The organism is Komagataeibacter intermedius TF2, from assembly GCF_000964425.1.
GTDB lineage: Bacteria > Pseudomonadota > Alphaproteobacteria > Acetobacterales > Acetobacteraceae > Komagataeibacter > Komagataeibacter intermedius.
On record NZ_BANF01000012.1, the window covers coordinates 1 to 57671 of the forward strand.

Below are 57671 nucleotides of genomic sequence, written 5' to 3' on the forward strand. Positions count from 1 at the left end.
CCCGCCGTAACCATTGGCTGTGGCGGGTCGATCCCGGTCGCGGGCGACATGCAGCGCATACTGGGCATGTCAGCGCTGCTGGTGGGCTTCGCGCTGGATGATGACCGCGCCCACTCCCCCAATGAAAAGTATGACCTGACGTCCTTCCACAAGGGCATACGGTCATGGGTCCGCATCCTGCACGCCATGGCACGCACCAATGACTGATGTACCCCTTGCCCTGACCATGGGCGACCCGGCGGGAATCGGGCCGGAAATCACGGCGGGCGCATGGCGGGCCCTGCGGGACGGTCCGGTGCGTTTTGCCGTGCTGGGCGATGCGGCGCTGATCGCACGCCACGACGTGCCAGTGCGCGAAATCGGGACCATTGCGCAGGCGGCGGAGACGTTCGCCCATGCCGTGCCAGTACTGCCGGTTGACCTGGCCGCCCCCGTGCGGCCCGGACAGCCGGACAGCGGCAATGCCCACGCCATAACCACATCCATCGCGCGCGCGGTGGAACTGTCCCGCAACGGACAGGCGACCGGCGTGGTGACCTGCCCGATCAGCAAGATCGTGCTGAAAAAAGCCGGTTTCCCCTATCCCGGCCATACCGAATACCTGGCCGCGCTGTGCAACGTGCCGGGGCGCGAGGTCATGATGCTGGCCTGTCCCGAACTGCGGGTCGTGCCCATTACCATCCATGTCAGCCTGCGCCGTGCGCTGGATGAACTGGATGCCGCCGCCATCATCACCGCAACCCGTACCACCCATGCGGCCCTGCAGCGCGATTTTGGCATCATGACGCCGCGTATCGCCATTGCCGGGCTGAACCCCCATGCGGGCGAGGACGGCAGCATGGGCACGGAAGAACAGACCATCATCGCCCCCGCCATCGCGGCCCTGCGCGCCGATGGCATGGACATTACCGGACCGTGGCCGCCCGATACCATGTTCACCCCCGCCGCCCGCGCGCGGTACGACGTGGCGATGTGCATGTACCATGATCAGGCGCTGATCCCGCTCAAGACCATCGACATGACGCAGGGGGTCAACACCACGCTCGGACTGCCGATCATCCGTACATCGCCCGATCACGGCACCGCCTTCGACATCGCGGGACGCGGCCTGGCTGATCCCTCCAGCCTTGTCGCGGCGTTGCGCATGGCCATGCAGATGGCCGAACACAGGAACAGGTCATGACAGCATCCTTTCCCGCCCCCATCCGGCTGGGTGTGAATATCGATCACGTCGCCACCGTGCGCAACGCACGCGGCGGCACGCATCCCGATCCGGTCAAGGCTGCCCTGCTGGCGCAGGAAACGGGCGCCGACGGCATTACCGCCCACCTGCGCGAGGACCGTCGCCATATCCGCGATGCCGACCTTGAGCGCCTGCGCGCCGAACTGTCGATCCCGCTGAACATGGAAATGGCCGCGACCGAGGAAATGACCACTATTGCCGCCCGCCTGCGCCCGCATGCGTGCTGCCTGGTGCCCGAGCGGCGGCAGGAGGTCACGACCGAAGGCGGGCTGGATGTGCGGGGACAGGCCGAAAGCCTTGCCCCCCGCATTGCCCGCATGCGGGACGCGGGAATTCGTGTCTCACTGTTCATCGATCCCGATGCGGCGCAGATCGAGACGGCGGCGAAACTGGGGGCGGCCGTGGTGGAACTGCACACCGGCGCCTATGCCGACGCCATGGATGCAACAGCCCGCGCCGTGGAACTGGGCCGCCTGACCACCGGGGCCGCGCATGCCGCGCATTGCGGGCTGGAAGTCCATGCAGGCCATGGGCTGACCTATGACAATGTCAGCCCGGTGGCCGCGCTGCCACAGGTCATGGAACTGAATATCGGACATTTCCTGATCGGGCAGGCCATTTTTGACGGACTGCCTGCCGTGATCCGCCACATGAAGGATGTGATCGCAGCATCACGAAAGTAAAAGAAGTTTTTTGGTGAAGCTGTTTTTCAGAAAGCTTCAGGGAACGCCGCCTTTTTTAACAAAAGGCGGCACCCAAAAACTTTCGTTCTTTAATATCTCTGGCTCAGCCGCCCGTGCCACCCACGGTCAGGCCGGTCATTTTCAGGGTCGGCTGGCCCACGCCCACCGGCACGCCCTGCCCGGACTTGCCACAGGTGCCGATACCAGGGTCCAGCGCGGGTTCCCCGCCAATCATGGTGACCCGGGTCATGGCGTCCGCGCCATTGCCGATCAGGGTGGCGCCCCGCACTGGGGTGGTGATCTTCCCATCCTCGATCAGATAGGCCTCGGATGCGGCAAACACGAATTTGCCCGAGGTGATGTCCACCTGTCCCCCGCCGAAATTGACCGCGTACAACCCGCGCTTCGTGCTGCGGATCATGTCATCGGTCGTGGCGTCGCCACCCAGCATGATGGTGTTGGTCATGCGCGGCATGGGCGCATGGGCATAAGACTGCCGCCGCCCGTTCCCCGTAGGGGCCACGCCCATGAGGCGGGCATTGAGACGGTCCTGCAGATAGCCGGTCAGGATGCCGTCCTCGATCATCACGGTACGTCCGGTGGGCGTGCCTTCGTCATCAATGGTCAGACTGCCCCGGCGTTCGGGCAGGGTGCCGTCATCCACCACCGTGACACCAGGGGCCGCCACCCGCTTGCCCATAAGTCCGGCGAAGGCGGACGTACCCTTGCGGTTGAAATCCCCTTCCAGCCCGTGGCCCACTGCTTCATGCAGCAGGATGCCGGGCCAGCCGGCACCCAGCACCACTTCCATTTCCCCCGCGGGCGCAGGCCGGGCGTCAAGGTTGACCAGCGCCATGCGCAGGGCCTCGTCCACGGCGCCCTTCCACACCTGTGGCGACAGCAGGCGGGTGTAGGAATACCGGCCACCCAGCCCGTGGCCGCCACTTTCGCGCCGACCATCATGTTCCACCACCACCGACACGTTCATGCGCACCAGCGGGCGGATGTCGGCCATGCGCTGCCCATCGGGGCGGATGATCTGGATCGCCTGCCATTCTGCGGAAATCGACGCCATGACCTGCACCACGCGCGGGTCACGTGCACGGGCATAGGCATCGAGTTCCGACAGCATGGCGGCCCGGGATGCAAACGCCCCTTCTTCCAGCGGATTGATGTCGGGATACAGGCGGTGGTTGGTCGAGCGCGGACCTGCCGACAGCGTGCCCGAACGCCCGGCCCTGATCTGGCTGACGGTTTCAGCCGCGCGGCGGATGGCGCTTTCGCTTATGTCATCGGAATGGGCGAAGCCGGTTTCCGCCTCCAGCACGGCACGCAGGCCGAATCCAGATGACGTGTCGAAGGTGGCGGAACGGATCACCCCTTCATCCAGCGAGATCCCTTCGCTTTCACGATATTCCAGGAACAGCTCGCCATCATCCATTCCCTCCAGCGCGTGCTGGACCAGGCGTTCGGCATCGGGACGGCCAAGGCGCGCGCCCGCGCGTTCAAAGAACAGGGTATCGGTTGCAGCCAGCGGGGAAAGACCCTGAAGGGATAAGGGCATGAAATGGTGACTCCGGTTGGCGGAACAGGATTAAAAGACGGGCACGATCAGGCCGCTGCGGGCCGGAAGGGCACGTAGCATAGACGGTTTTGCCCCCTGGGGAAAAGCTGGTCTGTCTTCATGACAGGTACCATGCGTGAAAATGAACTTCCCTCCATCTGGATGGTTTCCCTTTGTGGTAGGGACGCAAGGCAGGGCATTGTGCAAAAATCAGGTTTTCATTGTTTGGAGAAATGGCGTCTCGTGAAAGTTTCCCTCCTGTGCGGTTCTAGTCTGTCCCGGTCCGCGCCCCGTCAGGCCGGACTGTTGCTGGCCAGCCTTCTTTACGCGGGTACGCCCGCCCTGGCCCAGACAGCGCCAACCACATCACAGGTGGCCCCCACGCCGTCGACCGCTGCTGTCCCCTCCTCGCCGCCCGCAGGCGCGGATGGGACAACAGCCGCGCCGTCTCCCTCCGCCGCAGGTGCGACACCCGCAGCGGAAGCACCGGAGCAGACCTATTCCGTACCAACGCCTGAACCCCTGTCGGGGAGCGGAAACATGCTGCCTGCCCCAACCAGTGCGACACCGGAAGCAGCGCCACAGGCCACACCTGCGCAGGCCCCCGCCATGCCTGCAGCCCAGCCGCAGCCGACGGTGCCCGCCAGCAACGCGACCACACCTCCATCGCCTGCTCCATCGCCGGCTCCGGCGACCGATCAGGCCGCACCACCGCAGCCAGCCGCCGCCCCGGCCGCCACACCCGACACGAACACCCCACCCGCCAGCACCGGCACATCCGGCCCCACCACCCCGCCTGCGCCTGCGGGCATGCCTGCGGCGGGTGGTTCCGATCATACAGACGCTGCGCCTCCTCCGCCCGCGCCGGGTACGGAACCCGTGCAGACAGTTCACAAGGACGGCCCCGCATCGACCGGCAGCAGCCCCGTGCCGCCAGCCGACGCCCTGATGTCGGACGCGGGCGCGCCCGCGGCACTGGTGCAGGACCTGCGCCCACCTTCGGTCGTGCTGGATGGACTGTTCCAGGCGATCGGGGAAGCCCATATCTATACCGATGCCAAGACGGCGGCCGACGCCATTCCCGACGAGGCCCCGGCCGACCTGCTGGCGGAATACAATGTCGCCAAGCAGCGGCCCGATTTTTCCCTGAAGGACTTCGTTGCGCGGCATTTCACCCTGCCCGAGCGCAAGACGGTGTCCTACCAGCGCACGCCGGATGAAAACGTGCGCGACTACATCAACGGCATGTGGGAAGTTCTCAGCCGCCCGCCCGACATGCAGGTGGCGTATTCATCGCAGCTTCCCCTGCCCTATACCTATGTCGTGCCGGGCGGGCGTTTCAGTGAACTGTATTACTGGGACAGCTATTTCACGATGATCGGGCTGTACGAAAACCAGAAGATCGACCTCATGCGCGACATGGTGCGCGACATGGCGTCGATGATCGACCGGTACGGCCATATCCCCAATGGCAGCCGGACCTACTACCTCAGCCGGTCGCAGGTTCCGTTCTTCTCGCTAATGGTTGACCTGCTGGCCATGCATGACGGGCAGGTGGCCTACACCACCTTCCTGCCCGAACTGCAGGCGGAATATGATTACTGGATGGACGGGCAGGATTCCGTTCCGCCCGGCGGCGCGTACCGGCATGTTGTGCGCCTGCCTGATGGCACGCTGATGAACCGCCACTGGGATGATCTGGATACCCCGCGTGACGAAAGCTACCCGCAGGACATCGCCACGGCCGCGCAGTCGGGACGCCCGAAGGGGGAGGTTTATCGCGACCTGCGCGCCGGTTCGGAAACGGGGTGGGATTTCTCGTCCCGCTGGCTGGCGGACGGGCATACCCTGTCCACCATTCACACCACCGACCTGCTGACGGTCGAACTGAACTGCATGATCCCGCATCTGGAACAGACGCTGGCCCATGCCTATGACCTGAAGGGCAACAAGGACGCAGCCGCCCGTTACAACCGTCTGGCGCAGGAGCGTATCGACGCGGTGCAGCGTATCCTGTGGGATGAACGCCGGGCCGCCTTCATCGATTACGACTGGAAGAAGGGGGAATCGACCTCCATCCTGTCGGGTGCGGCCGTTGTGCCCCTGTTCATGCAGATGGCAACACCGGAACAGGCCAAAGCCGTATCCGAGACGGTGCGTAAAAACCTGCTCAAGGTCGGCGGGCTGATCGCCACCGAACGCAGCGGCAGCGGGCAGCAGTGGGATTCACCCAACGGGTGGGCGCCCCTGCAATGGATGGCGGTCAAGGGCCTGAACCAGTACGGCTATGACGAACTGGCCAGTGACATTGCGGCGCGGTGGATGGGCCGCGTGATCGGCACGTATGAAAAGTCCGGCGTGCTGCTGGAAAAATATGACGTGGTCAATCCGTTCATCAGCCCCAAGGGCGGCAAGGGCGGCGGCGAATACCCGATGCAGATCGGGTTTGGCTGGACCAACGGCACGCTGCTTGGCCTTATGAACCGCTATCCGCAGAACACGCGTGTCGTGCTTGACCGCAACCCGGCGGCGGACCAGCCATCACCCCAGCCCCTGCCGCCCATGAACCCCTATGGCGTGCAGAGCGATAATGATGCGCTGAGCCGCTACAGCCAGCCCACAGTCACCCTGACCCCGCGCCCGGTTGCCCCGACCCCGATCCTGCCGCAGATGTCGACCGTGGGGGCCAGCGCACCGTCATCGGCCACGCAGATTCCGCCTGCCGCCCCTGCGGTGAATGCGCCATCCGGCACACCCCCTGCAGCCCCGGCCACAGCGGCCAGTACGGAGCAGCATGTAGACACGCCGTCACCTGCGACAGACGGGCAGCCAGCGCAATCCACACAGGCCGCGCAGCCGCCAGAAGCGGATCATGCCCCGGCCACCGAAACACCACCGGCCCCGGCATCCGCTGAAACGAAGCCGCCGGAAACACCAGTTCCCCCCGCAACAGGCGAAACACAGGGCGGGAATGAGACGCACGATAGCGGGACACCCGCAACGAAGGATGCGCCCGCGATAGCCCAACCCGCACAGCCGACCGCGACAGATACGCATGCCGGGACCACCGACAAAACGGCGACAGGCGAAAATCAGTCCGCGACCCACTAGGCTATCCAGCCGGGAAGCCGCCATGTCAGCGCGGCGCCCGGTTCTTCCTGCCTTCAGGTCCGGGCGTTCATGGCTGCTGCCGTTACATCACCGGGACAGCGGGAGCGTCATCCTGTCCACCCGGCAGACAGGATGGATAAAAAACCTGCTGTCCTTTATCTGTTCATCCTGAGCACGGTTCGGGAAAACTGGGTATAGTCCGGTGTTCCGTCACATGTTGAATTGACGTGGTACAGACAGACATCATTTTTACAGATTATCTTCTGTGAATTCTTATTGAAAATATTATAGCCATCGCCACCAATAACGTAATTGTATTTCGTGGGTGGGACATCGCCCTCTGTGGTATCAGTCAACAGATAGAGCGCGCGGTCGGGTTTCATATGGCTGTATCCACCTGACAGCCACCAGCCGCCATCCGGCCCAACCAGGGCAAGACCGCACATATCTGGCATTTTATTTGCCTTGGCCTGCAAATACATGATCCGATTGTTCTTATGTATTCCGTCGGCATAGGACGACGCCAGGATACCCAGTTCAACAATGGCCAGACTCCCGACAAGTATCGGCAGAGGTATCGCACGACCTGACCGGGCCATTTTTGAAAGAGAAAACGATGCGACAAGGACAAATATCGGGATGGCTGCGTAGATGAATGATATTTCCTTATGCGATATCATCGAATGATATAACAATATAAATAGCGGGATGGACGCCATATACCTGTGTTCTGGCATACCTTTCCAGAACAGCCAGCACAGCGGTAGAAATGCCGCTCCCCACAAATGAAACAGACCGAACAGGTAAAAGACGGCAGGCATGCTGCCATAACGCAGGGCAACGCCTTCATTCACGTTCAGATAGAAGTTTTTATATATGGACTGAAAAGGATGACCCAGCGTCTGGTAATCAACCAGTCCCAGCATACACACGGGAAGGAGCAGCCCTGCAGCAACCGGCACCACGGACCGCGCGCCCGTCAGCCACACGACAATCATGACGTCAAGACACAGCGCCGGGGCCAGATGAAACCGGAACGCGAACGACAGGCCGGTCAGCAGTCCAAATACAAACAGTATGGGGAGGCTGATATGTGCTTTCCCCTGTTTTTTCATTGCTATGTAAATGATCAGGACACTCAGCGCCATTATATTGCCGCTGACGGTCTCACCCAACGTACGGAATGAATCATTGACCATATCCGGCCACAAGGCCGCTGACATACCACATATCCATGCGCCGCTTATGCCCTCCGTCACCCAGCCGGCATAAACAAAGCCAGCAACAAGACCCAACGAGCAGAGCGCAAAGACAATCCTGACAAAAGTGGCGGAATACCCCAACCCCAGCGCGTGCCCGGCCCTGAGGATCTGCGCAATCATATCCGGCAGCAGCCATGACCGGATTCCGGCCTGCCATTCCCATGTCAGGACGCCATGGCCCGTCAGCTTATAATAGGCCGGCTCCATATACTGAAAGAATTCATCCGCCCGTAACGGGCCGGGAGACAGGAATATCATCAGGATCCGGACGACCAGCGCCACGAATACACAGACCGCCAGTGGCAGGAGCACACCATCGCGCAGTTTGTCGGGATACGGTTTCATACTGTTTTTCCTGCCACAACCGATCAAAAACGATAGAGAAAACCGTCTGTCCACATTGGGTTATGGAACAGGCCTGTTTTCAGGTCCGTCCATATCAGGGCTTCACCAGCCAGGGATCCTGTCCGCTGACCCTCTGGTTTTCTGCCCTGGTCACCATCTTTTCAAACTGGCTGTAATCGGGCGCACCGCTACAGGTCTGCGCCGTCTTGTACAGGCAATAGTACCCCTTGCACGCGACAGCATGGAGTGCATCACCGATCAGCCTGTAAGTTCTATACGAAACGACGTAATTGTACTGGTGCGACGCATTCTGGATATCGGCTTTATCATAATAGAAATAAAGCGGAATATCGCGTTTCGTGAACTGGCTGTATCCCCCTGTATCCCCCCATTCATCCGACCCGATCAGAACGGCGACACCGCACGAATCTTCCTGCTGTGATGCCTTATACAGCAGAGCCGGTATGCGACTGACCATGTTCATATGCTGTTTGAACGGAGACGCCGCCATGCAGCAGCACATGGCCACGACCGCTATGGCTGCCGCAAAAGCCCTGGGCTGCAGTTTTTCAAGAATGGAAGAGAGACCCAGACTGGCCACAAGGACAAGCAGCGGCATCGCCGCATAAATGAAAGAGGTCTCCTTATGCGCAATCAGGCTGTGGTAAAATATGATGACGGTTCCGATTACGGCAGGCATCCATGCCCGCTTCATCCCCTTCACGAACAGAAAAACAAACGCCAGAAAGGCAAATTGCCAGAATGAGATGATACTTTCTACATAATAGTAAAACGGCATCACTCCGTAATTTTTTGATACTGATTTAAATATATTGACGTAGAAATTATTTATAATAGAGGGATAAAACCCGCCCCAGGTCATACCGTCCACAACGCCAAGTGCCAGAACCGGCAGAAGGCTGGTCAGGACAATCGCACTCCGGTCACGCCATTTCGGCAGCCAGAACAGAACCCATAACATGGACAACGCAACTGCGGGCGCCAATTGAAAACGCAGGACAACCGTAAGGCCCAGAAACACGGCACAACCCAGATACGGTTTAAGGTTGTCACGTCCCTGCAACTGTAGTTGCCGGCCAATCATGGCCAGCCCGATGGCCAGGGCCAGTGTGTTTCCTGCCTGGAATTCCCCAGCGGTCCGGTCCGCGCCAATCAGCAGATCAGGCCACAGGGCCGCCATGACACCGCATGTCAATGCCCCTGCCCGCCCATACAGCATTCCGCCCAGCGTCGCGAATACAGCAATAATCGATACGGAGAGGACGGCGAACACCAGCTTGACAGCCAAGACTGGCAGACCCAGCCCCATGGCGCGTGTTATTTCCCATATCCCGGCAATCGCCCCCGGAAGGACCCAGTTCCTGACACCCGCCTGCCATTCCCATGTAACGACACCATGGCCCGTCAACAGATGATGGGCTGGTTCAAGATTCTGGAAAATTTCGTCCGGTCGCCATCCCCCCCGATAGAAGAAGCAGATAACAACGCGAAAAATGAGCCCCAGAATACAACATGAAACAATTATATTCTTTTTGTTTAAATCTCTCACAGCATCATCTTTCGCAATAAATACTTCTATTTTCGATTGATAGTTTTAAATATTATTCCCAGTGCCATTATTGAATTTTTATTACTCATGGAACATCCCACATAAGAAATAATGCAAAAGAAAGTCCGGTCTCTCCACCTGCCTGACAGGGCGGCATGGGGCAGCAGCTTTTATTTCTTCTTTTCCCATTCAAACAGACCGTGACACGACATGACCCTCTGCCGATCATATATGAGAAGCGAGAATTCATCATCCACCGGAACAATCCGGTCCGGTGTTCCCATGTTGCTTATGACCGCAGCCTGTTTCAGATACTCATCATTTTTTGGAAAGACTGGTGAATAGACCAGAAAGAAGACACGATCCGTGCCCTGCAGGTCAGCAGGCAGGTACCAGTCCCTTTTGCTCAGCCACGGACGGGATGCAAGATGGCATGCCGCTTTATCCGCGGCTGATACATCCTCGTTAACCATGATCGAACGCAGTTTCAGTTCTCCCCCACTGGCAAGCGTCGTAAGGGAAGCGTGCCAGTAATCCGTATAACCATATGTAAGATCCTGCTGATGCAGCACGGCCATCAGGGGCCGGACATCCAACTGATGACCAACATGATACGGGTCGATATCCACGTCCTGTTCCGTCCGGGGGTGCCATGTCAGCACGCAGGCCAGTAATGACCACACGATCGCCCCCATGAAAATGCCGGATGCGTCCCCAGCCCTGTCAGAACGGGCATAGGCAATGGTCGCGAACAGCAAAACGGGCAGAAAATAACGGATGATGTCTTCGCCGGGAATATGGAAATCCAGTATCGACGCCGCAAGGACATCCATGACCAGCCCGACGACCAGAATATCCGAAACGGAATCTTCCCCGGCAAAGCACTGGTTCCGTCTTACGTCATTCACCCGCTGACGGGCATAACGCCAGACATAAAGCGCAATGAACACGAACGGCACCAGGCGCACGATATCTGTCAGGGAATTATGGTTGGCATGGCCGATAACGGTCTTGCCCCAGAAATTGATGCCGAACAGGTCCAGCACCGACATAAGGGCCAACAGCAGGTGTGAAGGCAGTTCCGGCAGCGCCATGAAATGGGCCACCACATGCAGGGAATGGAATCCCCCTTCCACGTGGATAACAGTCTTGATCACCGTCGCCGCTACAAAAGCCATGATCACAGGCACAAAGCAGCGCACGCCCCGTTCGGGATGATCGTCTGTCCAGATCCGCCACAGGCTGACAAGACAGGTCGGCATGACAAAACAGCAGACGGCAAACGGGTCGCTGATAAAAATGATGCTGACAAACATGAACAGGCTGGCCTGCGCCAGCTTTCCCCCTGTTCCATCCAGCACACGTCCGGCGGCGATAATGCCCACAAGGGCCACGAACATCGTACCCACATGATAGGGTGCATACGTAATGAACGCGATTGCTTCCTGCTCATATAGCGGCACAAGGGCGATAAAGCCCATGACGGGCAGCAGACATCGCCAGGACCGGTTGCGTCTTCCGCCCAGGGCCAGATAACAGGCAGCCCCAATAATACCGCCCCACCACACGGCAGGCAGGATATGCAGCACCGTCATGCTTGCGGGCATGAGCCTGAGCAGGCCGGCCATGCCCAGCAGATCTATCAGCCAGAAATTGTCAGGGGAATTGACCCACCCCTTGAGAAAAAAATTCCCCTGCGCCATGTCCTGCGCTTCGAACCAGGCATTGGCCTGGTCTGAATCCGGCAGGAACCGCAGGCCGAAATGATAACACAGGGCACCACCCAGAAACGATAAAATAACCGATAGTATAACAGGGATATATTTTCTGCCTACGTTCATGCCATTATACCCACCATGAAGTAATATTATAATCTACAAAAACAACAACAATAAGACGAAACTATATTATCGACATTCTGCGTTACATAGGTAGTGCCCGCTATAATCGTGCGGCCTTCATGGCCAGTCATGGGGGCGATATGGGTGTACAGGCATCATGCTGCCCCGCCTCCTGTCCAGACGGCGCATAATCTATGGGGATTGCGGCATGAAGGGATTGTCTGCGCAAAAAGGATCCCGGCGTTGACAGGCGAGGAACGCCAGTCCCCCCGGTTGGGGCAGACCTCGATGTATCATGCATGATCAGACCGTTGCGCCACCCTGCAAAATACGTCGGGCATGCTACCTCATCATCACGATAAGGACGTCGTATATCTGACAATTGAAATATGAGTGACCTCCCGCATGGGACAGCTCCCGTGCATGGGGTGTGGGTCAGCCTGCCTTGCCACAACCTGCTGCAGTTGGAAGAGACGTCTTTTTACGCTTCAGCATGTGATGGGCAATCATCTGCCCGAACTGGATCAGCACCTTGCGGCCCATCTTGCTTTCCCCTTCATGACGCGACCGGAAAACAAATGGCAGTTCAATCACGCGCGGAGCGGTTTTCTGAACCATCAGCAGGTCAAGCAGGATCTTGAACCCCGTACCCGACAGGTCGCGCACTGACCTGACAAACAGATCACGGCGCACGGCGAAAAAACCGCTCATCGGGTCGCTGACCTTCACGGGCAGGCATAGCTGCGCGATCCGGATGCCCGCATTGGACAGGAACAGCCGCCACCAGTTGGCCAGGCCACTATTGTCGCCACCTTCCACATGCCGGCTGCCGATCGCCACATCGTACCCCTGATGCCGGATGGCATCGAACATCTGGCCCAGCAGCCGTTCGTCATGCTGCATGTCGCCATCCATCACCGCCACAACCGGCGCCGATGACGACAGGATTCCCTCAATCACGGCGGAAGACAGGCCTCGACGCCCCACCCGCAGGATACCCCGCACCCGGCTGTCTGCCTGCGCCAGCCGCCAGACTTCATCTATGGTGCCGTCTGGCGAGGCATCGTCAACAAATATCAGTTCCCAATCGAGATGCACCAGCGCCTGCTCCACCGCGTGAAACAGGGGTTCGACATTTCCGCGTTCATTATAGCACGGGATGATGACGCTCAGGACCGGGCCCGGTCGGGATATACCTTTTTCATGCGACTCAGACTGCGAGGGGACTGAAGAAGCTTGCATGGTCGGTAAAAATTCCTAGGGCTTTACATGGATGGCGCTGCGGCAGGACGTACCGCAGGCAGCCCCCCCATTACAAGGGGTCATGCGTAAAGGATTTCCCCTACGGCTGCAATATAAGCGGATATGCGGCCTGAAACAGAAACAGGCCGGTTACCAAAAGGCAACCGGCCTGCGAATCTGGTCGGAGTGAGAGGATTCGAACCTCCGGCCCCTGCGTCCCGAACACAGTGCTCTACCAGGCTGAGCTACACTCCGTTGCAGGCGGCTATACAGGGCTGTTGCATTTTAGGCAAGGGGATAGATGAAAGATTTACAGCGTGGCGACCCTGTCGCGTGCATCCGCCTGCACCGGCAGGGTCGCCAGCGCCGTCATCAGCGTCGCGACATCGGGCACCACCTCAAACAGGTTCCGCGCGGACGGGGAGGCAAATCCATCCGCGATACAGCCATCCACCATGGCCAGCAGCGGATCGGCCCAGCCCGCCACGTTGACGATATAGATCGGCTTGTCATGCTGGCGCAGCTGCCGCCACGTGATGATCTCGATCGTCTCGTCAAAAGTGCCAAGGCCACCGGGCATCACCACAAAGGCATCGGACTGTGCGAACATGCGCGCCTTGCGGTCATGCATGCTGTCGGTCACGGTCAGGTCGGTGACACCTTCATGCATGATCTCACGCGAATGCAGGAAGGCGGGAATGACCCCCGTTACCGCCCCGCCCGCAGCCAGCACGGCGTCCGCCACGGTCCCCATCAGCCCAACATGTCCCCCGCCATAGACCAGCCGGAGCCCGGCCTGCCCCAGTGCGGTACCCAGCGCACGGGACTGCGCCGCATATTCCGGCCGGGAGCCGAAACGCGATCCACAAAAAACGGCAACGGATGAAATCTGCATCTATCCAGCTCAGCTCCCCACAGGACTATCGTTTCCCCACGCCCGTCAGCGTGGCAGGACTCTCAACATAATGGTTACACCCACACCCGCCAGCGTGAACAGGGCGGATACCAGAAACAGCGCGCCATATCCCATGGTCTGGATCACCAGTCCCAGCAGGGGGCCGGACAGGCCCACGGCAATATCAAGGAACACGGAAAACGCCCCCAGCGCGGCCCCCCGGTTTTCCGGCCCGACACGCGCCACCGCCAGCACGCCCATGGCCGGGAACACCAGCGAAAACCCCGCCCCGGTCAGCGCCGCCCCCAGCGCCGCCCCACTGATCGAGGAACACCGCCACAGCACGACCAGTCCCAGCGTTTCCACCAGCAGCGAGACAAGCGTGACCACCAGCCCACCACGGCGGTCAATCTGCCGGGCGAACAGGAACCGCATGAGTACGAACGCCAGACCAAATCCGGTCAGCGCCGTTGCGGCCCCGTTCCAGTGGTTATGGGCATAGAACAGGGCAAGGCAGGCCGAAATCGTTCCGAACCCCACGGACCCACATGCCAGAACCGCCCCATGCGGCAGGACACGGCGGAACACGGCATGAAACGGCATTGGCGGCGCCTTGCTGGGCACCGGCGGCACCGGGGCGTACTGCCGCGCCAGCAGGAACCCGAACAGGGTCAGCCCCGCCGACAGCATACCAACCACCGTCAGCCCGCCATATGGCAGCGCCAGGCCCGACAGAAGCTGACCGATCGGCGCGCCCAGCGCGATGCCGCCATACGACGTCACCCCATTCCATGAAATGACCTGCGCGGTGCGCGCTGCACCAACCCGCCCGATATTCCACATGATGGCGCCGGTCGCGGTCCAGCTTTCCCCAATCCCCAGGAAAATACGGCTGGCAATCAGCAGGATGACGGACAGGGCCGCGAAATGCAGCAGCAGGCCCGACAGCATCAGCGTCAGCCCCGACAGGGTACAGACCGCAAGGCCCGTCACCACCGTGGGCTTGGCCCCGCGACGATCCGCCTGCCGCCCCGCCCCCGCACGGGACGCAAAGGTGGCAAGGTACTGCACGGATACAGCCAGCCCCGCCAGCACCGTGTTATATCCCAGCACCTGGTGCACAAAAACCGGAATGACCGCCATCGGCAGGCCAATATCGATGTAGCAGAGGAGGTTGAACAGCACGACGGGAAGTATCCGCCGTGTAGGAGACCCCGATACAGCCTGCGGCCCGGTCATGATACGCATAAACTCCGTCAATAAAAAACAAACACCCCGATCAAACGCGGATACCAGCAATACGACCAACCCCACAAAATCATTGTGGAGCCGGGGCACCATAGGGCTTATGGGAAAACGTGAAAAAACCAACCCATGGCCATTCGTTCCCGCACGACTGCCCTGTGCGGGATGCATGCAGACATGATCAGGAAGGATGCAGGACCCCATGACGCAATCCCCCACCCCGGATGCAGGTGGCTATACAACCGTTTCCACCCGCACCGCCTATGAAAATCCATGGACCCGCGTGCGCGAAGACATCATCATCCGTCCAGGTGGCAAAAAAGGGCTGTACGGCGTGGTGGAGCGGGGAGATTTTGTCGTGGTCCTGCCCCTGTGGGACGGACCGGATGGCCCGCGCGTCACCCTGATCCGCCAGTACCGCTATCCCATCGGCAAACGGATGTGGGAACTGCCCATGGGCATGTGGGAACACCGTCCCGACGCCACGCCCGAAGACGTGGCGCGCGGCGAACTGCGGGAGGAAACCGGTCTGATCGCCGACCATATGCGCGAGGCCGGCCTGTTGTACCAGGGTGCTGGATACACCACCCAGAAAGGTCGCGCCTATCTGGCCACCGGCCTGCGGCAGGGTCCGCACCAGCGTGAGGAAACAGAGGAAGACATTACCTGCCACGTCGTCACGCTGAAGGACATGGAAGCCATGATCGTGGACGGACGGATCACCTGCATGGTCACAATCGCGGCATTTGGTCTGATCCGCGCGCGCGGGTGGATCTGACCGGGCCGGGACTCGCCAGCCGAATGCCAGACCCGAAATGTTCTGGTCCGGGAAAGAAAATACAGGCAGGCCGTGCCCGAATATCGCAGCATGATGCCGTGAATTCAGGCCACCACCGGTCTGCCTGATAGATCGGAAAAAGGTGCCTCCGGCATCACTCATCAGACACATCATCAACCGGCCCGCCTGTTCCCACAGAGCCGCAGAAATCAAGGCTCAGGGCACATCGCACGGCTTCATCATGAAGGGAATAAAGCCCTGCATCCCTGGTCGAAAATCACGCGGGAAACCCGTCAGATACGACAGGAGAAAATAGTGGACCATACCCTTGCCGGACATTTTCCCTCTGAATCGCGTTGCAGACCACAAGGACGATCCCGCCGGTTCAGCAGGTCAACAGATCCTGCACCTGGCCCCGGCGCAGCGGGGGCAGGTAACGCTCCAGCTTGACGCGCAGCGGCATGAGATAGGTATTGCCGCCTGCCTGCGCCACGGTCTCCATCATCTGCCGTGCAAAGGCGATATTGGCGTCCAGCGTCGGCTCGAAATCATGGGGAAAAATGACGTGGTTCGTCGTTTCCCAGTATGAGCGTGACTTCGGGCCAATCACGGGGGAAATGCCCCAGAACACGTTTTCCCCATGCAGCCAGTTCATGCACAGGTCCAGCATGCGCATGTCAAAAATGGGCTGGGTAAAGAAACCGGCGGCACCGGCTTCCTTCTTGCGGGCTATGGCCTCCATTTCCTTGTACGGCGCACGGCGGTACGGATCGAAGGCGGCATAGACCGTCAGATGCGGCGCTTCACGCCGGTACCGGGCAATCATGCTCTCGCTGGTATTGGGGTAGGTACGGTGCTTCAGGTCCGACGGCGGATCCCCCTTCACCACCAGCACTTCCTTCAGGTCCGGGTCGTCCGCGCCCGGCAGCGGTGCGTCGGGCGCGATGTCGATGGCGCGGATATGGGGCACCACACGGGGGAAAATCGGACGGACCAGGGCCGCAGCCTCCCAGCTTCGGATGGAAAAACGCAGGAGGTCGGGAATATTGAGCATCTGCGCATCGGGAAACAGCCGACGGACATCCTCGGCATCGCGCAGCAGCGTTTCCCGGTCGCGCGGGATCAGTTCAACGGATGTCAGCGTCATGTGTTTTCTCCTGAACGCGCCTTGCCCTCCACAAGCATGCGGGCCGCATCGAGGGTATTGCGCAGCAGGCAGGCGATGGTCATGGGGCCGACCCCACCGGGCACAGGCGTAATCAGGCCCGCGCGCCTGACAGCTTCATCAAAATTCACATCCCCGACCAGCCGCGTCTTGCCGTTGGGCAGCGTCACGCGGGATATTCCGACATCGATCACCGTCGCACCCGGCTTGATCCAGTCGCCACGCACCAGTTCGCGCACGCCTGTCGCCACCACGACAATATCCGCCTGCCGGGCAAGGGATGCGGTATCACGTGTATCGATATGGGCCACGGTTACGGTGCAGCCTTCGCGCAGCAGCAGTTCCGCCATGGGGCGGCCGACCAGGTTGGACGCCCCGATCACCAGCGCATCGCTGCCACGCATGTCGCCCACGTAATGACGCAGCAGCAGCAGGCAACCGAGTGGCGTGCACGGCACGATGCCCGGCAGCCCCAGCGCCAGTCGGCCGGCATTGACCACGCCCAGCCCGTCCACGTCCTTTTCGGGAATGATCGCATTGGTCACCGCAACCGGGTCCAGCCCCGCAGGCAGCGGCAGCTGCACAAGGATGCCATGGATTTCGGGATCGACATTCAGCCGTTCGATCAGGCCCAGCAGTTCCTTCTGCGATGTCGTGGCGGGCAGCATGTGCATGAACGAACGCATGCCCGCGCGGTGGGTCTGCAGCGCCTTGTTGCGCACATAGACCTCACTGGCCGGGTCATTGCCCACCAGCACCACCGCAAGGCCGGGCGTAACGTGATACCGGTCATAGAAAGCGCTGACATCGGTCGCGATATCCTGCGTCATGCGGGCCGCGAAGCCCTTGCCGTCAATCAGGCGCGCGGCAGGGCGTTCCTGTGCATCGGATACTGCTGGACCGGTCATCATCCCTCCGGAAACGAACATGGCGATGCCAGCAGATAAGGCAAGAAACCATGGCGCGACAATCATCCCGCGCCAGTTTTCTGGCCCATGCAGTAAAAAAACCGGCTTTTTCCCCGTCCGGACGCAAAAAAGGCCGGAGCATCGCTGCCCCGGCCCACTGCCACCCGGTTATGGGAATGGCTTACTGGTCGTCTTCCTCGCTGCTGGCCGTATCCGAATCATCGCTGTTGGGGCTGACGGCCACAAAGACGCTCTGCCCGTTGCGCACGACCCGCAGCAGAACCGAATGGTTGGCCTGCAGTGCCTGCCGGATGGCGGACACCGTGGCGCGCGGGTTTTCAACCGGCACCTCGCCCACGGACTGGATGACGTCGCCCGCATGGATCCCGGCCTGTTCGGCAGCGGAACCGGGCTGCACGTCACTGACCACCACGCCACGCACGTTTTCCTCCAGCCCGAGCTGCTGGCGCATGTCAGGCGTCAGCGGCGCAAGGGTTACGCCCAGCTTCGGTCCCTTGTCCGCATCGTGGGAGGTATCGCCCACCGTGCCATCGGCCGTGCCACCCTTGCCAAGGCTGGAAATCTGGACACTGGCGGTCTGCGGCTTGTTGTTGCGCAGGTACGCAATCGTCGCCTTGGTGCCCGGCACGATGGTCGCCACCTTGACTGCAAGCGTATGCGGCGTGTCGATGGGCTGGCCATTCAGCGTGGTGACGACATCACCTGCCTTCAGCCCCGCCTTTTCCGCCGGGCTGCCGGCACTGACGCTGGCCACCAGCGCACCCGTCGCCGGCGCGCCGGAGGGCGACGGCTTCATGCCCAGCGCACTGGCCATGGACGGCGTGATCGCCTGCGCCGTCACACCCAGGTACCCACGGGTGACGTGACCGGTCTTTTCCAGCTGGTCCACAATGTTCTTCACGGTATCGGACGGAATGGCGAAGCCAATCCCGATCGACCCGCCAGAAGGCGACAGGATGGCGGTATTCACCCCAACCACCTTGCCATCCTGCGTGAACAGCGGACCGCCGGAATTGCCACGATTGATCGGGGCATCAACCTGAATGAAGGAATCATAGGGGCCATCGCCAATGTCACGCCCGCGGGCCGAGACGATACCGGCCGTCACCGTGCCGCCAAGGCCGTACGGATTGCCAACGGCCACGACCCATTCACCCGGTTCGACCTTATCCGAATCCCCCAGTTCGATAAAGCGCAGCTTGCCCGACGGCGAGACCTTGAGCAGCGCGATATCCGTCTTGGAGTCGCGGCCCACGATCTTGGCGGGCAGCGCCGTGCCGTCATCCAGCGTCACGGTGACCTTGGTCGCACCCTTCACCACATGGTTGTTGGTCACGACATACCCGTCGGGCGAAATGACAAAGCCCGACCCACGGGCCTCAACGGTATGGTGGGGCTGCTGCGGCATCATCTGGAAGGGAAAGGGGAACGGAAAACCGCCGGGCATGCCACCCGGGCCACCATCCTCGCCCGTATCGGCATCCTTGATCCGCGCCGTGATGGAGACAACGGCAGGTTTGACCTGCTTGACCAGGTTCACGAAATTCGGAAGCTGCTGGATCTGGGTATCAGGATGGATGACCCCACTGTCTTCCGCACGCGCCAGAGGAGCCGAGAGCAGACCCGCCCCCGCTACGGTGCTGGCGACGAGTGTTGCCAGCATCCGGTTCCGGAACCGGCTGGGGGAAAGGGCGTTCGACCGCAATACGTCTGACATGGCATCCCTGAACATGGTTGTCCTGCTGAAATCTCAAAACGACGGACGGGACCGACCGCCGGGGCTTACAGTCCCATTGCCTGCATTGTGCCGCAAGACAGCCGACCCGTGTTATACCGTTGCATGACAAATAGGTTAGGCGCGCAGCCGCTGGAAAAACTCCCTCAGCAGCTGCCCCGCCTCGCGCTCGCGCACGCCGCCCACGGTTTCGGGGCGATGCAGGCAGCGTGGCTGCGCAAACAGGCGTGGACCATGTTCCACCCCGCCCCCCTTCGGGTCATAGGCCCCGAACACGATCCGGCCGACCCGGAAATGCGTGGCCGCGGCAGCGCACATCGGGCATGGCTCCAGCGTGACATACAACGTGCAGCCGGCAAGGCGCAGGCCCACGCGCTGCATGCCTGCCGTCCGCATGACCAGCATTTCCGCATGGGCGGACGGGTCGCCCCATTCTTCCACCCGGTTGCCCGCGCGCGCCAGCAGCCGCCCGTCCGGCCCCGACAGGGCAGCGCCCACCGGGACTTCCCCACGCCGGGCCGCGGCACGGGCTTCCTCCATCGCGATATCCATGAAATGCCCCGGCAGGGGACGTGAACGTGTCATGCGCATCCGGTCGCGGTCCCCTTCAGTCCCGATATGTCCGCCGTCGTCCATTTTTTTGTGGATCGGCACAACTCCCGCCTGACAATATCGTTTCACATAGGTGGCAGTAGGGGCGAATTCCCCCCACTGCCCTTCTGGCAGACCGCAACTGGCCCATCCCATCCCGGGTCATGCAACCACCCGGGGCATGGGTGACCTTCATGGGAGTAAGGTGATGCATACGCTCACGCTTGTTCTTGCCACCGCTGCCATTGTAGCGGGGATGGCCGCCTCGGACGATCTACGCCACAGAACCACACAGGCAGGCGAGTCCTGTGTCCTGACCTGCATGCTGCGCACGGACCAGCGCTGACAGTTCCACGGCCCATGCCGGATCACGCCGCGGCATGGGCCGTGCTTCATTTCTCCGCCGGGTCGCGCATGACCATGCCGTGATCACCGACCGGGCGGGGCATAGGGACCTGCCTGGCCCTCACGCCCGTCCGGTCGCCGCAATAGCCGGCGAGGTCACGGCCATTTCTTCGTACCCATCCTGCGCTGATGCGGGCAGAGGCATGGGCAATTCGTTGACCGTGACGATCCGCCACCCCTCCGGCAGGCGCTCGATCACGCTTAGCGCCAGGTTCTGCACGGAAAAATGCAACGCCGTTTCCGCATGGATACGCAGGGCATGCGCAAGGGCGGCGCGAATGGCCCCGCCATGACTGACCACCACCATGTCCTGCCCCGCATGTTCCGCCGCCAGACGGTCCAGGCACGCGCCGACCCGGGCACAGACCTGCACCATGCTTTCTCCCTCCGGCGGCAGTTCCGTGGCACTGACGGACCAGAACGGGTGCGCGGGCAGGCTCAGCCTTTCGGGCAGGGTATCGTGGGTGATGCCATGCCATTCCCCCATGGACTGTTCGGTCAGGTCCGGCTCGACCTGCCATTCATGCGGGCCATAGCCCGCCTGCTGGATGGCGCGCGCCGTCTGGTGGGTGCGTGACAGTGGCGAGGTGAACCACAACGCCGGATGCGGCAGGCGACGGGCCAGTGCTTCATACATCCAGCGCTGGGCCACAAGGCTGTCGGGACACAGGGGCACGTCCATCGCGCCATACAGCCGCATGCGGGCATTCTGTTCCACCAGTGCGTGACGGATCAGCCAGAATCGGGTCACCCCTTTCTGCAACTGGGGAGTATCAAGGAAATTGCTGTGATTTTTCTGTATGGTCACGCTGAACATCCATTGAACGGGAAAGTCGTGAAAACTCAGGCTGGCAGGATGGCGCGCGCCTGCCAGCCATGGGGCAGATAGGTCTGTACCGGCGCGGCCATGCTCAGCCGCGACCAGTGCCGCAGGATCAGGTTGATCTTGTCCACGATCCGTCCCACGTTACGCACTTCACGGCGTAGGCGTTCGGTCGGATCCATGCCGTCATGCGACGGCTCCCCTGCTACAAGCCGGGCGCCCGCGGAAATACGCAATGCCCCCGCGACCATACCGGGCAGGCCGGGATGCGCCAGCGGCACGGGCTGGCCTACATGACACAGCAGGCACGCAAGGGCCACGTCGGGATCATCGGGCGGGATAAGGCCCGACAGGTCGGTGTTGAGCCACGCATAAAGCCGCCGCGCATCCGGCAGCACCAGTGGATGAAAACCTTCCCCGTCACTGTCGGGCGCACGCACGAAAAAACACATGATGGTCGGCAGGGTATCCCATGCCCCTTCCATCGGCGTGCGGTCAGGCCGGACGGGGGGCAGGAGTTCGAGTGCCGGTTCCGCCATGATCCGGGCCGAGACCGCAGACAGGAAATCACGCAGCCGGTCATGAACCGTCACACGGGGAATACGGCTGAACGCGGCCATTTCCGCCAGTGCCGCACACCAGCGCAGGATCAGCCCGATATTATGCCCCGCAGGCAGACCAGCCACCGCCCCGCCCCGTGGCCAGGCATGCCGATAGCTGTAATCTTTCAGCCCCACGGGCACGGAACGGGGACCATCCAGCCTGCGACGCACGCCTGTAGGCAATAGCAGCGCCCCGCAGAACGGCGGGCCGGTAAAGAACTTGGACCCCGTGACCATGACCATCCAGCCCCTGTCCAGATAGTCGCGGACCCGCAGCGGGTCCAGCCGGGCCTGACAGGCATCCACCACCACGTCCGGACCATCCCCCGTCCCGTCCATTGGTGCACAGGCCCGTTCCAGCGCCGGAAGCCCCGGCGCCAGCAGCCCGGTCTTGGACAGGTCCAGCCGGTGCAGCAGCACATGCCGCCCCGCGGCACGCATGTCATGGGTCAGGCGGCAGGTTTCGGCATCCACCTCTGCTACCGGGCGGACATGCCCCTCCGCATCGCGCATCGGCACGTTCACCACCAGCGTATCGGTGGGGAATCCCGCAATCGGCGCGCCCCGCGTCACACCATGGCCAAGGGCGGTGTCATTGGCGAAATGACACCCCATGGCAGCCAGCGGGACGCCGCTGCCGGTTTCCTCAGGCGCAAGCACGATATTGCTGACGGGCCGTCCACTCGGTGCAAGGGATGCAAGGGCCAGCGCATACAGTTCGCAGTCCGTGCCGGAGGGGGCCAGCACGACCCCTTCCCCCGCCACAAGGCCGAAATGCGCTGCGATATGGGCCTGTATGTCCGTATCCAGCGCGCAGGCTGCCGCGTCCCCGCGTCCATGCAGTGCACCGGCCAGCAGGGACAGCCGCGCCGTCTCCGCCCCCGCGAACCCCCGTTCGGACAGTGATGATGCCGTGGATGAGGCAAACGTAATGGCCCATGGCCGGGGCCGGTGCGAACAGCCGTAATGGTTCAGGCCCGTTGCCGGGTCCACGGCCAGGCGGGCATCGCCGCCCGTAGCCATCAGGCTTTCGGTTGGTCCCAGTATGGGCCACAGGTCACGTAACGCATCATGCAGCGCGGCAAACGGATCGGTGCCGGACTGTCGCGGCACATCAGGCTGAAGCGGGGCAAGGGCCTGCCATATCTGTCGCAGGGCGGATGGCGGGGGCACCTGCGCCTGCGCCATCTGCGGCACCCATGCCGCGGGCGCATCCGCATCCGACCGACCGGTATCAAGATACCAGAACAGGGCCGCCGTGCGCGCGGCACAGAAAGCAGCGCACAGCGCCCTGTGCGGCGCGATGTCCAGCAGGGGGGCGAGTTCCAGTGCATGGCGCAGGAAAAAGGCCGTTTCCTCCTGCTGTCCCTGTGCAGGCAACCCCAGCACGATGGCGCCCGTAGGCTGGACACGGAACGGCAGCTCCAGCGCCGGGTCCAGCGCGATCTGCCGCTCGCCCGCAATAACGCGCAGGTCCGGTCGTTCCAGAACGCGCAGCAGTTCCTGCGTCAATGTGTGGGCGAACACCGTGCTGCTTCCTTTTCCACATTGTCAGGCGGCGCGGTCCAGCCAGCCTGTTCCATGATACGGCGCATATGCTCCGGTGGCATGGCCGTGGCGTGCACGGACACATCCAGGGGTAAGTGGATGCTCCGGCTCATCAGGTGTAGCGCCCCCGCGTCCCGGGCGCCATAGCGCGTATCCCCACGTATGGGACACCCGATCGCAGCGCAATGCGCACGCGCCTGATGGGTCCGCCCGGTTTCCAGCACCAGTTCCAGCCAGCTTATGAGCTGGCCCGCGCCATCATGACCCGTTCCCAGCACACGCCAGCGCGTCCGGGCGGGCTGGCCGCCGGTTTTCACAGGCTGCATCCGCCACTGCCTGTCGTGTTCCACCCGCGCAAGCGGGACGTCGATCACCCCCTGCGCCGCATCAGGCGCACCCTGCACGATGGCCCAGTAGGTCTTGCGCGCCTTACCGGCCGCCAGACACGCCTGTACCGCCACCAGCGCCTGCTTGCGCAGGGCCACCACCAGACAGCCCGATGTATCCCGGTCCAGCCGGTGCGCCAGCCACGGGCCGTTGCGATGCCGCGACAGTGCGGGAAACCAGTCCTCGACGCTTTTGCCCCCGTCCCTGCCCGGATGGGCCGGCAGGCCCGGCGGCTTGTCCAGCACGACCAGCCGGCTGTCACGGTACAGAACCGTAAACGGCAGGGCGGTGGAGGACTGTTTCACCGCACGGGGCATGGCGTGGGGCTTCATTCGTCTTCCGTCGGGCGGCGCATCAGGACTTCGCGGCGACCGACATGGTTGGCCTCGCTGACCAGTCCTTCCTTTTCCATCTGTTCGATGATCTTGGCGGCACGGTTATAGCCGATCGACAGGTGACGCTGGATGAAGGATGTGGACGCCTTGCCTTCGCGCGCCACGACCTCGACCGCCTGCGCGAACAGGCCATCTTCCTCCGCCCCGCCAGCGGGGGCTGCGAAGGGTTTGCCGGAGCTGTCCTCTTCCTGTGGGGAAATGACGTCATCATCATAGATCGGCTCACCCTGCGTGCGCAGGAAGGCGACGACGGCCTCCACCTCATTATCATCCACGAACGGCCCATGCACGCGCGTGATCCGGCCACCGGCCTGCATGAACAGCATGTCACCACGCCCCAGTAGCTGTTCGGCCCCCTGCTCGCCCAGGATGGTGCGGCTGTCGAACTTGCTTATGACCTGAAAGGAAATACGGGTCGGAAAGTTCGCCTTGATGGTGCCGGTAATCACATCCACCGACGGGCGCTGGGTGGCAAGGATCAGATGAATGCCCGCAGCCCGCGCCTTCTGCGCCAGACGCTGCAGCAGGGCTTCGATTTCCTTGCCCGCCACGATCATGAGATCGGCCATCTCGTCCACCACGATCACGAGATATGGCAGGGAATCGAGGGCAAGCTGCTGTTCTTCGAACGTGGGCTTGCCGGTTTCGGGGTCATAACCGGTCTGGACGCGCCGGGTCACGATTTCACCACGCGCCCGCGCTTCGGCCACGCGTTCGTTGTAGCTTGCGATATTGCGCACCTGCAGGTGCGCCATGCCACGGTACCGGCGATCCATTTCACGCACGGCCCATTTAAGGGCCGCAACCGCCTTGGCGGGTTCCGTGACCACCGGCGTCATGAGGTGGGGAATCCCCTCATAAATCGACAGTTCAAGGATCTTGGGGTCAATCAGGATCAGGCGGCACTGCTCGGGCGAAAGACGGTACAGCAGCGACAGGATCATGGAATTCACGCCCACCGACTTGCCCGACCCGGTGGTGCCCGCGATCAGCAGGTGCGGCATGGCGGCAAGGTCGCTGTAAACCGACTCGCCTGCAATATCCTTGCCCAGCGCCAGGTTCAGACGCGCACGCGAATGCCCCCATTGCGGATCCATGAGCAGTTCGGAGAAATAGACCGTCTCACGCCGTGTATTGGGCACCTCGATCCCGATCACGTTACGGCCCGGCACAGTGGCGATACGCACACTGAGCACCGACAGGGAACGCGCCACGTCATCCGCCAGGCCAATCACGCGCGCGGCACGGATGCCGGGGGCTGGCTGGAGTTCATACAGCGTGACCACCGGGCCTGCGTGATAGGCGACGATTTCGCCCTGCACCCCGTATTCCGACAGCACGGTCACAAGCTGCGTGGCATTGGCATGCAGCAGTTCCTCGGTCGGCTTGGTCGCTTCAGCCGATGGCGGGGGCTTGAGCAGCGACAGCGATGGAAACTGCCATTCCGGTTGCGGCGGGGGTGTATAGGCATCTTCCACCGGGGCCACGGGCGTTGCGGTGGCATAGTCCGGGCCGTCCGCCGCCGGTTCTTCCGCCGCGCGGCCTGTACCCGAAAAAAAGCGCGACAGCAGGTTCGGGCGCGCAGGTTCCTTTGCAGCAGCTGGCAGGTCATCCGGGAGCGACGGAATAATGGGCGCCGTCTCCTGCCCCCCGGTCTCCTCATGCCATGGCAACCGGTCCGATGCGGGCGAGGACCCGCCCGTCAGCAGGGGCTGGGTAATTTCCTCGTCCATGCCCGGCGGGTGCATCCAGCTGGTCTGCAACGAAACCTGCGCGGGTTTGCTCCCGTCCGCCTTACGGCCGCCCAGCGCTGCGGGGCGCACGGCCGTTTCCGGCTTTTTGACCGGTGCGGGCATGGCCTTCGGCCCGGCGGCCACCGCCGTCTTGGGATCGGCCACCGGCATGATGCCCGTGCCAGGCATGGATTGCCCCGTGGACACACCCGGGTCCGCCTGCATCGCGCGGCTGCCCGTATCCGTAAGCGGCGTCTGGAAAGGCGAGGCCCCAGCCACATCATGCCTTGCGCCAGAAGCCGGAGACGCCGTGGAGCTGGCCCGCTGCGGCATGTCGGGATACGGAACCGTGTCCGGCATATCCCGCGCCTGCGCCCTGTCCCCCGTTACGCGTCGCAACCAGATGGCCAGCACCATGGGCTGGCGCAGCAGGACCCGGATCCCCCGGCCAATGCCCCGCCATTCGGACAGGGACAGCGCAAGGGCCAGCAGCAGCAGCAGGCCGCCGAGCACCAGCCCCAGCAGCCAGACGACAAGCGGCCCCCCACGCCCCACGAACACGGTGGCCGCCTGAATGGACATATGCGCCACCGACAGGCCGACAGCCCCGCCCGGTCCCGCCTGCGTGGGCCACAGCGGGGCATGAAGCGCAGGCAGCAGCAGCGGCACGGCAGCGATGTCAGCCGCGATGACCGGCAGCCCGCAGACCAGCGCGATAAGACGCAGCAGCGCCGATGTCAGCCCGTGATGCCGGATCAGCCGCCATCCCCATGCCAGCAGGCAGAAAATGGCCAGCACATCCACGATCCCGAAATTCTGGAGCATGAAATCAGCCATGTACGCGCCCGGCCGCCCGAGCAGGTTGGCCGGGGGCTGGGCGCTGGACGTATTGGCTGATGGATCGCGTGGATCATAACTCCACAACGCAATGGCGAAACACAGCGCCAGACTCCACAACCCCAGCCCTCCCGCTTCGGTCAACCGGTCGCGCAGGCGCGACCGTACCGGGCCGGAGGACAGCGAGTCAGGGACAAAACGGCTGAAAATCGCCAAAAATCCATATCCTGATCATAAGTCCCGGCATGGGGATGCCATCAGGGACCAAACGCACAAGGGAAACAGCCAGTACACTACACTCCATGCCTGTCATTTCCGTCAAACGATCCAACTATAACCCCGTCCGCCCCATAGACAGAAGGCCGCTGGCGAAAATACGGCAATCAATCATGTCGCGTCATCCACACCATGCCGCCACGCATACAGGCACGCGGCCCCATGCCTGCGTTCCAGCAGCAGCCGGTCGGCAGCGACAGGCGCAGGTTCCGCCGCAGCCGTTTCCACCACCACCAGCGTTGTCGGGTGCAGCCAGCCCCCACGGTCCAGCACCGACAGCGCCCGGGCAGGCAGGTCCTGGTTATAGGGTGGATCAAGGAAAACCATGTCCACCGGCCCCGCCGCCCCACGTGGTGGCAGGCGCAGCATGTCCAGCGCGCGGATCACGGCGCGATCACCCATGCCACAGGTCGCGACATTTTCACGCAGGGTCCGCAGGGCGGCACGATCGCGTTCCACGAACACGGCGCTGGCAGCCCCACGGGACAGGGCTTCCAGCCCCAGCGCACCCGTGCCGGCGAATCCATCCATGACGCGCGCGCCACGCATGATGTCCACCCCCGCCCATGGCGCATGGGCCAGCGTGTCAAACAGCGCCTGCCTTACACGGTCCGCCGTCGGACGCGTGGTCTGTCCCGGCGGCGCGCGCAGGGTGCGCCCACGACAGTCACCCGCAATGATCCGCATTACGCCCTGCGCTGTGACGGAGCGGACGGAAGCCCGGGCACCTGTTCACGAATGACCTTGCCGGTGACTTCTTCCAGTTCGCCGCGCTTGAGGGTGCCAAGCTGGAAAGGACCATACGACGTGCGGATCAGGCGGCTGACATGCAGGTTCAGTCCCTGCATGACCTTGCGGACCTCGCGGTTCTTGCCCTCACGCAATGAAACGGTCAGCCATGCATTGTCCCCCTTGACCGAATCCAGCTGTGCTTCGATCGGGCCATAGCGCACGCCCTCGAATTCACTGCCATGAGCAAGGGATGCCAGCATCCGTTCGTCCACCACCCCGAACACACGTACGCGGTACCGGCGTATCCAGCCATTGCTGGGCAGTTCCAGCCTGCGGGCCAGTTCGCCATCATTGGTCAGCAGCAGCAGCCCCTCACTGTTCAGATCCAGCCGTCCCACGCTTATGACGCGTGGCATGGCCGGTGGCAGGGACTCGAACACCGTCGGGCGACCTTCGGGATCGCGATGGGTTGTCACCAGGCCATCGGGCTTGTGATAGCGCCACAGCCGCGTGCGGTCAGGCGCGCTGACCACGGTGTTGTCCACCTGAACGATATCACCCGCATCCACGAACGTGGCCGGGTGGGTGACAACCGCGCTGTTCAGCCTGACCCGGCCTTCGGCAATCATGCGTTCCGCGTCGCGGCGGCTGGCCACGCCCGAACGGGCCAGCCATTTGGCGATACGGTCGCCCCGTTCCGGTGCGTTGGATGGGGAATGGTCCTGTGTCATATTCGTATCTGCCTCGCAGCGTCGATCAACCCTTCGAACAGGAGACGGTCCCCTGCCGATATGCCAAATTCCGGATGCCACTGCACCCCGATGCAAAATGGATGGCCTGGCAGTTCAATGGCCTCGACAACCCCATCAGGCGCTGTAGCACAGATCACCGCACGTCCTGCATCCGCCACCGCCTGATGATGGGACGAATTCACCGCCAGCCGCCCACACCCCACCAGACACGCCAGATGCGTGCCTGCGATCACATCCACCATGTGCCCGGCCTCATCACGCGGATTGGGCTGTTCATGCGCAAGGGCCGTGGGATAGGTGTCGGGAATATGCTGCACCAGCTTTCCACCCAGCACCACAGCCAGAAGCTGCATGCCGCCACATATGCCCAGAACGGGCAGCCCACGCGCCATGGCCGCACGGACAAGGGCCGTTTCAGCTGCCGTCCGTCGTGGCTTGGTCTGCACGCTGGCGTGCTGGTCCGATGCGCCGTACAGGTCGGGCGGCACGTCAAACGCGCCCCCCGTCACCACCAGACCATCCAGCCGCGCGACCATGGCCGCCGCCTGCTGCGCATCATGCCCCAGGGCAACCGGCAGCCCACCGCACGCGGCAATCATGTCCATGTAATTCTGCCGGATCGCGTACCACGGAAATCGGGAATAACCGTCCCTGTCATCCGTCGCGGGCGGTTCGCTGTCCAGCGTGACCCCGATCAGGGGGAAATGGGATTTCATCCCGCCTGCCTAACGGAATATTCAGCCAAAAGGAATGGAGATGCCACGCTGTTCCCTTCCCTGATTGCCTGACAGAGCCGAAATACTGGCCTCCCCCAGGAAACAGAATACAAAAAATCCCCACCGGACATGCCATGATGGGGATTTTCGTAAACCTGTTAAACCCTATGGTGGGCGCACAAGGGCTCGAACCTTGGACCCGCTGATTAAGAGTCAGCTGCTCTACCAACTGAGCTATGCGCCCACAGGGTTACCCGCTTGGGTGAGAGGGCTTCTAGCAGTCAGCCTGTTGTCTGGCAAGGGGAATTTTTGATTTTTTTGAAATTCCTACTGCAGCAGCAGCCGCAGCACGCCATCGAACTGTTCCAGCGAGCGGTAATCAATGCGGATGCTCCCCCCTTTCCCGTCAAAGGATATCTGGACCTTCAGCCCCAGCCTGGCCGCGAGATCACGTTCCAGTGCAGCGATTTCAGGATTACGGGCCGTTTTGTCCGCCTTGTCGCGTGCATTCGCCGCCTTGCGTTCCTGCTGTCTGGCCAGCGCTTCCGTCTGCCGGACATTCAGCCCCTGCGCCAGCACGATTTTCAGTGCCGCAACCGGATCGGCATGCCCAAGCAGGGCGCGGGCATGCCCTGCGGACAGGCCGCGATGGCGCACCGCATCGCGCACGGGCGGCGGCAACTGCAGCAGGCGCACCATATTGGCGACATGCGGGCGGGATTTGCCTATGGCGCTGGCCAGTTCATCCTGCGTCAGGTCGTAATCATCCAGCAGACGCTGCAGGCCCTCGGCTTCTTCAATGGCATTGAGGTCGGCACGCTGGAGGTTTTCCACCAGTGCCGCTGCCATGGCGTCCCCGTCATCAAGCGGACGGATATGAACAGGCACGTCATGCAGGCCCGCAATCTGGGCCGCGCGCCAGCGACGTTCGCCCGCAATGATCTGGTAAACCCCTTTCCGCCCCGGATGGGGACGGACAAGGATAGGCTGCAGGATGCCACGTACGCGGATGGAGCTGGCCAGTTCGTCCAGCGCACCGGGTTCCATCTGCTGGCGTGGCTGGAAGGGGCTGGGTTCCATGACGTCAACCGGCAGGCTGGAAATGGCTTCCGGCACCTTGCGGGCCTCTACCGCTGGTGCGGCGGGCAGCATGTTGACCTGCTCCCCCAGCAGGGCGGCCAGCCCGCGACCGAGACGGGGACGACCGGCATCCTTCTTGGTTTTCATCAGCTTGCCTTCCCTTTTCGTACTGCGTGCAGCCCCAGACGGTCCACCACTTCGGTGGCGAGGGCCTGATAGGCCAGGCTGCCGGACGACCGGTGGTCGTAATTCATAACCGGCTGTCCATGGCTCTGTGCTTCTGAAATCCGGATATTGCGAGGAATAAGGGTTTCCATCACCCGGTCGCCGAAGAAGCTGCGGGCGTCATCCGCCACCAGTTCCGACAGATTGTTCCGTCGGTCATACATGGTCAGCACAATACCATCGAGCTTCAGCGCCGGGTTGAGCGACTGGCGCACGCTGTTGACGGTACGGACCAGCTGGCTGATCCCTTCCAGCGCAAAGAACTCACACTGCAGTGGCACGATCACGGATTGCGCCGCCACAAGGGCATTGAGAGTCAGCAGGCCGAGGCTGGGCGGGCAATCAATCAGGATGGCATCATAATCCGCCCCGATCTGCGCCAGCGCATCGTGCAGCCGGTATTCCCGCCGATCCGCCATGACCAGTTCCAGTTCCGCGCCGGCCAGTTCCGTATCCGCCGCGATCAGCGACAGACCGGGCACGGCGCTGGGCTGAACCACGGCGGCGGCCCGCGCGCCATCTTCCAGCATGGCGTAGGTACCGCTGCGCCGGGCATCATACCCCACGCCCAGGCCGGTCGAGGCATTGCCCTGCGGGTCCATATCGACAAGCAGGACCTTCAGCCCCGATGTCGCCAGAGCCGCAGCCAGATTGATGGCCGTGGTTGTCTTGCCCACACCGCCCTTCTGGTTGGCCAGCGCAATAATGCGGGGGGAAGCGGCTGGGCCGCTTTCCGTATCATTCATTGTTGTGGTCTGTGACACGCCTGATATCGCTCAATTTTAGAATCACACCATCCGTATTTGTACGGCTTGGAATCCGGGTTGTCGCCATGTGCCAGCCGGAGCTGGCCGTCATCAATTCTTCTTCCGCATTCCGTCCTTTCAGAAACAGGCAGAAGCCATCCGGGCGCAGGAAGCGCGTTCCCCATTCCAGCAGGCGCGGCAGGGGGGCCAGCGCGCGGGCCGTGACCACCTGCGCGGGTGGCACGTCCGCTACCTCCAGCCGCTGCGCGCACACGCGCACCTGCACGCCTGCGGTCCGTGCGGCTTCACGCAGGAAAGCAGCCTTGCGCTGATCTGATTCAATCAGTGTAACCCGCGCACCCGTGGCGCAGGCAATCACCAGACCCGGGAACCCGCCACCGGACCCCATATCCACCAGACTGATGGGACCGAACGGAATCATCTGCGCCAGTTGCAGACTATCAGCAATATGGCGCGACCATAAATGCGGCAGGTCATGCGGCGACACAAGATTGATCCGCTGGTTCCAGCGCAGCAGGATATCGGCATAGCGGTCCAGCCTGTCGCGTGTTTCACGTGAAACATCGGGCATGACGGGCATCATACTGCGACCTGCCTTTGCCGCACATGCGCCAGCAGGGCAACCAGGGCTGATGGCGTAATACCCGGGATGCGCTGTGCCGCGGCAAATGTCATGGGGCGAACCCGTGCCAGACGTTCCTGCATTTCCGTGCTCAGCCCACCCACCAGCGCATAGTCCAGGTCTGGTGGCAGCGCCATGCGTCCTTCGGTAGCCAGCTGCCGGATTTCACGGTCCTGTCGGGAAATATAGCCGCTGTACCGGGCTTCGGTCGCCAGATGCTGGGCCACGCGGGGTGGCAGGTCGATAAACCATGGCGCCACCCGGGCAACCGTTTCCGGCGATGCGTCCGTAGCCAGCACGTCAAGCAGGGAGCGCGCCCGCCCGTCAGCCGAGACATTCACCCCTGCCCTGCGCAGGATGTCAGGCGTATAGGTTTCATTGCGCGCGTGATCGGTCGCAGCATCAATCGCGGCACAATCCGCATGGTAGCGCTGCGCGCGCGCAGGCCCCACGCAACCCCACTCCAGACCTCGCGGTGTAAGCCTCAGGTCGGCATTATCCGCCCGCAGGGTCAGACGATATTCGGCGCGGGACGTAAACATGCGATAGGGTTCGGACACGCCCTGCGTGGTCAGGTCATCGATCATGACGCCGATATAGGCATCCCCGCGATCAAGGGTGACACCGGATTGCCCTGCCGCATGCCGGGCTGCATTGACGCCTGCAATCAGCCCCTGAGCGCCCGCTTCCTCATACCCGGTCGTGCCGTTGATCTGGCCGGACAGGAACAGGCCCGGCATGTTTTTCAGTTCCAGCGTGGGGGCCAGTTCGCGCGGGTCCACGTAATCATATTCCACCGCATAGCCCGGCCTGACAATCCGGCAGTGTTCCAGCCCCGGAATGCTGCGCAGCATGTCCACCTGCACATGTTCAGGCAGGCTGGTGGAGATGCCATTGGGATACACCAGCTCCCCATCCGGGCTGCCGGGCAGGCCTTCGGGTTCAAGGAAGATCTGATGGGACTCCCGCTGCGCGAACCGCACGACCTTGTCTTCGATCGACGGACAGTACCGTGGTCCCCGCCCTGATATCGCCCCACCATACAGGGCGGAAAGCTGCAGGTTCTCGCGGATGATGTCATGCGTGCGTGGCGTAGTCGCCGTAATGCGGCACGACACCATGGGGTTCGTAATGGCGTCCGTCATGCGGCTGAACGGCTCGGGCACGGCGTCGCCCCTGTCTTCCGCCAGGGCGTCCCAGTCGATGCTGTCCCGCGCAATGCGGGCTGGTGTCCCGGTCTTGAGGCGCCCCATGCGCAACCCCAGCGTGGCCAGACGTTCACCCAGCGCATTCGCGGGCCGGTCCCCTACCCGCCCTGCAGGCTGGCTGTCATGTCCGACATGGATCGTCCCACGCAGGAACGTGCCGGTAGCCAGCACCACAGCCCCGCAGGCGAAGGCGCGGCCATCCTCACAGACCACGCCATCGATCCGCCCCTGTCCGTCAAGCAGCAGGTCACCGGCCGCCCCTTCCACAATATCCAGCCCGTCTGTCTGCGCCAGCAGATCCTGAATCGCCTGACGATAGAGCGAACGGTCCGCCTGCGCCCGCGGACCATGCACCGCAGGCCCCTTGGAGCGGTTCAGCAGTTTGAAATGGATCCCGGCCCGATCCGCCGCGCGTCCCATCAACCCGTCCAGCGCATCAATTTCACGCACAAGGTGCCCCTTGCCAATGCCGCCAATGGCCGGGTTGCAGGACATGATGCCAATCGTCTCGCGACGATGCGTCAGCAGCATCGTCCGCGCGCCCATCCGCGCAGCGGCCGCGGCGGCTTCGCATCCAGCATGGCCGCCGCCCACGACAATCACATCGTATTCGCGATTCATCCCGACGTCCCTCCTACTTGCCAATGCAGAACTGGCCAAACACGGTATCCAGCAGGGCCTCGACATCCACGGCCCCTGTCAGGCGCCCAAGCGCGCGCATTGCCAGCCGCATCTCTTCCCCCCGCATTTCCGGCCATGTCATCATCCGCGCCTGATTGAGGTGATGGACCGTCTCCTCTATCGCGGCGCGATGGCGTGCCCGGGTGAAGGGCGCGCTGGCCCGGCCAGCCGTCAGGGCACGTGCCCGGCCAGCCAGAACGCTCCTTAGCACATCCATGCCCGCACCGGTGAGAACACTGATCCCGATTACGCCATCCGGCGCGGGAGACAGGTCCGTCTTGTTGCATACCAGCACCCCGTCCCCGTCCAACCGTTCAGGGGGAGTATCATCTGCAAACACATGCACCACGCAATCAGCCTGTTTCACGTGAAACAGTGACCGCCGCACGCCTTCGGCTTCAATCTCATCATCGGTTTCACGCAGGCCCGCCGTATCGACCAGTGTGACCGGCACGTCCCCCATGACGACACGGATTTCAATCGCATCGCGCGTCGTGCCCGCCCGGGTGGACACAATGGCGGCATCGCGCCCCGCCAGGGCATTCAACAGGCTGGACTTACCGACATTCGGCTCACCCACAATGGCAAAGACCAGTCCGCGCCGCAGGCGCTCGGCGCCTTCGCCCATGGCCAGGTAATCCTGCATGGTCGCGTGCAGCGCCCGCAGACCATTCACCAGTTCCTGTTCGACTTCAGGGGGGAGTTCTTCATCAGGGAAGTCGATCAGGGCTTCCTGATGCGCCAGCAGCACGCGCAGCCTGTCGGCCCATTCCTGGTACAGGCGGCTCTGCGCCCCATCGACCTGCGCCAGCGCCTGTCGCCGCTGGGCCTCGGTTTCCGCATCGATCAGGTCAGCAATGCCTTCTGCCTGCATGAGGTCAAGCCGACCGTGGGTAAAGGCACGTCGGCTGAATTCTCCCGGCTCTGCCGGGCGCGCGCCCAGCGCCACCAGCGTGTCGGCCACAGCACTGATAACCGCCGGTCCCGCATGCAGGTGCAGTTCCGCGCTGTCCTCCCCCGTATAACTGTCCGGCCCCGGAAACCACAGCACCAGCGCGCGGTCCAACAGGACGGGTGCATCCCCATCCTGCCGCCATAGCCCTCGCAGGGATGCACGGCGCGGCGCAGGCAGGCGCCCGCACAGGGATTCCACAATCCTGCCCGTCCCCGGGCCGCTCAGCCGCATGACGGCTATGGCCGCACGGGACAGGCCACTGGCCAGCGCGAAAATGACGGGGGGATGACGATCACTTTCCTGCACAAACATCTCCATGGTGGCCATCATCATTTTGTCAGTTCCGGGAACGGCGTTATCGTTCACCTCTTTGTCCTGATCAAGGTGACTCATGCCACAACTTTCAATGCATTCGCCACTCGCCCCCCTCACCGTCTCTGTCGAGGATGGAAAAATCGTGGCGCTTGACTGGGGCTGGGGCCGGGATCAGGAAGAAACACCCCTGCTGCTGGAGGCGCGCGCCTGGCTGGATGCGTATTTTGACGGTGACGCCACGCTATGCACCCTGCCACTGAACCCGTATGGCACGCCCGAGCAGATCGCCGCATGGCGGTTCATGCAGACCATTCCCGTAGGTCAGCAGGTCTCATGGAGGGATGCGGCGCGTCTGGCCGGTGTTCCCACCGATGCCATCATCAGTGCGTGCATGGAAAATCCCATTCCCATCCTGATCCCCTGCCACCGAATCAATTTTGATGATTGTGCGCAGTATGATCCCGAAACCTATCCCGGTGATGAAGGCGCGCGGGACCGGCAGTTCCTGCATGATCTGGAAACCCTTTCCGCAAGTCCCCTGGCCTAATTTCCCCCGCACCAGCTACAGGACGTTCAGGACATGAATACCGTCATCCGCATTCATGAATATGGGGGGCCAGATGTCCTCCGCACCGAAACGCTACCCGTTCCCACCCCGGCAGCAGGCGAAGTCGTGCTGCGGCAGGAGGCGATCGGGGTCAACTTCATCGATACCTATTTCCGCACCGGCCTGTACAAATTCCCGGCTCTTCCCGCCGTGCCTGGCATGGAGGGTGCTGGAACCGTCACCGCTATCGGCTCCGGCGTGGAAGGCATCCGTCCCGGCATGCGCGTGGCCTATGTCACGACCCCGGGTGGCTATGCCACGTTCCGTACGATTGCGGCTGACAGGCTCGTGGTCCTGCCCGAGGACATCCCGTCGCAAACCGCCGCCGCCATCATGCTGCGCGGGCTGAGCGCACATATGCTGCTGCGCGAGGTCCATCGCGTCCAGCCCGGTGAGGACATTCTGGTCTATGCCGCGGCCGGTGGCGTGGGCCTGCTTATGTGCCAGTGGGCACGCCATCTGGGCGCACGCGCCATTGGCGTCGTCTCAACGGCAGAAAAAGCGGAACTGGCCCGGGCCAACGGGGCAGCGGATGTCATCATCGGCACGGATCGGGTAAAGGAACAGGTCAGTGACCTGACAAACGGGCGCATGCTGCCGGTCGTATATGACAGCATTGGCCGCGACACCTTTGAAACCAGCCTGTCCTGCCTGATGCCTCGCGGTCTTATGGTCAGCTATGGCAATGCATCGGGCCCAGTGACGGGCGTCAATGTCGGCACGTTGGCTTCCCATGGCAGCCTGTACCTGACACGCCCGGCCCTTACGACCTATATCGCCAAACGGCCCGCGCTGCTGCATGCCGCCAGTGAACTGTTCGCCCTCGTGCGGCAGGGCATCATCAAACCATGCATCGGCCAGTCCTTTCCCCTGACCGAAGCGGCACAGGCCCATATCGCCCTTGAATCACGCAAGACCACAGGCAGCACAATCCTGCTTCCCTGAATTGCAGCCGGAATAGCAGAAACTGCCAATTGCCGTCTTTTTTGAAAAAAGCTTCACTAAAAACTTTTGTCTTTCAAAACAAAAACCCCGGCCTTGCGGCCGGGGTTTTTTCAATCCGTCACGAAACAACCCGATCAGGTATTCATCGCATCGAAGAAGTCGTGGTTGGTCTTGCTGTATTTCAGCTTGTCCAGCAGGAAGTCCATCGCATCCATGGTCCCCATCGGGGCAAGGATACGGCGCAGGACCCACATCTTGGCCAGATCGGCCCGATCAACCAGCAGCTCTTCCTTACGGGTGCCGCTCTTGGTGATGTCGATGGCAGGGAACGTACGCTTGTCAGCCAGCTTGCGATCAAGGATCAGTTCCGAGTTACCGGTGCCCTTGAACTCTTCAAAGATGACTTCATCCATACGGCTGCCGGTATCAATCAGCGCGGTCGCGATAATGGTCAGCGAACCGCCTTCCTCGATATTACGGGCCGCACCGAAGAAACGCTTGGGGCGCTGCAGCGCGTTGGCGTCCACGCCGCCGGTCAGCACCTTGCCCGATGACGGCACGACGGTGTTGTAGGCTCGGGCCAGGCGTGTGATCGAATCCAGCAGGATCACGACATCACGCTTGTGCTCGACCAGGCGCTTGGCTTTTTCCAGCACCATTTCCGTGACCTGCACATGGCGTGTCGCGGGTTCATCAAAGGTGGAGGACACCACCTCGCCCCGCACCGAACGCGCCATGTCCGTCACTTCTTCCGGCCGCTCGTCAATCAGCAGCACGATCAGGAACACTTCGGGATGGTTCGCGGAAATGGAGGAGGCGATGCTCTGCAGCATCACGGTCTTGCCGGTGCGCGGCGGGGCCACGATCAACGCGCGCTGGCCCATGCCGATGGGCGAGACGAGGTCGATCACGCGCGAGGTGAAATCGCGGTTCGGGGTCTTGCCCTTCCCCTTGCCATTGGCGGGCGGTTCCGTAGCGCCCCCCACAGTCGAGTTCTCGACTTCCATCTTCAGGCGGCGTTCGGGGTAAAGCGGCGTCAGGTTATCGAAATTGATCCGCTGGCGCACGGCCTCGGGCGGTTCAAAATTGATCGCGTTGACCTTCAGCAGGGCAAAATACCGTTCCCCATCGCGGGGCGCGCGGATCTGGCCTTCGACCGTATCACCGGTGCGCAGGCCGAAGCGGCGGACCTGGCTGGGGGAAATATAGATATCATCGGGTCCGGGCAGGTAATTGGCTTCCGGTGAGCGGAGGAAGCCAAAGCCATCAGACAGGATTTCAAGCGTGCCGTCCCCATAGATGGCCTGATCATTGTCGGCCAGTGTCTTGAGGATCGTGAACATCAACTCCTGCTTGCGAAGAGAAGATGCGTTTTCAATGTTCAGACTTTCAGCATATGCCAGAAGGTCTGCTGGGGATTTGGCCTTGAGTTCGGCGAGTTGCATGCAGGATATGCCTATAAGTGGGCAGTTCACGAAAGGAAAGGAAAAGCCGGCAATCAGTTTGAGAAGGCGCGTCGATGACGGACCCTGACCATATTCGGACGAAACGGTTTGATGCAGCTTAACGGATAGGTGGGAATCCCGAGCACGCCATGAAATGGCACCCTTCGGGACAGCGGAACCATATGCCTTTAATCACCCGACGTCAAGCATCCGCGCCCGTTCATGCCATATCACCCTGTGGGCATGATAATGTTTATACTGTCGTCATGGCTGTAACGCCGCGGCACGACACAATATTCACCTGCCCGCTGCGACGTTTCGATCCGGTTCCAGCAGCCTTTACCCTTCGGGCGCCGGGCAACGTTCCTGATTGCTTCAGGATAAACCGTTGATAAAAAACCAGCGGCACTGCCTGGATGCCGCATTTCATGAAGCTTTGTGAAAAAAGGCTTCTCCAGAAACATCCTTGTGGCCTGCAGGATGGTTCACACGGGAAACGTATTGCATGCCCTGCGCTCAGAACCCGATGACGGCATCCCCGCCAAAGGTGAACATGCCATTGTTCCGGCCGCCATTGAAGGGCATGGTCCCGTTCAGTGCACGGTCAAAGCGGATTTCCGGGCGCAGCATGAACACGCCGATATGGTGACCCAGCTGCGGGCGATAGCTGACACCCAGCGTCATTTCGCCATACGTCGTGCCATGGCTGGAGGCCGATGGCCCCGGCACGACCGTCCCCCCCGTGCCAGCCAGCGCTTCCATGTAGGAATTGTTCCCCTGGAAGGTGGCAACCATGGCGTTGTTATTGTCGCGGTATATTTCCCCACGGTAATTGAAGGTCAGGTCACGGTTGATACGGTAGCTGAGGAAACTGACGAAGCTTTCCGCATCCACACCGGCAAACTGTCCCCGCGCGCCAATGCCGCGCGTGCCCTCGTCATGCAGGTAATTGAATTCCGCCGTCAGGTTCAGCCGGTCATTCACCTGGTAATAGGCGCTGATATCGTTCCAGAACCGCTGGGAATGATCGGCTTCATAATGGCCGATGGCGCGCCATGAATTTTCCGGCCCGACGCGACTCAGTTCCACGATGCGCAGCCTGCCGTGGGCCAGTTTGTTCAGGTTGAACCCGAAATATCCGGCTGGCGCACTGTTGTTGTCCGCATGCCCGAATGATGTCTGGTTGCCGGTATCAATACCGAACGTCACATCCACCATGGGTGTGACGTGCCAGTTGAACATGGCGCCCACATGCTGGAACGGCACGGAATATTCAGATGTATAGGCCAGCGTGTAGAAAGGCCGCGATGTCGGATCAAGCCCTTCCACCCCCATCGGGGCCTGCAGGATGCCCGCCTGCATGTCCAGCCCGCCACGCGTCAGCCATGGCAGGTGAACATCCATGTGCGCCTGCGCGGGAATCAGCTGGTACCGGGCGTTCCATTCCCGGTCACTGATGCCCAGCACCTGATAGTACCGCGCATCTGATCCGTACATGCCTTCCAGCGTAAAGCCGACCTGATATTTGTTTATGCTGGGGTCGATCGCCTTGTTCAGGGTGAATTCAGCCTGGTTAAGCTGGACCTGATTGGCATGGTCGGCAAGGAAGTCGCCATAGTTGTAACCCGGCTGGGGACGGGCGGGATTGGCCATGATCCCCCCTTCGATCTGCGCGCTCAGGGTAATGTCACCCAGCCACCGGGCAAGGCCCGTGCTGCTGTCATGCCGCAGGCCGGAAAAGACATGGACCTGCGCGCGCGCAATGGCGGGCAGACCGCACCACATGCTGGTGATGACCAGAAAACACCCCAGTTTACGGTTTGATTTCATGGTGGCCTTCCCCTCTCCCGGTCTACCCGGGCAGGCACTGACAGTCTGCGCGCGCTCCGGCGTTCATGAATTTTCTTTTATTTCGTTTTCCTCACCAATGAAACCTAAATCATTGAAATGATTCGATATTATAATAATTATGATACCGATATGTCAGGCAGGGCCACCTATTTTCCCAGCCACCCACGTCGCCAGAACCAGATCAGTGGCAGCACCACCGTCGCTGCCATAAGGGCAAGGGAATACCAGTACCCGTATTTCCAGTTCAGTTCCGGTATATCATGGAAGTTCATGCCGTAGATGCCCGCTACCAGCGTGGGAGCCACGCCAATAAAGCTGACCACGGTCAGGATCTTCATGCCATTATTCTGTTCGATGCTGATGAAGCCCAGCGTCGCATCCAGCAGGAACTGCACCTTGTTGGCGGTCTGGGACACGAAATCATTCAGCGAACGGATATCACGCCCCACCGTCGCCAGCCGCGCCTGCAGGTGGTCAGACAGGTCATGGCGCTTGTTCTCGCCCAGGAAAATGGAAATCCGTTCCAGCCCCAGCAGGCTGTCGCGCACGGATGAACTGAGGTCGCCCGACCGGCCCACCCGGCGCAGCATGTTGCGCAGCAGGGCGCCCGCCTGCGCCTGGCTTGGCTCCTCGGACTGGAACACGTCCTTTGACATGCCATCCAGCGCCTGCCCCAGATGTTCCAGAATATCGGCCAGCCGGTCCACGATGGCTTCCAGCAGCATGATCCCCGCTTCGTTGGAGACCAGAGGCGTCGCCTCGCCGGCCACCGCGCGCGCCACCACGTCAAACGCGCTGAACCCGGTATAGCGGATGGTCAGCAGCCTGCCGGGCATGAGCACGAACCCCACGGGGGATACGAAAAAGTCATCCGGCGTCTTGCGCACCAGCGGCGTGGACAGATAGACGCCATTACCTTCGGTAAAGAGACGTGACGAACTTTCGATCTCATCCAGCTGGGCGCGGGTGGGAACACGCAGGCCCGTTACTTCGGCAGCGAGGGCCTCCTCCTCCTCGGTGGGGTTGAGCAGGTCCAGCCACGCCGCACCGGCCGCATCCTCCGCAGTCGTAACGGTCCGGGCCGGGGCGCCGGGACGATGGGCGAGAAACATGGGCAGTCTTTCTTTGGTTCGGGTCGTTGTTCATCCATCATGTGACGGCAAACATGTCAAATCATGACATGCTCCACGATATGGCAGGGGCTGGTATTTTGCCGCCATCCGGTCCAGAACCGGCTGACAGGCGGCCAGGGACGGCTGCATGACGATACCATTGAGCCACGCACCTATTCTTGTGGAGTAGCGAAGTTGAGCGCAACAGACACACAGGCAGGCGCCAACAGCCTGCGCAGCGGGCCGGACGGTCGCGGCCGTTTCGGCATTTTCGGCGGCCGTTTCGTCGCTGAAACCCTGATGCCGCTCCTGCTGGAGCTGGATGGCGCATACAGGGCGGCACAGGCGGACCCCGAATTCCGGCGTGAACTGGATTATTACCTCAAGGACTATGTCGGCCGTCCCAGCCCGCTGTGGTTCGCACGCCGCATGACCGAAGAACTTGGCGGCGCCAAGATCTACATGAAGCGCGAGGAACTGAACCACACCGGTTCGCACAAGCTCAACAACGTCATGGGACAGATCCTGCTGGCCCGCCGCATGGGCCGTACCCGCATCGTGGCCGAAACGGGCGCGGGCCAGCATGGTGTCGCCACCGCGACCGTGTGCGCACTGTTTGGCATGAAATGCGCGATCTACATGGGCGCCACCGATGTCGAGCGCCAGAAGCCCAACGTGTTCCGCATGCGGCTGCTGGGCGCCGAGGTCGTGCCCGTCACGGCGGGCGCGGGCACGCTGAAGGACGCCATGAACGAAGCCATGCGCGACTGGGTGACCAACGTGCACGACACCTACTTCCTTGTCGGCACGGTGGCGGGGCCGCATCCCTATCCGCAGATGGTGCGTGATTTCCAGTCCATCATCGGCGTGGAGACAAAGGAACAGATCGTTGCCGCCGAAGGCCGCCTGCCCGATACGATCGTGGCGGCGATCGGTGGCGGGTCGAACGCCATGGGCATCTTCCATCCCTTCCTTGATGATCCCGAAGTCAGGCTGATCGGTGTCGAGGCCGCGGGCTGCGGTCTGGACAGCGGACGCACCGCCGCCTCCATCGAGCGCGGCAAGCCCGGCGTGCTGCACGGCAACCGTACCTACCTGCTGCAGGACGCGGACGGACAGATCACTGAAGCCCATTCCATCAGCGCGGGCCTCGACTACCCCGGCGTCGGCCCCGAACATTCATGGCTCAGTGACATCGGGCGCGCCGAATATGTGGGCGCGACCGACCAGGAGGCACTGGACGCCTTCCAGTTGTGCACCCGCACGGAAGGCATCATTCCCGCGCTGGAAAGCGCCCATGCCATTGCCTACGCCACGAAGATCGCGCCCGACATGGGCAAGGACCAGATCATCGTGGTCAATATTTCCGGCCGGGGGGACAAGGACATCTTCACCGTCGCCGAACACCTGGGAGTGAAACTGTGAGCCGCATCGCCCGCCGCTTCGCCACCCTGCGCCAGCAGGGACGTGGCGCCCTGATCCCCTATGTCGAAGCCTGCGATCCCGATTACGACACGTCTCTGGCCATCCTGCGCGGCATGCCTGCCGCCGGTGCGGACCTGATCGAGGTCGGCGTCCCCTTCTCCGACCCGTCAGCCGATGGCCCGACCATCCAGAAGGCAGCCCTGCGCGGCCTGAAGGGCGGTTCGACCATGAAGCGCGTGCTGGAAATGGTCGCAGCCTTCCGCGAAGGCGATGACGGGACCCCGATCATCCTGATGGGCTACACCAATCCCATCACGGCCTATGGTCCCGAACGCTTCTGCGTGGATGCGAAAGCAGCGGGCGTGGACGGGCTGATCGTCGTCGACATGCCGCCGGAGGAAGCCGACCTGCTGGCAGGCCCCGCCGCTACCGCCGGGCTGGACATCATCCGCCTTGTCGCCCCCACCACGCCCGATGACCGCCTGCCGGTCGTCTTCAATGGTGCATCGGGTTTTGTCTATTATGTCAGCATCACCGGGGTGACAGGCACGCGCACCGCCAGCACCGACGAACTGGCCCACGCCCTGCCCCGCCTGCGCCGGGCAACCGACCTGCCCATCGCCATCGGCTTTGGCATCCGCACGCCGGAACTTGCCGCAAACGCCGTAAGCGTGGCCGATGCTGCCGTCGTGGCGTCCGCCCTGCTCAACACGCTCGAGGCCACGCTTGATGCGGATGGAAAAGCGACAGCCAGAACCGTGCCTGCGGTTCTGGAACAGCTGCGCGGACTGGCCAATGCCGTGCATGCTGTAAGCAAACCTGTCTCAGAATAGTACATTGATAAGAAAGAAAAGTTTCTGAATGTCGCCTTTTTTCCAAAAGGCGGCGTTTTCTGAAGCTTTTTGAAAAAAGCTTCACCAGAAACTTTCTTTTGATTTACGGAGCGTTTCGCGGATGGTTTTCCCAAACGCCCCCTGCAATGACAATCTGGCCCAATCGTTCATCTGCCTGTATGGAACAGGCCTCCAGAAAGCTTAAGGGAGAGGCAACATGAGCTGGCTGACCGAATATGTCCGTCCCAAGATCCGCGGCCTGCTCAAGCGGGAAGTGCCGGACAACCTGTGGACCAACTGCGAATCGTGCGAGCAGATGATCCTGACCAAGGATCTGCGCAAGGCGATGAACGTGTGCCCGCATTGTGGCCACCACATGCGCGCAACCGTGCCCGAACGGCTGGAATGGACGTTTGATAACGGGGAATATACCCGCATCGAACTGCCCAGGGTGCCGGTTGACCCCCTCTCCTTCCGTGACCGCAAACGCTATACGGACCGGCTGAAGGATGAACGCGCCAAATCCCAGCTTGATGAATCCATGGCTGTGGCGCATGGGCAGATCGGCGGGCATAACGCGGTTGTCGCCGTCATGGCGTTCGAATTCATCGCGGGTACGATGGGTGCGGGATTGGGCGAGGCCTTTCTGGCCGCAGCCCGCCTTGCCATCCTGCAGCAGTCCCCGCTGATCGTCTTTACCGCATCCGGCGGCGCGCGCATGCAGGAAGGCATGATCAGCCTCATGCAGATGCCGCGCACCACGGTGGCGGTACAGATGCTGCGGGAAGCAGGACTGCCCTATTTCGTCGTGCTGACCAACCCGACCACGGGTGGCGTGTCCGCGTCCTTCGCCATGCTAGGGGATGTGCAGATTGCCGAACCCAATGCCCTGATCGGCTTTGCCGGGCAGCGCGTGATCGAGGACACCGTGCGCGAAAAGCTGCCCGAAGGCTTCCAGCGCGCGGAATACCTGCTGGAACACGGCATGCTGGACATGGTGGTCAAGCGCGGCGATCTGCCCGGCATGCTTGGACGGCTGATCGGCCAGCTCAACTACCGCCACATTGCGCCGCGGCCTGCGGCCTGATTTCCGGAAAAGAACGCCACGCATGAATGCCCCCACGCTTGGGCCGGAATTCGTTGGCCGGACAGGGCAGATACTCGAACGGCTGAACCGGCTGTATCCGACCCTGATCGACCTGTCACTGACCCGGCTGGAGACCCTGCTGGCGCGCCTCGGCCACCCGGAACGCCACCTGCCGCCCGTCGTGCATGTTGCGGGCACCAATGGCAAGGGCAGCACATGCGCGTTCATGCGCGCCGTGGCCGAAGCTGGCGGATGGCGGGTGCATGTCCTGACATCGCCACATCTGGTGCACGTGACGGAACGCTTCCGCATTGCGGGCCGGATCGTGACGGAAAGCGAACTGGCCAGCGTTCTGGAAGAAATCGAACAGGTCAATGCCGGCGCACCCATTACGGTGTTCGAGGTACTGACGGCTGCGGGTTTCATGCTGTTTTCGCGCCACCCCGCCGACCTTGCGATTGTCGAGGTCGGGCTGGGCGGGCGGTGTGACGCCACCAATGTGCTGCGCCACCCGGTCGCCTGCGCGATCACGGCCATTTCCATGGATCACGAAGCGTTCCTTGGCGACACGCTGGGCGCGATCGCGGGGGAGAAGGCCGGTATCATCAAACCCGGCGTTCCCGTCACCACGGGCCGCCAGCCTGCGGAGGTCATGGCCCCCCTGACCCGCACGGCGCATGAACAGGGCAGCCCGCTGTGGCGGCGGGACCATGAATGGTCCATCACGCCCGCCCCGGATGGCGCCAGCCTGCGGTATCATGACCGTCATGGCACGCTGGACCTGCCGCTGCCCGGCCTGCGTGGGGCACACCAGATTGACAATGCGGGCCTTGCCATCGCCACGCTGCGGGCCAGTGGGCTGCCCCTGCCACAGCAGGCATGGGCGGGTATCGCCCACGCCCGCTGGCCCGCGCGGATGCAGCGCCTGTCCGGCCATCTGGCGGCACTGCTGCCGCCGGGTTGGGAGCTGTGGCTGGATGGCGGCCATAACCCCGGCGCGGGCGAAGTGCTGGCGCAGGTCATGGATGAATGGACGGACCGTCCCACCCATCTGATCATCGGCATGAAGCAGACCAAGGACGCCACCGGCTTCCTGACGCCCCTGCTGCCCCGTGCCGCCTCCATTCAGGCCGTGGCGGAAAAGAACCAGCATCTGGCCCAGCCGGTGGCCGACATTATCGCCGCCGCCGGTGGCCGGGCGACGGCAGGCCCCACCCTGCATGATGCGCTGACGCACCTTGCGCCAGCGGCAGGGCCGGATGCCGCCCCTGCCCGCGTCATCATATGCGGAAGCCTGTATCTGGCAGGTGTCGCGCTGCAGCTTGATGGCTGGCAGCCCGACTGACAGGTAATATCCGTATCGTTTCCGGGCGCCGCCTTTTTCAGCAAAGGCGACATTCCCTGACGCTATCTGTAAAAGGCTTCACCAAAAAACCCGCCCTATTCACAGGGCGGGTGCATGGTGGCCGTGTCCTACCTGCCGTCAGGCAGCGGTTCGCCCTGGCCGATCTCACGCAGGGGCAGGCCCGCCATGAGCCGCTGCTCGATCTTTTCCAGTGACATGTCCCGTGTCTCCGGAATGAAGCGCCATGTCACCACCACGAAAATCAGGTTGAACCCGGCAAACAGCCAGAAAGTCGGCCCGTTGCCCATCCACTGCAGCAGTGACAGGAAACTTGCCCCCACGATCATGTTGGCGATCCAGTTGGTCAGCGTGGAGATGGAAATGCCAAGGTCGCGCCCCTGTAGCGGCTGCACCTCCGAACACAGGACCCAGATCAGGGGCCCGGCGGACATGGCAAAGCCGGAAATGTAGATCAGCAGCATGAAGACCGAGATGATCTGTTCCGTCTGCCCCAGGTTGGGCCGGTTCAGCATGAAACCAAGACAGCCCATGCCCACGGCCATGATGACGAAGCCGGTGTACAGAATGGGCTTGCGCCCCCACCGGTCCACCAGACCAATGGCGATAAAGGTGGCCAGCATGTTCACCAGCCCCACCATGGCGGTGCACCACAGCTGGGCCGGGCCGATATAACCGGCCAGCGCGAAGATCTTGGGCGCGTAGTACATCACCACATTCACGCCAGCGAGCTGCTGCATGACCTGCAGCGTCATGCCCAGGAAGATGGAGCGGCGGAAATTGCTGTTGTGGCGCAGCAGGCTCCAGCCGCGCTGCTTCTGCTGCAACTGGCGGCTGATGTTCTGGATTTCCTGCATGGCGGCACTTCGGTCATCACGCAGGTCCACCAGCACGTCCAGCGCTTCCTTGCGCCGGCCACGCATCATGAGCCAGCGCGGGCTGTAGGGCAGGAACAGCACCCCGATCAGGAACAGCAGCCCCGGCACGGCGGCTATGGCGAACATGCCGCGCCAGTTGCCGGAATAGCTGAACATCGTATTGCTGAGGAACGCGATGAAGATCCCGGCCGTAATCATGAGCTGATAGGTCGAGATCATGGCGCCACGCGCCTGTTCGCTGGCGATTTCGGACAGATACAGGGGGGCGGTGAATGCCGCCACCCCGATCGCCAGCCCCATGATCAGCCGTCCCACGATCATGGACGGGATCGACCACGCCAACGCGCAGGCCAGCGATCCCGCCACGAACACCGCCGCCCCCACCAGCAACGCATGCTTGCGCCCGATCTGGTGCGACATCCAGCCACCACACAGGGACCCCACGGCGGCCCCCCCCATCATGGCGCTGACAATCCATTCCTGCTGCACGGTGGAGGCATGGAACGTCTGGGCCAGCAGGTCCAGCGCACCGGATATGACCCCGATATCCAGCCCGGCCATAAGGCCGGCAAGTGCGGCAAGACAGCCAATGATGAGAGTACGCAGCCGTGCCGTATCGAATCCGTTCGCTGCGGGCTGATTTTCCATGAAAGCCGGTCCTTTGATCTTTTTCTTGTTGCCGGTGATCAGATTATTCCGACCGGGCAATCCCGGTCAGCAGAAAGAACGATACACCATATCTTCGCGTCCGGTCAGGATCATGTTCCAGCAGCTCATCGATTACAAATCGTTTTACCCTGAGAACGACCGGCATATCCGCTGTATGCCCTGCCGGATCGTCCGATTCCATGATTTCCATCATATTTGCAAGCCATGGCGGCACGCCGGGACGCTCCGTCAGCACCAGTGGCGCGCGGGGAGAAAATACGATGGTGCCACGCGCCTGTATCGTTTCCAGATCCGCCTGCGTGGTCACATGGTACAGATAGGCATCAGCCCCCTCGCCCGCCCGCAGGTGACGCACGTCCACCCGCGTCAGGCCGATCGCCACGGTATCGAGATAGGTCAGGGCATGCGCGATACCGGGAAGGGGTGCGGCAAACAGGTCCGGCTGCGGCCCGGCCACGGGCGCGGCAGATGGCGCATCCCCGCGCTGCCGCGCCTTCCCAGGCTTCCGACTGCGCATGAGGGACGCAAAGGGCAGTTCCGCCATCCGGCCTTTTCGGCGTTGCGCCATGTCCGTGCCCCATCAGTGACCGACAGATGCCGTTACGACCCGTTGTGGTAAATACAGGCCATCAGGCGCATGCGGCGCACACGCCCTCCGCCTCTATGGTGGTCTGGCGGACGGAAAACCCGCGCGCGCGCGTCACATCCAGCAGCGCCTGAAGGACAGGGGGATCATCCAGTTCCGTCACGCGCCCGCATTTGCTGCAGATCAGGAACTGCGCCGCATGGACATGGCCGTGGCTACGGCAGTCATGGCCGGATTCCAGCATGTGCCGGCACCCGACAAAGGCGGACAGGCGTTCGATCTTGTGAATCAGCCCCTGTTCCATAAGGAAGTCCAGCGCCCGGTAGACCGTGGGCGGCGCCACCGGCCTGCCACGGCTTGTACGGATCTGTTCCAGCAGGTCATAGGCCCCAAGCGGGCGGTCCGCCGCCAGCACCAGCCCCAGTACCAGCCTGCGGATATCCGTCAGCCTGACGGCGCGCGCCACACACATGGCCGCCGCCTGGTCAAGCAGGGGGTCCACCCCGTCGGGCAAACCTGTTCCGGCCGTCTGTATCGTGCGGGCCACTGCTGGTGCTCCTGTATCCGGTTGCCGGCATGGCCCCGGTGCGCCCGCATGCCTCCGGGCCGGGGTCAGTCCGGCAGGTGATCCGCCCACATGGCCATAAACGCCATGAAAAGGGCAAGGCCAGCATGTATCCAGATCAGTCCGCGCAGCGTCAAGACAGGAACCCTGTCCCGCATGCCTGCCCTGTCGGGCGAGTTCCCCACCATGCCACCATCCCCCTGCCTGCTGGTCCATCCGGCCCGTCATGCCGCAAAAGGCTGGATTTTTCCTTAACCCTGCGCAGGTTGCCGCCTATTCGCCATCCTCGTGAGGCAGCATATGGTAGGTGCGGTTGAAATAGACCAGTCCACCACGCGGGCTGCTGTTGCGCAGGCTCTCCACCGCGCCGAACATGACGCTGTGGGTACCCACTTCCACGATCCGCTCGATCCGGCAGTCCAGCGACAGCACCGCCTCGGCCAGAACGGGCGCGCCGGTGGTCAGCGTGTCCCAATGCCCGCTGCGGAAGCGTTCGGCCTGTTCCAGTGGGCTGGCGAATACGCCCGATATGTCCTGCTGGTCGGCGGCAAGGACGTTGATGCACATGGCGGCATCCACACGGAACCGGTCGCGCACCCGTGAATTGCGGTTCAGGCAGACCAGGACGGTTGGCGGCGTATCGGTGACCGAACACACGGCGGATGCCGTAAAACCCGCCGGGTCATCAAGTGTTCCGGTCGTAACCACATTTACCGCCGCGCCAAGTCGCGCCATGGCGTTGCGAAAGGTGAGGGCGTCAATCCCCATGGTGCTCCTGCCTTGGTAGCTGTTGCATGCCAGTAGTCCGCACGCAGCCGTGACGCCGGACGATAGCGGGGGTAGCGCATTCTGTAGCGGTTGAACACAGCAAACAGCACCAGGGAAACACCATGGATACCGGATTGATCGATATACGCCATACCGGCCGGCTGGGCCGCATCACGCTCAACAGGCCCGCGGCACTGAACGCCCTGAACATGGACATGCTGGAGCGCATTGACGCCTGCCTGCGCGCGTGGCGTGACGACGGGGCGGTCGAAACCGTGCTGATCGACAGCGCCAGCCCGCGCGCCTTCTGCGCGGGCGGCGACATCCGCGCCATACGCGACCGGCTGGCAACACAAGGTCTTGAGGCCGGGGCCATGCCCTTCCGGCGCAGCTACCGCCTTGCCGCCACCCTCGCAGGGTATCCAAAGCCGGTCGTGTCCTTCATGGATGGCATCGCCATGGGTGGCGGGATCGGGCTGGGTGGCCATGTCCGGTACCGGATCGTGACCGAACGCGCCGTCCTTGCCATGCCGGAAACAGCCATTGCGCTCACGCCGGATGCAGGCGGGTCCTACCTGCTGTCCCGCGCGCCCGGGCTGAGCGGACTGCGCCTTGCACTGACGGGGGGACGGATGAACGCGACAATGGCGCTGGATGCGGGATTTGCCGACCGGATGGCCCATTCCACCACGCTGGATGCCATAAGACAGGCGCTGACCCACACACCTGCGGGCCGGGTCATGGACAGCCTGCCGCCATGTCCCCCGATGGCAGGGGGCCCGGACACGGCAGCCATTGCAACCGTCTATGATGCACCGGACATGCCCGAACTGCTACGCAGGCTGCAGGCGCATCAGGCCGACTGGGCACGTGACGATCTGGCGGCGATGGCGCGCGCCTGTCCGTTTTCGCTGTGCCTTACACTGGCGGCCTACCATGCCGCCCGCGTCCTACCGGATCTGGACCATGTGCTGGAGCAGGAATTCCAGCTGGTCTGCCACCTGCTGCTGCGTCCCGATTTTGCCGAGGGCGTACGCGCCCGCCTGATTGACAAGGATAATGCCCCGGACTGGAGACCCGGATGCGTTGACGCAGTTTCCCCGCATGAAATTGCAGCCTGCCTGCATGATCATGCCTGTTCGCCCCTGGGCCTGATCACCGCCGGGCCGGACAGGCGATAATTTATTATCACACATAAAGTATATGCAAATGCCATTTTCTGACCGTTACATTCCCCTGACCCATCACAGCAGGCTGGGGGATGAATTCTATGATGCGGTGCAGGCCGCCACCTTCCCCGCGCACATCCTGCGCTACCGGAATGATGACGTCTCACCACGCATCGGGCTGGATACGCTTGGTGACGCGGAATGGGTGCGCCATTTCGGATATTTCGATCCCCTGCCCGGTTCGCTGCCGCAGCCACTGGCCCTGCGCTATCACGGCCATCAGTTCCGGGCGTACAACCCCGACCTGGGGGACGGGCGGGGATTCCTGTTCGCGCAGCTTGAGGACAGCGTGGACCGGCGCGTGCTGGATATCGGCACCAAGGGCAGTGGCACCACGCCATGGTCGCGCGGTGGCGATGGCCGCCTGACGCTGAAGGGGGGCGTGCGCGAAATCCTGGCCAGCGAACGGCTGGATGCCGCAGGCGTCCGGACCTCGCGCACGCTAAGTGTGGTGGAAACGGGGGAAAACCTGCACCGTGGCGACGAACCATCCCCCACGCGGTCATGCGTTCTGGCGCGGCTGAGCCATTCCCATATCCGTATCGGCACGTTCCAGCGCCTTGTCGCCCATGAGGACCGCGCCAGCCTGACCCGGCTGGTGGAGTACGTGATCGAAACCTATTACCCTGACCTCGCCAGCGCCACTGATCCTGCCGCCGCCCTGTATGACGCCGCCACGACCCGTATTGCCGAAATGACCGCGCAGTGGATGGCGGCCGGCTTCGTGCATGGGGTGCTCAACACCGATAACATCAACATTACCGGCGAAAGTTTCGATTACGGGCCATGGCGGTTCGCGCCCACGTTCAACCCGACCTTCACCGCCGCCTATTTCGATCATTCCGGCCTGTATGCCTATGGCCGCCAGCCCGAGGCGATGATGTGGAATGTGGCCAGGCTGGGGGAATGCCTGCTTTCCCTTTCCACGCTTGAGAACATCCAAAGTATTTTTGATGACTTCTGGGAACGATATGAACGTTTTCTTGATATTTCAGTGCTTAATCGACTTGGCCTGAAAGAGATATCAAGAAAATCGTCCACCAGTCTGCGTGAATGTCTTTTTTCTTTCATGGATGAAAGCCAGATTGGGTTTGAATTTCCATTTTTTGACTGGTATGGTGGCGAACAGAGCCAGAAACGTGCCGTAACAGGACCGCGTGGAGACTTTTATGCGCAGGACAGTTTCAGCCCTCTGCACGACCGGATCATGCGCCATGAACCGGCACCGGGCGTCGATCTGTCACAGCCGTATTTCCACAATGGAATCGCGTGCGTGATGTCTGTCGAAACGGTGGAAGCCATCTGGCAGCCCATCGCGACGGCCGATGACTGGTCCCGCCTGCATGATGCCCTGCGTCAGGTCGCCAGCATGAAAGCCGCCGTGCAGACCCATGCCCCCGGGGACGGTTGACCCCGCCCCGGGAACCCGGCCGTTACGGATGAATTATAAGAAGAAGGAAGGAAAAGGCACCCGCATGAATAACCAGACCCCACCAGCACACCCCACGCCAGAGGCAACGGAACCGTTGCCCGACATGTCCCAGATCGAGATTTCCCCCAACGCACGCAAGACCTTATGGCTCGCAGCCATCGTGGCCGCAATCTGCGGCGGCCTCTATGGTTACGATACCGGGATCGTCTCGGGGGCGCTGCTGCTGATCACGCATGATTTCCACCTCAGCAGCTTCTATCAGGAAATGGTGGCCTCCGCCATTCTGGCTGGCGCCGTGATGGGATCACTGCTGACCGGGTGGATGTCCGAACATTATGGGCGCCGCAAGTCCATCATGATCGTGACGGCCATTTTCGTGCTGGGCGCGCTGGCCTGCGCCTTCTCGCCCGATGTCTATACGCTGATCATTTCGCGCGTGTTCCTGGGGCTGGCGGTTGGCGGGTCCACGCAGGTGGTGCCCATGTACATCTCGGAACTGGCGCCAGCGCACAAGCGCGGGCACATGGTCACGATGTTCAACATCGCCATCGGCATCGGCATCTTCGCCGCCAACATCATCGGCTTTGCCGCGCGTGATGCATGGGGCTGGCGGCCAATGGTGGCGATCGCCGCCATTCCTGCCGCCGTCGTGTTCATTTCCATGTTCTTCCTGCCCAAAAGCCCGCGCTGGGCGGCGGAACATGAAAGCCTTGATTCCGCGCTGGAGCAGCTGCAGCGCATCCGTACCTCCGAACGCGACATCCGCCGCGAAATGCGCCGCATCCACGCCAATGCGAACGAGGAAACCGACCCGCGCGACATCGGCTGGCGCGGCCTGCGCCAGCCATGGGTGCGCCCGGCCCTTGTGGCCGCCCTTGGCGTCGCCTTCTTCACGCAGGCGGGCGGGCTGGAAATGATGATCTATTACGCGCCCACCTTCCTGTCGGATGCGGGGTTTGGCAGCTCATCCGCGCTTATGGCCAGCATCGGCATCTCGATCATCTATCTGGTCATGACCGTGCTGGGGTCGAACATTGTCGACCGCATCGGTCGCCGCAGGCTTGTGCTGGTCATGGGACCGGGCAGCGTGCTCAGCCTGATCGGCCTTGGCATCATGTTCCTGCTGCACCCGCAGCCGGGCAGCATGGGCAGCTGGCTGATCATTGCCTTCATGCTGCTGTTCATGGTGTTCAACGCCGGTGGCATCCAGGTCGTGGGCTGGCTGCTGGGGGCGGAAATGTTCCCGCTGTCCATGCGTGGCAACGCCACCAGCCTGCATTCAGCCATGCTGTGGGGCAGCGACCTGCTGGTGACCAGCACGGCGCTGACGCTGGTGACCAAGATCACGCTGGGCGGCACGATGTGGTTCTACGCCGGGGTAAACCTGCTGTCGGTCCTGTTCGTGTATTTCATGGTGCCTGAAACGCGCGGGGCCTCGCTGGAAGACATCGAGGACGCACTGCGCGAAGGCCGCTTCCGCCCGACACGCGGCAATACCGCCATTGTCGAGGAAGAAGAATAACATCCGGCACTACCGGATACAGGCGGCACCATTAAAAAACGGGCGTCCCGGCCAGGGGCGCCCGTTTTGCGTTTTCTTATGCGTGGGTCGGTTGCGGGTCAGCAATCAGGTCCACGTGCAGGGCAGGGGAGACGGGCAACCTGAGCACCTGCTGGTAGAATGCCAGTTCCAGTTCCCATGCCTGCCGTATGGTGGATTCCTGCCGGAAGCCATGGCCTTCGCCCTCAAACTCGTACAATGCGCAGGGCACCCCGCGCCCGCGCAGGGCGGCGACCATGGACCGTGCCTGCGCGGGTGGCACCACCCGGTCATCCAGTCCCTGCAGAAACAGGACAGGCACCCGGATATCCGCCACCTGTGTTATGGGCGAACGGGCCAGATAGGTTGCTTCATCCGCAGGGTAGGGACCAACCAGCGTATCCAGATAACGTGATTCAAACTTGTGCGTATCCTGTGCCAGCGCCCGCAGGTCGGTCACGCCATACAGGCTGGTGCCAGCCGCGAACAGGCTGGAACGCGCCAGCGCCAGCAGTACCGTCAGGCCACCCGCGCTGCTGCCCCGTGTGACGATGCGGGCCGGGTCAACCTGTCCGGTCGTGGCAAGGTACTGGCAGGCGGCAATGCAGTCATCCACGTCCACCACGCCCCACTGCCGTTCCAGCCGCTGCCGGTAGGCGCGGCCAAAACCGGTTGAACCGCCATAATTGACATCAACCACGGCAAACCCCCGGCTGGTCCACCACTGCACCTTGAATGAAAAGGCGGGATTGGCGCGGCCGGTCGGCCCCCCATGGGCGACAACGACCAGCGGTGGCCTTTCGCCATCCGGCCCGCGATACCGGGCATTGGCGGGGGCATAGAAAAAGGCGTGTCCGGTGCCCTTGCCATCGGGCAGGGGAAAATGGATCGGGGCAGGGCGGGCGATGTCGGCTGCCGCCAGCGGCAGTTCCGTTGCCCGCCGCAGCACCTGTGGCGCATGCCCCGGCAGGCCGCGCACAACCGCCGCCGCGTTATCAGATGGCGCATCCAGCCACGCAAACCCGTCCCCTTCCACCGGAACGGGACAGCCGGACGGGTGACCAAGATCCAGCGGCGTCACCATGCCATCACGGATGGAAACCATCCGGGTATCGCCATCGTTGATGACCATGGCGAGGATGCTGCCATCCGCCAGCGGCACGTAACTGCGCAGGCCGAACACCCAGTGGGGCTGGCCGATTTCGGCTTCCATGGGGGCAAGCGCCACGGGGGGGGAGGACGTCGTATCAAACCGGTAAAGATTCCACCATCCGCTGCGATCAGACAGCGCCAGCAGCCGCCCCGCCGTATCCCAGCAGGGTTCAATGACCGATTCCATCTGTCCATCATCGCCAGCGGCAGTCCACGGGGCGGCGAGGCGCGGCGGATCATCGCCTTCCTGCAGCAGGGTGGCGACACGCAGGCGCGTCGCATCCCACGGCATGGCGGGATGGTCCCATTCGATCCATGCCATATACCGTCCATCGGGCGAGGGACGGGGAGAAGACAGGAAATCCGGCCCCATGACCAGCGGCGTCCCCCCGTTGAACGCGGGATCCACCGTGGCCGTGCAGTCCAGCACCACGATGGCGGCGGCAGGTTCCTCGTCTTCCGCGCGGTGGTCTTCACGCACGCAGAACACGAAGCGTCCGTCGGGGCTGAATGTCAGGTCGGCATACCACAGCCCCGCCCCGGTCGAGAGGCAGCGCGGCGTCTCCCCCTCCACCAGCCACAGGCTGCCGTCGCGGCGGTTGCTGAACGCAATGACACCCTGACACACCGCATAGGCACCGCCGCCATATTCATGCACCCGGGTACCGACATCAAACGGGGCGGGGGTCACGTCATCCACCTGTCCCGCACGGGCACGGACCAGTACGCGCCGTCCCCCTTCTGCCGGGCGGCCTTCGATCCAGTAAATGTCACGCCCGTCCACCCGCACATCCGACAGGGAAACCGTCTTCCCCGCCACAAGTGCTGCGCTGACGGGTGAGGGCCATGTGCCATAGGGGCGCACCTCGGTGCCTGTCGTGGCGCTGGTGCTGGACTGGGTCATGTTCTTGCTCCTGCCATTTGTGCGTGACAATGGTATCGGAATTGCACACACCGCGTTTTACGCTCTGTCGTCCATACCCTACATACTCTTTTTATTTGTGACAGGTAGTCCGCTGCTTCAGCATCTTGAACATCTTTTCCAGCATTACGGCTATGGCGTGATTGGCGTCATTGTCATGCTGGAAAGCATGGGTATTCCCCTGCCGGCGGAAACCCTGGTCATTTCGGCCTCGATCTACTGCGCCACCACCCACCGGCTGGATATTGCATGGGTGGCGACGGCCGCGATCGTGGGCGCGATTACAGGGGACAACCTTGGCTACCTGATCGGACGCTGGCTTGGGTATCCGCTGCTGGAACGCCATGGGCCCAAGGTGGGACTGACACTGCGACGCCTCCAGACCGGCCGCTATCTGTTCGGACGGTATGGGGGGATCATCGTCTGCGCGGGACGGTTCCTTGCCATCCTGCGTGTATTCGTGGCCCTTCTGGCGGGGGCCAACCATATGCCGTGGTCCAGGTTTCTGGTGTACAATGCGCTGGGCGGCACGATATGGGCCGGTGGATATGCCTATGCCGCCTATTATCTGGGCCACAGGATCACACGCATTTCCGGCCCGATGGGCATGGCCGTCGCTACGGTAGGCGGAATTGTGATGGTATGCGCCATCATGTTCCTGCGTCGGCATGAAGCACGCCTGACGGCGCAGGTGGAAGCCGCAGCCCTGAAGGAAATGCACCAACCCAAGGAACAGGCGGACACATGACCAGACACTGGACCATTCGGCAGGCCCCGCGCATGGACGGACGCCTTGCCCTTGTCACCGGGGCCACTGGTGGCCTTGGCTACCAGACTGCCCTTGGCCTGGCGTCACGCGGGGCCCGGGTCATCCTGACGGGGCGCAATCCGGACAAGGGGCTGGCCGCGCTGACGCGCCTGCAGCTTGACGCGCCGGGGGCAGATGCCACGTTCCGGCTGCTTGATGTCTCTAGCCTTGAATCAATCGCGACCTTTGCCCATGCACTGGCGGGGGAAACCGACAGGCTGGACGTTCTGGTCAACAACGCGGGCGTCATGGGCACGCCGCACCGCATGGAAACGCGCGACGGCTTCGAGATGCAGTTTGGCACCAATTTCCTTGGTCCCTTTGCGCTGACAGCCCGCCTGCGTCCCCTGTTATGCGCAGTCCCGCACGGTGGCCGGGTGGTGACGGTGGCAAGTCTGGCCGCCCTGACGGGGCAGATCGTATTTGACGACCTGCAGGCCCGTCGCCGTTATGCCCCTTTCCGCGCCTACCGGCAAAGCAAGCTGGCGGACCTGATCCTGGCGCTGGAACTGGACCGTCAGACCCGCACGCACGGCTGGCCGCTACATTCCATTGCCGCCCATCCCGGCTGGGCCAGAACCGATATCGCGACCAGCAGGCTGAATACGGAACAGGGGCTGCAGGAACGACTGACCCGTATCGGCGCGGTCTGGGCGTTCCGCCTTATGGGGCAGTCCGCAGCCCACGGCGCGCTGCCCATCGAATTCGCCGCCATGGCGCCAGAAGCCCGCGATGGTGGCTATTACGGCCCGAGCGGACAGGGCGAACGCCGGGGACATGTCACCGACGCCTTCGTTCCGGCCGCCGCACGCGACCTGACCATTGCGCGACGGCTGTGGCAGGTGGCGGAGCGGCTGACCGGCACATCTCTGTCATAGATGGAAAAGAATAAAAGTCTTTTGGATGCCACCTTTAAAAAAAGGCGGCGTTCCCTGAAGCTTTTTGAAAAAAGCTTCACCAAAAACTTTTTCCTTATTGGCTGATTGCTGAATAGCCGCCTAGCGGCGGACGAAGGTCCAGTACAATGGCTGGCGGCCTGCTTTCAGCGCCTTGGCTTCGTAGCGGGTAGGAGGCCAGCCTTCGGGACGAAGCGTTGCGGGCGGTGCCGTTTCAAACAGATCCTGCGCGCCCATCACTTCCTCAACCCATGCCTGATAGGTCGGGTCATCACTGGCCACACGCCAGACCGCACCCGG

48 protein-coding genes and 2 tRNA genes (1 of these 50 running past the window's edge) are annotated in these 57671 nt (G+C 62.4%); 16 read left to right on the plus strand and 34 right to left on the minus strand.

Features of this window, described 5'->3' with window-relative positions; translation table 11 throughout:
* From B7449_RS02385 to B7449_RS02395, 3 genes are all read left to right on the plus strand, one after another.
* A partial coding sequence (locus B7449_RS02385; RefSeq protein ID WP_048883194.1) for a M20/M25/M40 family metallo-hydrolase occupies positions 1 to 207 on the plus strand: 207 nt, incomplete at its 5' end.
* Entirely contained in the window at positions 200 to 1183 is a 984-nt protein-coding gene (pdxA, locus tag B7449_RS02390) for a 4-hydroxythreonine-4-phosphate dehydrogenase PdxA (RefSeq protein ID WP_039734118.1), read from the plus strand. The genes B7449_RS02385 and pdxA, both read left to right, overlap by 8 nt.
* The gene (locus tag B7449_RS02395) at positions 1180 to 1926 is read left to right on the plus strand and encodes a pyridoxine 5'-phosphate synthase (RefSeq protein WP_039734117.1); all 747 of its coding nucleotides are present in this window, start codon (positions 1180 to 1182) and stop codon (positions 1924 to 1926) included. Before pdxA ends, B7449_RS02395 begins: the two co-directional genes overlap by 4 nt.
* 103 nt (positions 1927 to 2029) lie before the next feature.
* Here B7449_RS02395 and tldD read toward each other — a convergent pair whose 3' ends face one another.
* The gene (gene tldD / locus B7449_RS02400) at positions 2030 to 3490 is read right to left on the minus strand and encodes a metalloprotease TldD (protein ID WP_039734115.1); all 1461 of its coding nucleotides are present in this window, start codon (positions 3488 to 3490) and stop codon (positions 2030 to 2032) included.
* Positions 3491 to 4030: 540 nt separating this feature from the next.
* On the opposite strand from tldD, the gene treF reads away from it, so the two are divergent.
* Positions 4031 to 6601, plus strand: coding sequence for an alpha,alpha-trehalase TreF (gene treF / locus B7449_RS02405; RefSeq protein WP_039734114.1), 2571 nt, complete (start codon positions 4031 to 4033; stop codon positions 6599 to 6601).
* A 155-nt stretch (positions 6602 to 6756) separates the two neighbouring features.
* On the opposite strand, the gene B7449_RS02410 is transcribed toward treF, so the two are convergent.
* The 7 genes from B7449_RS02410 to B7449_RS02440 form a co-directional block, all read right to left on the minus strand.
* Positions 6757 to 8208 (minus strand): glycosyltransferase family protein, encoded by a 1452-nt coding sequence (locus tag B7449_RS02410; protein WP_039734111.1) that lies wholly within the window; start codon positions 8206 to 8208, stop codon positions 6757 to 6759.
* A 94-nt stretch (positions 8209 to 8302) separates the two neighbouring features.
* Positions 8303 to 9778, minus strand: coding sequence for a glycosyltransferase family protein (locus B7449_RS02415; RefSeq protein ID WP_158003643.1), 1476 nt, complete (start codon positions 9776 to 9778; stop codon positions 8303 to 8305).
* 170 nt (positions 9779 to 9948) lie between these two features.
* Complete coding sequence (locus tag B7449_RS02420; protein ID WP_039734107.1) at positions 9949 to 11619, minus strand: hypothetical protein; 1671 nt, start codon at positions 11617 to 11619, stop codon at positions 9949 to 9951.
* A 435-nt stretch (positions 11620 to 12054) separates the two neighbouring features.
* Entirely contained in the window at positions 12055 to 12861 is an 807-nt protein-coding gene (locus tag B7449_RS02425) for a polyprenol monophosphomannose synthase (RefSeq protein WP_167335733.1), read from the minus strand.
* A 178-nt stretch (positions 12862 to 13039) separates the two neighbouring features.
* Positions 13040 to 13116: transfer RNA gene (locus tag B7449_RS02430), tRNA-Pro, on the minus strand.
* A 55-nt stretch (positions 13117 to 13171) separates the two neighbouring features.
* A complete protein-coding gene (locus B7449_RS02435; protein WP_039734103.1) occupies positions 13172 to 13756 on the minus strand; it encodes an LOG family protein in 585 nt (194 codons plus the stop codon).
* A 45-nt stretch (positions 13757 to 13801) separates the two neighbouring features.
* Positions 13802 to 15004, minus strand: a complete 1203-nt coding sequence (locus B7449_RS02440; protein WP_039734101.1) for an MFS transporter — start codon at positions 15002 to 15004, stop codon at positions 13802 to 13804.
* Between the two features lie 199 nt (positions 15005 to 15203).
* Between B7449_RS02440 and B7449_RS02445 the strand changes: the two genes are divergently transcribed.
* Positions 15204 to 15779, plus strand: a complete 576-nt coding sequence (locus tag B7449_RS02445; protein ID WP_039734163.1) for an NUDIX domain-containing protein — start codon at positions 15204 to 15206, stop codon at positions 15777 to 15779.
* 385 nt (positions 15780 to 16164) lie between these two features.
* Here the strand turns inward: B7449_RS02445 and B7449_RS02450 are convergent, their stop codons facing one another.
* From B7449_RS02450 to mnmE, 17 genes are all read right to left on the minus strand, one after another.
* Entirely contained in the window at positions 16165 to 16926 is a 762-nt protein-coding gene (locus tag B7449_RS02450; protein WP_039734099.1) for a methylenetetrahydrofolate reductase, read from the minus strand.
* Positions 16923 to 17852, minus strand: a complete 930-nt coding sequence (gene folD, locus B7449_RS02455; protein WP_048883205.1) for a bifunctional methylenetetrahydrofolate dehydrogenase/methenyltetrahydrofolate cyclohydrolase FolD — start codon at positions 17850 to 17852, stop codon at positions 16923 to 16925. The genes B7449_RS02450 and folD overlap by 4 nt, the downstream gene beginning before the upstream one ends.
* Positions 17853 to 18033: 181 nt before the next feature.
* Positions 18034 to 19605 carry a Do family serine endopeptidase gene (locus B7449_RS02460; protein ID WP_039734095.1) on the minus strand — a complete coding sequence of 524 codons (1572 nt, stop codon included), beginning with the start codon at positions 19603 to 19605 and terminating at the stop codon, positions 18034 to 18036.
* 120 nt (positions 19606 to 19725) lie between these two features.
* Positions 19726 to 20199, minus strand: a complete 474-nt coding sequence (locus B7449_RS02465; RefSeq protein WP_039734161.1) for a nucleoside deaminase — start codon at positions 20197 to 20199, stop codon at positions 19726 to 19728.
* A gap of 466 nt (positions 20200 to 20665) precedes the next feature.
* Positions 20666 to 21412, minus strand: a complete 747-nt coding sequence (locus tag B7449_RS02470) for a histidine phosphatase family protein (protein WP_235721278.1) — start codon at positions 21410 to 21412, stop codon at positions 20666 to 20668.
* 35 nt (positions 21413 to 21447) lie between these two features.
* A complete protein-coding gene (locus B7449_RS02475; RefSeq protein WP_039734092.1) occupies positions 21448 to 23556 on the minus strand; it encodes a hypothetical protein in 2109 nt (702 codons plus the stop codon).
* Positions 23538 to 24296: an RluA family pseudouridine synthase gene (locus B7449_RS02480; protein ID WP_039734090.1), complete on the minus strand. Its 759-nt coding sequence runs from the start codon at positions 24294 to 24296 to the stop codon at positions 23538 to 23540. Before B7449_RS02480 ends, B7449_RS02475 begins: the two co-directional genes overlap by 19 nt.
* Positions 24293 to 27145 (minus strand): DNA translocase FtsK, encoded by a 2853-nt coding sequence (locus B7449_RS02485; protein WP_039734089.1) that lies wholly within the window; start codon positions 27143 to 27145, stop codon positions 24293 to 24295. Before B7449_RS02485 ends, B7449_RS02480 begins: the two co-directional genes overlap by 4 nt.
* A 171-nt stretch (positions 27146 to 27316) precedes the next feature.
* Positions 27317 to 27892, minus strand: a complete 576-nt coding sequence (gene rsmD / locus B7449_RS02490; protein WP_039734087.1) for a 16S rRNA (guanine(966)-N(2))-methyltransferase RsmD — start codon at positions 27890 to 27892, stop codon at positions 27317 to 27319.
* Entirely contained in the window at positions 27892 to 28668 is a 777-nt protein-coding gene (locus B7449_RS02495; RefSeq protein WP_039734085.1) for a pseudouridine synthase, read from the minus strand. The genes rsmD and B7449_RS02495 overlap by 1 nt, the downstream gene beginning before the upstream one ends.
* Positions 28665 to 29405, minus strand: coding sequence for a gamma-glutamyl-gamma-aminobutyrate hydrolase family protein (locus B7449_RS02500; RefSeq protein WP_039734084.1), 741 nt, complete (start codon positions 29403 to 29405; stop codon positions 28665 to 28667). The genes B7449_RS02495 and B7449_RS02500 overlap by 4 nt, the downstream gene beginning before the upstream one ends.
* 168 nt (positions 29406 to 29573) lie before the next feature.
* Positions 29574 to 29649 (minus strand) — tRNA-Lys (locus tag B7449_RS02505).
* Between the two features lie 83 nt (positions 29650 to 29732).
* A complete protein-coding gene (locus B7449_RS02510) occupies positions 29733 to 30632 on the minus strand; it encodes a ParB/RepB/Spo0J family partition protein (RefSeq protein WP_039734082.1) in 900 nt (299 codons plus the stop codon).
* Positions 30632 to 31456, minus strand: a complete 825-nt coding sequence (locus tag B7449_RS02515; RefSeq protein WP_039734079.1) for a ParA family protein — start codon at positions 31454 to 31456, stop codon at positions 30632 to 30634. Before B7449_RS02515 ends, B7449_RS02510 begins: the two co-directional genes overlap by 1 nt.
* Positions 31449 to 32057 carry a 16S rRNA (guanine(527)-N(7))-methyltransferase RsmG gene (gene rsmG, locus B7449_RS02520; protein WP_082084732.1) on the minus strand — a complete coding sequence of 203 codons (609 nt, stop codon included), beginning with the start codon at positions 32055 to 32057 and terminating at the stop codon, positions 31449 to 31451. The genes B7449_RS02515 and rsmG overlap by 8 nt, the downstream gene beginning before the upstream one ends.
* Complete coding sequence (gene mnmG, locus B7449_RS02525) at positions 32057 to 33928, minus strand: tRNA uridine-5-carboxymethylaminomethyl(34) synthesis enzyme MnmG (protein WP_039734077.1); 1872 nt, start codon at positions 33926 to 33928, stop codon at positions 32057 to 32059. Before mnmG ends, rsmG begins: the two co-directional genes overlap by 1 nt.
* 13 nt (positions 33929 to 33941) lie before the next feature.
* Positions 33942 to 35276, minus strand: a complete 1335-nt coding sequence (gene mnmE / locus B7449_RS02530) for a tRNA uridine-5-carboxymethylaminomethyl(34) synthesis GTPase MnmE (protein WP_048883207.1) — start codon at positions 35274 to 35276, stop codon at positions 33942 to 33944.
* Positions 35277 to 35349: 73 nt separating this feature from the next.
* Here mnmE and B7449_RS02535 point away from each other — a divergent pair, with 73 nt between their 5' ends.
* Positions 35350 to 35805, plus strand: a complete 456-nt coding sequence (locus B7449_RS02535; RefSeq protein ID WP_039734074.1) for a methylated-DNA--[protein]-cysteine S-methyltransferase — start codon at positions 35350 to 35352, stop codon at positions 35803 to 35805.
* A gap of 33 nt (positions 35806 to 35838) precedes the next feature.
* Positions 35839 to 36810 carry a quinone oxidoreductase family protein gene (locus B7449_RS02540; RefSeq protein WP_039734072.1) on the plus strand — a complete coding sequence of 324 codons (972 nt, stop codon included), beginning with the start codon at positions 35839 to 35841 and terminating at the stop codon, positions 36808 to 36810.
* 134 nt (positions 36811 to 36944) lie between these two features.
* On the opposite strand, the gene rho is transcribed toward B7449_RS02540, so the two are convergent.
* The 3 genes from rho to B7449_RS02555 form a co-directional block, all read right to left on the minus strand.
* Entirely contained in the window at positions 36945 to 38255 is a 1311-nt protein-coding gene (gene rho / locus B7449_RS02545) for a transcription termination factor Rho (RefSeq protein ID WP_039734071.1), read from the minus strand.
* Positions 38256 to 38771: 516 nt separating this feature from the next.
* A complete protein-coding gene (locus tag B7449_RS02550; protein WP_039734069.1) occupies positions 38772 to 40085 on the minus strand; it encodes an outer membrane beta-barrel protein in 1314 nt (437 codons plus the stop codon).
* A gap of 167 nt (positions 40086 to 40252) precedes the next feature.
* Positions 40253 to 41218 carry a magnesium transporter CorA family protein gene (locus B7449_RS02555; protein WP_039734068.1) on the minus strand — a complete coding sequence of 322 codons (966 nt, stop codon included), beginning with the start codon at positions 41216 to 41218 and terminating at the stop codon, positions 40253 to 40255.
* A gap of 195 nt (positions 41219 to 41413) precedes the next feature.
* On the opposite strand from B7449_RS02555, the gene trpB reads away from it, so the two are divergent.
* From trpB to B7449_RS02575, 4 genes are all read left to right on the plus strand, one after another.
* Positions 41414 to 42643 carry a tryptophan synthase subunit beta gene (gene trpB / locus B7449_RS02560; RefSeq protein ID WP_039734151.1) on the plus strand — a complete coding sequence of 410 codons (1230 nt, stop codon included), beginning with the start codon at positions 41414 to 41416 and terminating at the stop codon, positions 42641 to 42643.
* On the plus strand, positions 42640 to 43476 hold the full coding sequence (gene trpA, locus B7449_RS02565; RefSeq protein WP_039734066.1) for a tryptophan synthase subunit alpha: 837 nt from the start codon (positions 42640 to 42642) through the stop codon (positions 43474 to 43476). Before trpB ends, trpA begins: the two co-directional genes overlap by 4 nt.
* A 217-nt stretch (positions 43477 to 43693) precedes the next feature.
* The gene (gene accD, locus B7449_RS02570) at positions 43694 to 44563 is read left to right on the plus strand and encodes an acetyl-CoA carboxylase, carboxyltransferase subunit beta (RefSeq protein WP_039734063.1); all 870 of its coding nucleotides are present in this window, start codon (positions 43694 to 43696) and stop codon (positions 44561 to 44563) included.
* Positions 44564 to 44585: 22 nt separating this feature from the next.
* Complete coding sequence (locus tag B7449_RS02575; protein ID WP_039734062.1) at positions 44586 to 45908, plus strand: bifunctional folylpolyglutamate synthase/dihydrofolate synthase; 1323 nt, start codon at positions 44586 to 44588, stop codon at positions 45906 to 45908.
* Positions 45909 to 46036: 128 nt separating this feature from the next.
* Here the strand turns inward: B7449_RS02575 and B7449_RS02580 are convergent, their stop codons facing one another.
* The 4 genes from B7449_RS02580 to B7449_RS02595 all read right to left on the minus strand — a co-directional run bounded on the left by B7449_RS02580 (position 46037) and on the right by B7449_RS02595 (position 49392).
* Complete coding sequence (locus B7449_RS02580; RefSeq protein WP_039734060.1) at positions 46037 to 47452, minus strand: sugar porter family MFS transporter; 1416 nt, start codon at positions 47450 to 47452, stop codon at positions 46037 to 46039.
* A gap of 43 nt (positions 47453 to 47495) precedes the next feature.
* A complete protein-coding gene (locus B7449_RS02585; protein WP_235721277.1) occupies positions 47496 to 48041 on the minus strand; it encodes a hypothetical protein in 546 nt (181 codons plus the stop codon).
* Positions 48042 to 48102: 61 nt separating this feature from the next.
* On the minus strand, positions 48103 to 48606 hold the full coding sequence (locus tag B7449_RS02590) for a transcriptional repressor (protein WP_039734057.1): 504 nt from the start codon (positions 48604 to 48606) through the stop codon (positions 48103 to 48105).
* A 291-nt stretch (positions 48607 to 48897) separates the two neighbouring features.
* Positions 48898 to 49392, minus strand: coding sequence for a flavin reductase (locus B7449_RS02595; protein ID WP_010513622.1), 495 nt, complete (start codon positions 49390 to 49392; stop codon positions 48898 to 48900).
* Between the two features lie 122 nt (positions 49393 to 49514).
* Between B7449_RS02595 and B7449_RS02600 the strand changes: the two genes are divergently transcribed.
* From B7449_RS02600 to B7449_RS02610, 3 genes are all read left to right on the plus strand, one after another.
* Positions 49515 to 50573: an enoyl-CoA hydratase/isomerase family protein gene (locus B7449_RS02600; RefSeq protein WP_039734056.1), complete on the plus strand. Its 1059-nt coding sequence runs from the start codon at positions 49515 to 49517 to the stop codon at positions 50571 to 50573.
* Between the two features lie 28 nt (positions 50574 to 50601).
* Positions 50602 to 52032 carry a protein adenylyltransferase SelO family protein gene (locus tag B7449_RS02605; RefSeq protein WP_039734055.1) on the plus strand — a complete coding sequence of 477 codons (1431 nt, stop codon included), beginning with the start codon at positions 50602 to 50604 and terminating at the stop codon, positions 52030 to 52032.
* Between the two features lie 64 nt (positions 52033 to 52096).
* Positions 52097 to 53575, plus strand: coding sequence for a sugar porter family MFS transporter (locus B7449_RS02610; RefSeq protein WP_048883208.1), 1479 nt, complete (start codon positions 52097 to 52099; stop codon positions 53573 to 53575).
* Positions 53576 to 53651: 76 nt separating this feature from the next.
* Here the strand turns inward: B7449_RS02610 and B7449_RS02615 are convergent, their stop codons facing one another.
* The gene (locus tag B7449_RS02615) at positions 53652 to 55649 is read right to left on the minus strand and encodes a S9 family peptidase (RefSeq protein WP_039734040.1); all 1998 of its coding nucleotides are present in this window, start codon (positions 55647 to 55649) and stop codon (positions 53652 to 53654) included.
* On the opposite strand from B7449_RS02615, the gene B7449_RS02620 reads away from it, so the two are divergent.
* Positions 55648 to 56415 carry a DedA family protein gene (locus tag B7449_RS02620; protein ID WP_039734046.1) on the plus strand — a complete coding sequence of 256 codons (768 nt, stop codon included), beginning with the start codon at positions 55648 to 55650 and terminating at the stop codon, positions 56413 to 56415. The two genes, B7449_RS02615 and B7449_RS02620, sit on opposite strands and share 2 nt — an antisense overlap.
* Positions 56412 to 57353, plus strand: a complete 942-nt coding sequence (locus B7449_RS02625) for an oxidoreductase (protein WP_039734042.1) — start codon at positions 56412 to 56414, stop codon at positions 57351 to 57353. Before B7449_RS02620 ends, B7449_RS02625 begins: the two co-directional genes overlap by 4 nt.
* Positions 57354 to 57473: 120 nt before the next feature.
* Here the strand turns inward: B7449_RS02625 and trmB are convergent, their stop codons facing one another.
* Positions 57474 to 57671, minus strand: the 3' portion of a protein-coding gene (gene trmB / locus B7449_RS02630) for a tRNA (guanine(46)-N(7))-methyltransferase TrmB (protein ID WP_039733378.1). Its footprint extends 507 nt past the window's final position; the window shows 198 of its 705 coding nt (coding positions 508-705); the start codon falls outside the window, past its right edge; its stop codon occupies positions 57474 to 57476.

What these genes read in the sequence shown, in the direction of transcription:
- pdxA (WP_039734118.1), top strand. Translation starts at nt 200, where the DNA reads ATGACTGATGTACCCCTTGCCCTGACCATGGGCGACCCGGCGGGAATC.
- B7449_RS02395 (WP_039734117.1), top strand. Translation starts at nt 1,180, where the DNA reads ATGACAGCATCCTTTCCCGCCCCCATCCGGCTGGGTGTGAATATCGAT.
- tldD (WP_039734115.1), bottom strand. Translation starts at nt 3,490, where the DNA reads ATGCCCTTATCCCTTCAGGGTCTTTCCCCGCTGGCTGCAACCGATACC.
- treF (WP_039734114.1), top strand. Translation starts at nt 4,031, where the DNA reads ATGCTGCCTGCCCCAACCAGTGCGACACCGGAAGCAGCGCCACAGGCC.
- B7449_RS02410 (WP_039734111.1), bottom strand. Translation starts at nt 8,208, where the DNA reads ATGAAACCGTATCCCGACAAACTGCGCGATGGTGTGCTCCTGCCACTG.
- B7449_RS02420 (WP_039734107.1), bottom strand. Translation starts at nt 11,619, where the DNA reads ATGAACGTAGGCAGAAAATATATCCCTGTTATACTATCGGTTATTTTA.
- B7449_RS02425 (WP_167335733.1), bottom strand. Translation starts at nt 12,861, where the DNA reads ATGCAAGCTTCTTCAGTCCCCTCGCAGTCTGAGTCGCATGAAAAAGGT.
- B7449_RS02435 (WP_039734103.1), bottom strand. Translation starts at nt 13,756, where the DNA reads ATGCAGATTTCATCCGTTGCCGTTTTTTGTGGATCGCGTTTCGGCTCC.
- B7449_RS02440 (WP_039734101.1), bottom strand. Translation starts at nt 15,004, where the DNA reads ATGCGTATCATGACCGGGCCGCAGGCTGTATCGGGGTCTCCTACACGG.
- B7449_RS02445 (WP_039734163.1), top strand. Translation starts at nt 15,204, where the DNA reads ATGACGCAATCCCCCACCCCGGATGCAGGTGGCTATACAACCGTTTCC.
- B7449_RS02450 (WP_039734099.1), bottom strand. Translation starts at nt 16,926, where the DNA reads ATGACGCTGACATCCGTTGAACTGATCCCGCGCGACCGGGAAACGCTG.
- folD (WP_048883205.1), bottom strand. Translation starts at nt 17,852, where the DNA reads ATGACCGGTCCAGCAGTATCCGATGCACAGGAACGCCCTGCCGCGCGC.
- B7449_RS02460 (WP_039734095.1), bottom strand. Translation starts at nt 19,605, where the DNA reads ATGTTCAGGGATGCCATGTCAGACGTATTGCGGTCGAACGCCCTTTCC.
- B7449_RS02465 (WP_039734161.1), bottom strand. Translation starts at nt 20,199, where the DNA reads ATGCGCATGACACGTTCACGTCCCCTGCCGGGGCATTTCATGGATATC.
- B7449_RS02480 (WP_039734090.1), bottom strand. Translation starts at nt 24,296, where the DNA reads ATGAAGCCCCACGCCATGCCCCGTGCGGTGAAACAGTCCTCCACCGCC.
- rsmD (WP_039734087.1), bottom strand. Translation starts at nt 27,892, where the DNA reads ATGCGGATCATTGCGGGTGACTGTCGTGGGCGCACCCTGCGCGCGCCG.
- B7449_RS02495 (WP_039734085.1), bottom strand. Translation starts at nt 28,668, where the DNA reads ATGACACAGGACCATTCCCCATCCAACGCACCGGAACGGGGCGACCGT.
- B7449_RS02500 (WP_039734084.1), bottom strand. Translation starts at nt 29,405, where the DNA reads ATGAAATCCCATTTCCCCCTGATCGGGGTCACGCTGGACAGCGAACCG.
- B7449_RS02510 (WP_039734082.1), bottom strand. Translation starts at nt 30,632, where the DNA reads ATGAAAACCAAGAAGGATGCCGGTCGTCCCCGTCTCGGTCGCGGGCTG.
- B7449_RS02515 (WP_039734079.1), bottom strand. Translation starts at nt 31,456, where the DNA reads ATGAATGATACGGAAAGCGGCCCAGCCGCTTCCCCCCGCATTATTGCG.
- rsmG (WP_082084732.1), bottom strand. Translation starts at nt 32,057, where the DNA reads ATGCCCGTCATGCCCGATGTTTCACGTGAAACACGCGACAGGCTGGAC.
- mnmG (WP_039734077.1), bottom strand. Translation starts at nt 33,928, where the DNA reads ATGAATCGCGAATACGATGTGATTGTCGTGGGCGGCGGCCATGCTGGA.
- mnmE (WP_048883207.1), bottom strand. Translation starts at nt 35,276, where the DNA reads ATGATGATGGCCACCATGGAGATGTTTGTGCAGGAAAGTGATCGTCAT.
- B7449_RS02535 (WP_039734074.1), top strand. Translation starts at nt 35,350, where the DNA reads ATGCATTCGCCACTCGCCCCCCTCACCGTCTCTGTCGAGGATGGAAAA.
- B7449_RS02540 (WP_039734072.1), top strand. Translation starts at nt 35,839, where the DNA reads ATGAATACCGTCATCCGCATTCATGAATATGGGGGGCCAGATGTCCTC.
- rho (WP_039734071.1), bottom strand. Translation starts at nt 38,255, where the DNA reads ATGCAACTCGCCGAACTCAAGGCCAAATCCCCAGCAGACCTTCTGGCA.
- B7449_RS02550 (WP_039734069.1), bottom strand. Translation starts at nt 40,085, where the DNA reads ATGAAATCAAACCGTAAACTGGGGTGTTTTCTGGTCATCACCAGCATG.
- B7449_RS02555 (WP_039734068.1), bottom strand. Translation starts at nt 41,218, where the DNA reads ATGTTTCTCGCCCATCGTCCCGGCGCCCCGGCCCGGACCGTTACGACT.
- accD (WP_039734063.1), top strand. Translation starts at nt 43,694, where the DNA reads ATGAGCTGGCTGACCGAATATGTCCGTCCCAAGATCCGCGGCCTGCTC.
- B7449_RS02575 (WP_039734062.1), top strand. Translation starts at nt 44,586, where the DNA reads ATGAATGCCCCCACGCTTGGGCCGGAATTCGTTGGCCGGACAGGGCAG.
- B7449_RS02580 (WP_039734060.1), bottom strand. Translation starts at nt 47,452, where the DNA reads ATGGAAAATCAGCCCGCAGCGAACGGATTCGATACGGCACGGCTGCGT.
- B7449_RS02585 (WP_235721277.1), bottom strand. Translation starts at nt 48,041, where the DNA reads ATGGCGCAACGCCGAAAAGGCCGGATGGCGGAACTGCCCTTTGCGTCC.
- B7449_RS02595 (WP_010513622.1), bottom strand. Translation starts at nt 49,392, where the DNA reads ATGGGGATTGACGCCCTCACCTTTCGCAACGCCATGGCGCGACTTGGC.
- B7449_RS02600 (WP_039734056.1), top strand. Translation starts at nt 49,515, where the DNA reads ATGGATACCGGATTGATCGATATACGCCATACCGGCCGGCTGGGCCGC.
- B7449_RS02605 (WP_039734055.1), top strand. Translation starts at nt 50,602, where the DNA reads ATGCCATTTTCTGACCGTTACATTCCCCTGACCCATCACAGCAGGCTG.
- B7449_RS02610 (WP_048883208.1), top strand. Translation starts at nt 52,097, where the DNA reads ATGAATAACCAGACCCCACCAGCACACCCCACGCCAGAGGCAACGGAA.
- B7449_RS02620 (WP_039734046.1), top strand. Translation starts at nt 55,648, where the DNA reads ATGTTCTTGCTCCTGCCATTTGTGCGTGACAATGGTATCGGAATTGCA.
- B7449_RS02615 (WP_039734040.1), bottom strand. Translation starts at nt 55,649, where the DNA reads ATGACCCAGTCCAGCACCAGCGCCACGACAGGCACCGAGGTGCGCCCC.
- B7449_RS02625 (WP_039734042.1), top strand. Translation starts at nt 56,412, where the DNA reads ATGACCAGACACTGGACCATTCGGCAGGCCCCGCGCATGGACGGACGC.